The organism is Microcoleus sp. PH2017_05_CCC_O_A, assembly GCF_020738785.1.
Taxonomy (GTDB): domain Bacteria; phylum Cyanobacteriota; class Cyanobacteriia; order Cyanobacteriales; family Microcoleaceae; genus Microcoleus.
In genome coordinates this window covers 1-57671 of the sequence record NZ_JAEQCB010000065.1, presented here as the reverse complement: position 1 = coordinate 57671, position 57671 = coordinate 1, and the positions used below count along the sequence as shown (strand labels likewise).

Annotated in this window: 54 protein-coding genes and 2 pseudogenes (1 of these 56 running past the window's edge); 29 read left to right on the top strand and 27 right to left on the bottom strand. The window is 44.1% G+C overall.

Features of this window, described 5'->3' with window-relative positions:
- Positions 1-305: the end of a GNAT family N-acetyltransferase gene (locus tag JGK20_RS16350; RefSeq protein WP_293231383.1), read on the top strand. Its footprint begins 553 nt before the window's first position; 305 of the gene's 858 nt are visible here — the last part of the coding sequence; the start codon falls outside the window, past its left edge; it ends in the stop codon at positions 303-305.
- A gap of 324 nt (positions 306-629) precedes the next feature.
- On the opposite strand, the pseudogene JGK20_RS16345 reads toward JGK20_RS16350, so the two are convergent.
- Positions 630-2575, bottom strand: a pseudogene (locus tag JGK20_RS16345) (DNA polymerase III subunit gamma/tau).
- Positions 2576-3104: 529 nt separating this feature from the next.
- On the opposite strand from JGK20_RS16345, the gene JGK20_RS16340 reads away from it, so the two are divergent.
- On the top strand, positions 3105-4016 hold the full coding sequence (locus tag JGK20_RS16340) for a hypothetical protein (RefSeq protein ID WP_293181003.1): 912 nt from the start codon (positions 3105-3107) through the stop codon (positions 4014-4016).
- A gap of 186 nt (positions 4017-4202) precedes the next feature.
- Here the strand turns inward: JGK20_RS16340 and JGK20_RS16335 are convergent.
- Together JGK20_RS16335 and JGK20_RS16330 are read right to left on the bottom strand one after the other, a co-directional pair.
- A pseudogene (locus JGK20_RS16335) lies at positions 4203-4307 on the bottom strand (ABC transporter ATP-binding protein); the annotation flags it as partial.
- A gap of 210 nt (positions 4308-4517) precedes the next feature.
- Positions 4518-5255, bottom strand: coding sequence for a phycocyanobilin:ferredoxin oxidoreductase (locus JGK20_RS16330; protein WP_293155731.1), 738 nt, complete (start codon positions 5253-5255; stop codon positions 4518-4520).
- Between the two features lie 302 nt (positions 5256-5557).
- Between JGK20_RS16330 and tatA the strand changes: the two genes are divergently transcribed.
- Entirely contained in the window at positions 5558-5761 is a 204-nt protein-coding gene (gene tatA, locus JGK20_RS16325; protein ID WP_293155728.1) for a twin-arginine translocase TatA/TatE family subunit, read from the top strand.
- Between the two features lie 632 nt (positions 5762-6393).
- On the opposite strand, the gene JGK20_RS16320 is transcribed toward tatA, so the two are convergent.
- Positions 6394-6612 (bottom strand): hypothetical protein, encoded by a 219-nt coding sequence (locus JGK20_RS16320; protein ID WP_293212086.1) that lies wholly within the window; start codon positions 6610-6612, stop codon positions 6394-6396.
- Between the two features lie 242 nt (positions 6613-6854).
- Here JGK20_RS16320 and JGK20_RS16315 point away from each other — a divergent pair, with 242 nt between their 5' ends.
- A complete protein-coding gene (locus JGK20_RS16315; protein WP_265236321.1) occupies positions 6855-7166 on the top strand; it encodes a DUF6679 family protein in 312 nt (103 codons plus the stop codon).
- 133 nt (positions 7167-7299) lie between these two features.
- Here JGK20_RS16315 and JGK20_RS16310 read toward each other — a convergent pair whose 3' ends face one another.
- Both JGK20_RS16310 and JGK20_RS16305 read right to left on the bottom strand, forming a co-directional pair.
- Positions 7300-7455, bottom strand: a complete 156-nt coding sequence (locus JGK20_RS16310; protein ID WP_293180989.1) for a hypothetical protein — start codon at positions 7453-7455, stop codon at positions 7300-7302.
- Positions 7445-9079: an MBL fold metallo-hydrolase gene (locus JGK20_RS16305; protein WP_293191049.1), complete on the bottom strand. Its 1635-nt coding sequence runs from the start codon at positions 9077-9079 to the stop codon at positions 7445-7447. The genes JGK20_RS16310 and JGK20_RS16305 overlap by 11 nt, the downstream gene beginning before the upstream one ends.
- A gap of 58 nt (positions 9080-9137) precedes the next feature.
- Between JGK20_RS16305 and JGK20_RS16300 the strand changes: the two genes are divergently transcribed.
- On the top strand, positions 9138-9287 hold the full coding sequence (locus tag JGK20_RS16300; RefSeq protein WP_293231381.1) for a hypothetical protein: 150 nt from the start codon (positions 9138-9140) through the stop codon (positions 9285-9287).
- Between the two features lie 402 nt (positions 9288-9689).
- On the opposite strand, the gene JGK20_RS16295 is transcribed toward JGK20_RS16300, so the two are convergent.
- Genes JGK20_RS16295 through JGK20_RS16285 form a run of 3 tightly spaced genes read right to left on the bottom strand, consistent with a single transcriptional unit; the run spans position 9690 to position 10291 of the window.
- The gene (locus JGK20_RS16295) at positions 9690-9845 is read right to left on the bottom strand and encodes a hypothetical protein (protein ID WP_293180983.1); all 156 of its coding nucleotides are present in this window, start codon (positions 9843-9845) and stop codon (positions 9690-9692) included.
- A 10-nt stretch (positions 9846-9855) separates the two neighbouring features.
- Positions 9856-10068: a helix-turn-helix transcriptional regulator gene (locus JGK20_RS16290; protein WP_293180980.1), complete on the bottom strand. Its 213-nt coding sequence runs from the start codon at positions 10066-10068 to the stop codon at positions 9856-9858.
- A gap of 13 nt (positions 10069-10081) precedes the next feature.
- Complete coding sequence (locus JGK20_RS16285) at positions 10082-10291, bottom strand: helix-turn-helix transcriptional regulator (protein ID WP_293180977.1); 210 nt, start codon at positions 10289-10291, stop codon at positions 10082-10084.
- Positions 10292-10332: 41 nt separating this feature from the next.
- On the opposite strand from JGK20_RS16285, the gene JGK20_RS16280 reads away from it, so the two are divergent.
- From JGK20_RS16280 to JGK20_RS16250, 7 genes are all read left to right on the top strand, one after another.
- On the top strand, positions 10333-10641 hold the full coding sequence (locus JGK20_RS16280; RefSeq protein ID WP_363319155.1) for a hypothetical protein: 309 nt from the start codon (positions 10333-10335) through the stop codon (positions 10639-10641).
- A gap of 220 nt (positions 10642-10861) precedes the next feature.
- Positions 10862-11278, top strand: a complete 417-nt coding sequence (locus tag JGK20_RS16275; protein WP_293206445.1) for an SET domain-containing protein-lysine N-methyltransferase — start codon at positions 10862-10864, stop codon at positions 11276-11278.
- Positions 11275-11541, top strand: a complete 267-nt coding sequence (locus JGK20_RS16270) for a DUF4926 domain-containing protein (RefSeq protein ID WP_293206447.1) — start codon at positions 11275-11277, stop codon at positions 11539-11541. The genes JGK20_RS16275 and JGK20_RS16270 overlap by 4 nt, the downstream gene beginning before the upstream one ends.
- Positions 11542-11780: 239 nt before the next feature.
- Positions 11781-13688: a 1-deoxy-D-xylulose-5-phosphate synthase gene (gene dxs, locus JGK20_RS16265; protein WP_293206449.1), complete on the top strand. Its 1908-nt coding sequence runs from the start codon at positions 11781-11783 to the stop codon at positions 13686-13688.
- A gap of 69 nt (positions 13689-13757) precedes the next feature.
- Entirely contained in the window at positions 13758-14075 is a 318-nt protein-coding gene (locus JGK20_RS16260) for a hypothetical protein (RefSeq protein WP_293191057.1), read from the top strand.
- Positions 14072-14440, top strand: a complete 369-nt coding sequence (locus JGK20_RS16255) for an aspartyl protease (RefSeq protein ID WP_293191059.1) — start codon at positions 14072-14074, stop codon at positions 14438-14440. The genes JGK20_RS16260 and JGK20_RS16255 overlap by 4 nt, the downstream gene beginning before the upstream one ends.
- Positions 14441-14447: 7 nt before the next feature.
- Entirely contained in the window at positions 14448-15668 is a 1221-nt protein-coding gene (locus tag JGK20_RS16250; RefSeq protein ID WP_293231379.1) for an NAD(P)/FAD-dependent oxidoreductase, read from the top strand.
- Positions 15669-15955: 287 nt separating this feature from the next.
- Here the strand turns inward: JGK20_RS16250 and JGK20_RS16245 are convergent, their stop codons facing one another.
- From JGK20_RS16245 to JGK20_RS16225, 5 genes are all read right to left on the bottom strand, one after another.
- Entirely contained in the window at positions 15956-18442 is a 2487-nt protein-coding gene (locus JGK20_RS16245; RefSeq protein WP_293231377.1) for a sulfotransferase, read from the bottom strand.
- A gap of 173 nt (positions 18443-18615) precedes the next feature.
- Positions 18616-20688: a Wzt carbohydrate-binding domain-containing protein gene (locus JGK20_RS16240; RefSeq protein WP_293180950.1), complete on the bottom strand. Its 2073-nt coding sequence runs from the start codon at positions 20686-20688 to the stop codon at positions 18616-18618.
- Positions 20689-21480 carry an ABC transporter permease gene (locus JGK20_RS16235; RefSeq protein WP_293180947.1) on the bottom strand — a complete coding sequence of 264 codons (792 nt, stop codon included), beginning with the start codon at positions 21478-21480 and terminating at the stop codon, positions 20689-20691. It abuts the gene before it with no gap.
- Complete coding sequence (locus JGK20_RS16230; RefSeq protein WP_293180944.1) at positions 21477-22721, bottom strand: glycosyltransferase; 1245 nt, start codon at positions 22719-22721, stop codon at positions 21477-21479. The genes JGK20_RS16235 and JGK20_RS16230 overlap by 4 nt, the downstream gene beginning before the upstream one ends.
- A 237-nt stretch (positions 22722-22958) precedes the next feature.
- A complete protein-coding gene (locus JGK20_RS16225) occupies positions 22959-24275 on the bottom strand; it encodes a glycosyltransferase (RefSeq protein WP_293180941.1) in 1317 nt (438 codons plus the stop codon).
- A 76-nt stretch (positions 24276-24351) separates the two neighbouring features.
- On the opposite strand from JGK20_RS16225, the gene JGK20_RS16220 reads away from it, so the two are divergent.
- Complete coding sequence (locus JGK20_RS16220) at positions 24352-24498, top strand: hypothetical protein (protein WP_293231374.1); 147 nt, start codon at positions 24352-24354, stop codon at positions 24496-24498.
- A 62-nt stretch (positions 24499-24560) separates the two neighbouring features.
- Here JGK20_RS16220 and JGK20_RS16215 read toward each other — a convergent pair whose 3' ends face one another.
- The gene (locus JGK20_RS16215; protein ID WP_293180935.1) at positions 24561-25760 is read right to left on the bottom strand and encodes a glycosyltransferase; all 1200 of its coding nucleotides are present in this window, start codon (positions 25758-25760) and stop codon (positions 24561-24563) included.
- 591 nt (positions 25761-26351) lie between these two features.
- On the bottom strand, positions 26352-28439 hold the full coding sequence (locus tag JGK20_RS16210) for a thioredoxin domain-containing protein (RefSeq protein WP_293231372.1): 2088 nt from the start codon (positions 28437-28439) through the stop codon (positions 26352-26354).
- 126 nt (positions 28440-28565) lie between these two features.
- Here JGK20_RS16210 and JGK20_RS16205 point away from each other — a divergent pair, with 126 nt between their 5' ends.
- From JGK20_RS16205 to JGK20_RS16190, 4 genes are all read left to right on the top strand, one after another.
- A complete protein-coding gene (locus tag JGK20_RS16205) occupies positions 28566-30164 on the top strand; it encodes a PQQ-binding-like beta-propeller repeat protein (protein WP_293206461.1) in 1599 nt (532 codons plus the stop codon).
- Positions 30165-30201: 37 nt separating this feature from the next.
- A complete protein-coding gene (locus tag JGK20_RS16200; RefSeq protein ID WP_293231369.1) occupies positions 30202-30429 on the top strand; it encodes a hypothetical protein in 228 nt (75 codons plus the stop codon).
- 84 nt (positions 30430-30513) lie between these two features.
- On the top strand, positions 30514-31011 hold the full coding sequence (locus JGK20_RS16195; protein WP_293180923.1) for a 2TM domain-containing protein: 498 nt from the start codon (positions 30514-30516) through the stop codon (positions 31009-31011).
- Between the two features lie 289 nt (positions 31012-31300).
- On the top strand, positions 31301-31675 hold the full coding sequence (locus tag JGK20_RS16190; RefSeq protein WP_293180920.1) for a hypothetical protein: 375 nt from the start codon (positions 31301-31303) through the stop codon (positions 31673-31675).
- A 94-nt stretch (positions 31676-31769) separates the two neighbouring features.
- Here JGK20_RS16190 and JGK20_RS16185 read toward each other — a convergent pair whose 3' ends face one another.
- The gene (locus JGK20_RS16185) at positions 31770-32036 is read right to left on the bottom strand and encodes a hypothetical protein (protein WP_293180917.1); all 267 of its coding nucleotides are present in this window, start codon (positions 32034-32036) and stop codon (positions 31770-31772) included.
- Between the two features lie 254 nt (positions 32037-32290).
- Here JGK20_RS16185 and JGK20_RS16180 point away from each other — a divergent pair, with 254 nt between their 5' ends.
- From JGK20_RS16180 to JGK20_RS16170, 3 genes are all read left to right on the top strand, one after another.
- On the top strand, positions 32291-33514 hold the full coding sequence (locus JGK20_RS16180) for a hypothetical protein (RefSeq protein WP_293191094.1): 1224 nt from the start codon (positions 32291-32293) through the stop codon (positions 33512-33514).
- A gap of 10 nt (positions 33515-33524) precedes the next feature.
- On the top strand, positions 33525-33758 hold the full coding sequence (locus JGK20_RS16175; protein ID WP_293180911.1) for a hypothetical protein: 234 nt from the start codon (positions 33525-33527) through the stop codon (positions 33756-33758).
- A 147-nt stretch (positions 33759-33905) separates the two neighbouring features.
- On the top strand, positions 33906-34541 hold the full coding sequence (locus JGK20_RS16170; RefSeq protein WP_293180908.1) for a restriction endonuclease subunit R: 636 nt from the start codon (positions 33906-33908) through the stop codon (positions 34539-34541).
- Between the two features lie 150 nt (positions 34542-34691).
- On the opposite strand, the gene JGK20_RS16165 is transcribed toward JGK20_RS16170, so the two are convergent.
- From JGK20_RS16165 to JGK20_RS16155, 3 genes are all read right to left on the bottom strand, one after another.
- Complete coding sequence (locus tag JGK20_RS16165; protein WP_293154020.1) at positions 34692-35027, bottom strand: ribulose bisphosphate carboxylase small subunit; 336 nt, start codon at positions 35025-35027, stop codon at positions 34692-34694.
- Between the two features lie 46 nt (positions 35028-35073).
- Positions 35074-35487, bottom strand: a complete 414-nt coding sequence (locus tag JGK20_RS16160) for a chaperonin family protein RbcX (RefSeq protein ID WP_293154023.1) — start codon at positions 35485-35487, stop codon at positions 35074-35076.
- A gap of 135 nt (positions 35488-35622) precedes the next feature.
- Positions 35623-37053 carry a form I ribulose bisphosphate carboxylase large subunit gene (locus JGK20_RS16155; protein WP_293154026.1) on the bottom strand — a complete coding sequence of 477 codons (1431 nt, stop codon included), beginning with the start codon at positions 37051-37053 and terminating at the stop codon, positions 35623-35625.
- 540 nt (positions 37054-37593) lie between these two features.
- On the opposite strand from JGK20_RS16155, the gene JGK20_RS16150 reads away from it, so the two are divergent.
- From JGK20_RS16150 to JGK20_RS16125, 6 genes are all read left to right on the top strand, one after another.
- Positions 37594-39354 (top strand): serine/threonine-protein kinase, encoded by a 1761-nt coding sequence (locus JGK20_RS16150; RefSeq protein WP_293231366.1) that lies wholly within the window; start codon positions 37594-37596, stop codon positions 39352-39354.
- Positions 39355-39718: 364 nt separating this feature from the next.
- Entirely contained in the window at positions 39719-40819 is a 1101-nt protein-coding gene (locus tag JGK20_RS16145; protein WP_293196817.1) for a serine/threonine-protein kinase, read from the top strand.
- 461 nt (positions 40820-41280) lie between these two features.
- Positions 41281-41826: a COP23 domain-containing protein gene (locus tag JGK20_RS16140; protein ID WP_293196816.1), complete on the top strand. Its 546-nt coding sequence runs from the start codon at positions 41281-41283 to the stop codon at positions 41824-41826.
- Between the two features lie 20 nt (positions 41827-41846).
- Complete coding sequence (locus JGK20_RS16135; RefSeq protein WP_293196815.1) at positions 41847-43541, top strand: serine protease; 1695 nt, start codon at positions 41847-41849, stop codon at positions 43539-43541.
- A gap of 32 nt (positions 43542-43573) precedes the next feature.
- A complete protein-coding gene (locus tag JGK20_RS16130; protein ID WP_293196814.1) occupies positions 43574-44566 on the top strand; it encodes a serine protease in 993 nt (330 codons plus the stop codon).
- A 373-nt stretch (positions 44567-44939) separates the two neighbouring features.
- Entirely contained in the window at positions 44940-46490 is a 1551-nt protein-coding gene (locus tag JGK20_RS16125; RefSeq protein WP_366034880.1) for a transposase, read from the top strand.
- 225 nt (positions 46491-46715) lie between these two features.
- Here JGK20_RS16125 and JGK20_RS16120 read toward each other — a convergent pair whose 3' ends face one another.
- Positions 46716-47456: a hypothetical protein gene (locus JGK20_RS16120; protein ID WP_293180902.1), complete on the bottom strand. Its 741-nt coding sequence runs from the start codon at positions 47454-47456 to the stop codon at positions 46716-46718.
- 242 nt (positions 47457-47698) lie between these two features.
- Between JGK20_RS16120 and JGK20_RS16115 the strand changes: the two genes are divergently transcribed.
- Genes JGK20_RS16115 through JGK20_RS16105 form a run of 3 tightly spaced genes read left to right on the top strand, consistent with a single transcriptional unit; the run spans position 47699 to position 49328 of the window.
- Positions 47699-48196: a GNAT family N-acetyltransferase gene (locus tag JGK20_RS16115; protein WP_293180899.1), complete on the top strand. Its 498-nt coding sequence runs from the start codon at positions 47699-47701 to the stop codon at positions 48194-48196.
- Positions 48197-48216: 20 nt separating this feature from the next.
- A complete protein-coding gene (gene cbiE, locus JGK20_RS16110) occupies positions 48217-49110 on the top strand; it encodes a precorrin-6y C5,15-methyltransferase (decarboxylating) subunit CbiE (RefSeq protein WP_293231363.1) in 894 nt (297 codons plus the stop codon).
- The gene (locus JGK20_RS16105) at positions 49053-49328 is read left to right on the top strand and encodes a hypothetical protein (RefSeq protein WP_293231361.1); all 276 of its coding nucleotides are present in this window, start codon (positions 49053-49055) and stop codon (positions 49326-49328) included. Before cbiE ends, JGK20_RS16105 begins: the two co-directional genes overlap by 58 nt.
- A 57-nt stretch (positions 49329-49385) precedes the next feature.
- Here the strand turns inward: JGK20_RS16105 and JGK20_RS16100 are convergent, their stop codons facing one another.
- The 6 genes from JGK20_RS16100 to JGK20_RS16075 all read right to left on the bottom strand — a co-directional run bounded on the left by JGK20_RS16100 (position 49386) and on the right by JGK20_RS16075 (position 56815).
- Positions 49386-50741 (bottom strand): cytochrome c peroxidase, encoded by a 1356-nt coding sequence (locus tag JGK20_RS16100; protein ID WP_293231359.1) that lies wholly within the window; start codon positions 50739-50741, stop codon positions 49386-49388.
- On the bottom strand, positions 50738-51208 hold the full coding sequence (locus JGK20_RS16095; RefSeq protein WP_293231358.1) for a hypothetical protein: 471 nt from the start codon (positions 51206-51208) through the stop codon (positions 50738-50740). The genes JGK20_RS16100 and JGK20_RS16095 overlap by 4 nt, the downstream gene beginning before the upstream one ends.
- A gap of 53 nt (positions 51209-51261) precedes the next feature.
- Positions 51262-51774 (bottom strand): hypothetical protein, encoded by a 513-nt coding sequence (locus JGK20_RS16090; protein WP_293231357.1) that lies wholly within the window; start codon positions 51772-51774, stop codon positions 51262-51264.
- 335 nt (positions 51775-52109) lie between these two features.
- The gene (locus JGK20_RS16085; RefSeq protein ID WP_293231355.1) at positions 52110-52799 is read right to left on the bottom strand and encodes a hypothetical protein; all 690 of its coding nucleotides are present in this window, start codon (positions 52797-52799) and stop codon (positions 52110-52112) included.
- 372 nt (positions 52800-53171) lie between these two features.
- Positions 53172-53945, bottom strand: coding sequence for a hypothetical protein (locus JGK20_RS16080; RefSeq protein WP_293231353.1), 774 nt, complete (start codon positions 53943-53945; stop codon positions 53172-53174).
- Between the two features lie 8 nt (positions 53946-53953).
- Positions 53954-56815, bottom strand: coding sequence for a tubulin-like doman-containing protein (locus tag JGK20_RS16075; protein ID WP_293231351.1), 2862 nt, complete (start codon positions 56813-56815; stop codon positions 53954-53956).
- Positions 56816-57671: the final 856 nt, after the last annotated feature.

Below are 57671 nucleotides of genomic sequence, written 5' to 3'. Positions count from 1 at the left end.
CGGTACTCGCCCGCGTCGCAGCAACGGGCGAACCTGCGGGCGCTGGAATCTGCACGCCACCGCAAAACCAGACGACGGAAATCGCGGGAATTGGTGTGCCGGCTGCTTTTCGGCGGCGGGGTATTGCAGGGGCTTTGACGGCGCGGTTGTTGCGAGAGGCTTTTGACGCGGGTGTTACGGTGGCTTTTTTGATGACGCTACACGAGCAGGAATTTCGAGTTTACACTAGGGCGGGATTTTCGGCGATCGGCTCCGAGGGCTGCGCCAACGACGAAATTCTCCACATTTCCCTCCCGCCCCAGTAAAACACCTGTCAAATAGGTTTGTAGTGAGGACTTTAGTCCGCATCTAAATTAGGGCTTGCTGAATAAAAGTAGAAAGTTTTCCAGATAACGGCTTCAATCTTTTGAAACTCTCACAAGTGCAAGTTATAGGATTATAGATTCTCAAAACCCTTGCACTGTCCTTGTTCGTTGATGGCTAAATTTGGGAAATTTAGCCATCAACCTACTATTTGTTAATCTGTGTAGCCTCGTTTTTCCAGTACGTACACTTTTTCAGCAAGCCCTAAATTAGCCGACTAAAGTCCTCACTACAAACATCTTGATTGAACTCCCAAAATCAATCGATTACCAATCGATTAAATCATCCTCATCAACATCAGAAGATAACTCAGGAAAATCCGGTTCAGATTCCAATCTAAAAGTTTCCGACTCCCAAATCTCTAAATCATCCGACAAATCGACTACTTGCCCGTCAAACATATCAGCCCATTGCTTGCTCGTATTCGCGACAGCTTGAGCATCAGCCCGTACCGCTACAGCCTGAGCATTTAACTCATTCTGAGAGTCTGTAGAAGTGTTGATCTGCCGCAACGGTTCAGAAACATTTGGCACATTAGCAGCAGTATTTTCGTTCGCCCAAGAGTGTTTTTGCTCTTCTCCTCCGTCCCCCAAAAAATTACCTGCCATCTCAGAATTACCCGAGTGCTCTACCTGTTGATTCTCATCGATCGCAGCAGGAGAATTCCGAGGAGTTTCGGCAACACGTTCGTTAGAATTGGGCAAATCTTGGGTGCGGGAACTATTAGTTGCAGCGGGATTTGTTAAAACTACTTTTACTGCTACTCGACTGTTAAACACTTGCAAAAAAGCTTCTTCAATATTAGGTACTTTGTCTTTAACCATATTCAGCAACGGCTGCGAACTAATCTTAACATAAGCCGTATCATTGCTAAACATTACTAGCTGTCCGTGTTGCCGGAGTAGCGATTGAGTCCCGTGGGGCCGCACGCGATCGAGTACCTGTTGCCACACTTTATCTAAATCAATTTCGCTACCTAAATTAGTTGGTGAATAATTGGTTTGACTCGTTTCAGCAGTTGGTATCGCTTCGGGAATCGGGGCAGGAGGTGTGCTTTGTGTGCGATCGACAATAGGTTGCGAAGTCGGTGGCGGATTTTGAGGTTTGGCTGCGGGAGGCTGTTCGATATTAGCTGTGGAACTCCCCCCCAAAGCTTGGGGGGGTTCGGGGGGGTGAATTTGGGATTGAGCAATATTTCTACCTGGTTGGGCTGTTGGTTGTGGCTGAGTTCTAATGGCTGAAGGCAACAATCCCAACAGCGTTACTTCCAGCCACAATCGCGGCTGAGTGGTGTTTTTAATTTGTACTTCGTGGGTTTGCAAGTGTTTCTGACTTGCCAGAATTAACTCGGCGTCCCAATTGCGGGCAAAATCGCAGAGTTTTTCCCAAGTTGCGGCGGTTAAAGCTACTAAATTTGACCGTTGTGGTGCTGCTTTTGCTATTAGCAAATCTCGGTAAAAGCTGGCGAGGCTTTGCAGCACGATTAGTGGTTCCCGTCCGCGATCCATGAGGTGCCGGGTCATGTCTATTAATGCTGTAGCGTTATCGTTTGCGATCGCCTGTAGTAGTTCCATCAAGTCATTTTCTGGAACTGCGCCGACTAAATCCCAAACTTTTTCGATGGTTATTTGACCGGGAAATAAGCTGAGTTGGTCGAGCAAACTTTCTGCATCTCGCAGTCCTCCTTGGGCGAGTTGAGCAACCATTTGTACGGCATCGCTGGCAATATTGATATTTTCTAATTGGGCAATCTTGTGTAAATGAGAGGTCATTGAGTCGAGGGGAATCCGGCGGAAGTCGAATTTTTGGCACCGAGAAATGATGGTTGGTAATACTCTTTGGGGGTCGGTGGTGGCGAGGACGAATACGACGCGATCTGGCGGTTCTTCTAAGGTATGTTGTCTACTCCGGTGTTACTGGCGGCGTCGATTTCGATGACATCTAGTGTGGAACCTCGGGCAATTTCTTGACAAACGTTGCATTTGCCGCAGGGTGTCGGGGTAGGGGCGCCGGTAGAAATACAGTTGAGGGATTTGGCAAAAATTCTGGCACTAGAGGTTTTACCGGTGCCTCTGGGGCCGGTGAATAGATATGCTGGTGCTATGCGCTGTTGCAGGATGGCGCTGGTGAGAGTTTGGGCGATCGCCTCTTGACCGACTAATTCGGCAAATGTCTGAGGGCGATACTTGTGATGCAGGGGTTCGTAGGTCACGATCGAATATTTGTGGTATTAGCTGTAATCTTAGCTAAGGACACGTTGTTCGATCGCGCGATAGCTCTATTCTCACAGCCAGCCTCCCGGTGGGCTAGCAGGGCGGGAGCGATCGAACAGTAGTAATTAGCACCCGATAGGAGAGTCCGCTTCTCGATCGGTTGTTCTCCAGAAGTGTTTTTGGCGATCGCTGGAGAGAGTTAGTATTGATTTATGTGTACTTATTTTTCTTTTTCTAGAAACGGAGGCTGCGGAACAATTTTTTTTTTGACCTATATTGGTATAATCTATCACAGACAATTCACCATTTCTTTTTGCCGGTGCCAGCGCGGGATTTTCCGATATTTCGGAAACCTGCTTGCAGTTAAAGATAAAGTATTAATTAGAGGGTGCCTGTTCGAGTTGTAGAAATCCAGTTATAGCAAGATGGTGGTGGAATGATGTCAATGTTGGTCGATCGAGTTACACTGCCAGCTCTACTCTGGAATCCTGTATAAATATAGCGTCAAAATTTACCCTTTAAAAGCCCATGTCAACCCAAATCATCCTTGTAGAACCAAGGTTGGCAGTAGCCTCTCCCAAACCTAAACAGGCTAAACCCGGATCTCCGTCCCCCGACCAAATCTTGATGGGAGCGTCGGGATTACTGTTATTATTGCTGCTCGGTTTAGCGGTATTTACCAAGCTAAGACTAGATGATTTGAGTAAGAAGCTCAAATTTGAAGAGTTTAGAAATAGAGAACTCCAGAAAAAATACAAAATGGCTCTGGAAACCATATCAAAGATGGAAAAAAACCCCGACCTCATTCACTCGCGAGACTTTAATTTAGACTACCTGAGAATGCGGATGGCGGAAGAAGTCTTTCACTTTGCCATTGTCAACCAGATTAAAGTAAAAGTCAAAGACAAAATTAGTATTGCCCTGCGCCCGACTCAGAGTGCAGTAGGAGATAAAAACGGGACTGCTGGCAGCGGCAGGCAAGTAGATTCGATGTTTGATATCGAATACGAAACTGGCGATCCAGCCGTAAAAATAGAAAGGCGAGTGCTGTTTCGGATTCAAATTAAGCTGATGAAACTGCCGACTCAGGCAACATCGGCGACAATTAATCAAATTATTGATTGTTTGGAAACTTATCTGAGTCCTTCAGATGACCATGATAGTTGGCAGCCGACTATTCAAGGTCGCATCGTTCACATTGAATGGGATCAAAAAGCGAAGCCGACGCCGATGTTGGTGTTGGAACAGTCGAATGAAGGGGTGAATGTTACCTTTAGGACTACGAGAACGCCTGCCGGCAGACCGGCTAATGAAAATGAGAGCCAGTTGGCAGGAGCCAAGGGTCAAAAAAATGCTAAAAGTAGTTCTAAAAGTGCAGCTAAAGGTGGAACAAAAAGCCCTGCGAAGGTAGGAGCAAAACGTCCCGGATCTCGGAAATAAGTTGAGCAAAATCACAATAATTGTGCTGAAAGAAGGTCAGTTGCAGCGGGTGTTTGTGTGTCTTGTGCGAGGTGACCGTCTTCTATAGCATTTCTCAGGTACATGAGGTATAGCTTGAGATTTTAGATTGGGCGATTGAGGGGATTGTTAATGAATTGTTGAATATCTCACTTACAATCTTTCGCGCTATATTGGAATAATGCGATCGGCTATGTCTAAAATACGGTTGTCGTGGGTGACGAGTAAAATAGTGCAGGGCTGTTCTTTTGCCAAACCTCCCTAAATATCGATCGCCAAACTCGAATTAAGGTTAACAAAGTTGTTTTACCAGACGCAGAATGCTAATTCATCAACACAACTTCGCCGTAATAAATTGCGGCGTTGCTGAATTAATGAATGACTGAGTGAGGAAGCGGAACATCCTGAAATTTTAGAGCATCTCCGTCTTTGAGAGAGCGGGGAGTTGCCAACCAGGTAGGAACAATTGTAAACAGATTTTAGCTATTTAGGGTAATCAAACAGCACCTCGGTCATGTAATGTTCTGCCCAATCTTGACCGAAAGCTTTTTCGAGTACGCGCCTGGTTTTGTCGTTTTGCTGCTGCTGGGTGCAGTAGTAAATTTGAGCGTCGAGAATTTTTGCTTCTTCGGCTACAGAAACTGGTTCCGAAGCGACTGCGAGTTTGCAGTGAATTTCGACGTAGGATTCAACTATGTCTAGAAATCGGCTTTCTTCTTCCTGTGAATCGGGGCGCACAAACAGGCAAAACTCTGAGAAAATATCGCCCCATTCGGGAATTTGGCGGGGACAAGAAAACTGGTTGACGGGCAAAGTTTGCAGTCGAGTGCGGTAGGTTTCCGACAAAGTTCGATCGGGATTGAGGGGAGAAAGGTCTGCGATCGCGGCGCTAATTTGACCTTTGCCTGCTACGATGTCTGTGCCGAACATCGGCAAAGCATAATTCGGTCTGGGAAACATCACGCAGTGGAGGATATCCAGCAGCGGCCCGACTTTAGCCAGTTCCAAGTGTATTTTGCGGAATTGGGGAGTTTGATAGCAGCGATTTTCTATGATCAGTTTTTCTCCTTCCAGCCGCCCTTCCACGTATCCCAACTCAGCGGGGAGGTGGTAGGGTTCGAGGTCGAGGTACCGACGCCATACTGATTCTATCCGATCGGCTAATTCGCGGATAAGGTAGTGCTGTTGGTCGCGCAGGGAAGGCTTGGATGTTTCTAACATTCTTATTTATCGGGCGATCGCTTAATAAAACTTCATTCTACGGTTGCAGGATGCAGTAAACAAGGTAGATACTTTTAAGGATATCAGCAGTTCGACGTGCGATCGAGTAAGTTTTACAAAAAAATCTGCCCTCTTATAGCAAGCCCTGTGACATTAGTCTAGGTATTCGCAGTGGCACAGGGCAATAAATTGCCATAAAAACCCGAGTAATGAGTAAGATTTCCGGAAACTCTCCGCTAAAATAAATGCACTAGCGGTAATTCGCAGGGAAAAAGCAAAGTAGGTAAGCGCGGAGATTTTGTATGTTTGGTCTGGGATTGCCCGAATTGGGCATTGTTGCGGTAGTCGCTATTCTAATTTTTGGCCCCAAGAAAATTCCTGAGTTGGGAAATGCTTTGGGGAAAACGCTGCGGAGTTTTAAGGAAGGGGTCGGTCAAGCTGATGATGAATCTACCCAGAAGGACAAGGATAAGGACAAGGAGGAAGAGCAAACGCTAGGAAAGTAATTTGCTGAACTTCCTGCAAATAGAATTAGCAACGCTCTGTCATCGTATATGTAGAGAATGTTTCATTGGGCAGTGTCCATATTTCCCAATAATAAGGCGCTGGCAATGAGCTCGATAGCCTTCAAAAATACCCAGATTTGGACTGTATTTATAAGCTAATTTTTGTTGTAGTTTTTTGCCTATAGTTCGTCAGTTTTGAGCAACTTTCTCTTGTTTTTGGGCGAGTCTTCGATAATATTTGGGGGTATTTTTTGAGGCTTGTATTCCTGATAGTCGGTTGCCTAACTGTTTGTTGCGAGGGATATACTGCAATTTCTCCAGCTTGACTTTAGACTTTTTTAGGGAAACTGGCAGTTGTATTTTTTACCGTTATTAAAGCTGGGAAACGTCGATATTCCTAAGGATCGCGAATTAAATAATTTACACTCTTGAAAGTGGGATGGGCCAGAAGAACCCGTCTTTTCTGGACGGGCGGGACGCCCATCCCACAAGAACAATAAAAAATGTAAGTTATTTAATTCTCATTCCTAAGTCTATACCTGTAGGTTTTCTAACGCCACGGTACAAGGGAGGGAGTTTGACTTCTAGTCTGATGGCGTATACGAGTGCGTCGGTTCGATGTCAAGGTATGATTACATTTGAGATTTTACCGTTGTTAGCACAGGAATGGTGGTGATCGCCCTTAGCGATCGTCCCCGATGAGAGCCTCCGCAATGTCCGTGCGATCGCCAAATGTGAATTAAACCGCTATCTAGTAATGTCTCTGGGAAACATAAGGAGCAATTGAGAGCGACTCGCAGCACAGTCCGCTTGGAGGGTGGCTGGCCCGAATCAAGTCCTGATTCTGGCATCTATTCTGGTAAATGCCTCTTGCGAGGGATGCCGCCGGCCCGAAAATCTGCACTTAGATAAATAGCGTACAAGATAGATTTAGTGGTAAAATGAAATATGGTAACCCCCATAGGTGCCAAAGTTTCGGAAAACGTCAAACTGGCCAGTCCATAGGGCTGTGCCTTCCGATGTAAAACTCAAAGTACGTTACTGTAAACAGGCCATATTTTAAGCAAGTTACACTGCGCAGGAGAACTGACAAATGCTACAGCGCAAAATCTATCAACTCTGTTGTGATGGTCGTGAGGTTTCTATTTTTCTTCGAGATCAGCAACGTTGGATAGAGCGCGCTCGTATCCTAGATATTGAAGGGGATCTAGTCACGCTGCGCTACGAAACCGACGAAGAAGACGAAATTAGCTCCTGGGAAGAAATGGTGCGTCTAGAAAGTATTGGAGCTGTGTCCCAGAAGTTGGCTTCGGTGTCGAGAACTAACTGCGAACCCCTAGTTACTGACGATTGTCCCGAAGCCGAGCAAATTCGCAATCACTACCCGGACTCGAATTTAGAATAGTTTTGATCCTTAGCTTGAGTCACAAAAAATAGTTGGGGGAAAAGAAAACGACTTTTCTCCCTTTTTTGTCGAGGAATGGGGCAAAACTCGGGTTTTGCCGAAAAATCTGCTGGATTGTCACCAAATAAGCTATTTAGGATGGAAATTTGAGTTCGATCGCCAGTTTTCGCCTCTGAGCCACCAGAGCAGTCACAGACGCAGAACCGACGAACAACAAATACTGCGATCGCCTCATCAGAAAGCGCGCTAAGCTGTCGATCGCAATGACAACAATAGGTTTATTCCGCATCTAATTCCTCATCTATGAAAAATTCAGACTCCGGTATCGCTTCAAACACCGGACAGAAACCGTCGGGAGTGACTTTAAAGCCAAACAAAGCACTGGACTGGTTCCAACAGCGCTGGCCGCGGTAGTGCTGGCAATTGCCACAGCATTCGAGGTTTGCCTGAACGGCGTTGCCTTGAAATAGCAGTTCCCGCTGGGAGATGCCGCGCAGTACCAGTTCTTCGCCTTGCCAGCGCGCTTCTACTAAACCTGTATCGGCAAAATTTGCCCACCGAGGATCGGCTGTAATCGGACTCGGCAAGCTAATTGCTACCTCTGTCCCCAATTCGCTGAGTTCTCCCTCATAGTTAGTTTCGGGGATAGCGGGCTGCAAAAACATTTCCCCGATCGGCAATTCGACAACAGTCCCTACCGCCGGAGTGTGCAACTGGTAGCGGTTTCGCAGCTCGTCCAAGTTAGCCAAGTCAGCCAAATATGCAGGGGAACCGTGCACTAAAATTACGTGCTGCGGACGCAAATTGTGGATGAGCTGGGTAGTTCCCGGCCCGTCGCAGTGTTCGGCTAGCAGATAAGTTTCAATGAGCCGAACTCCTGATTCCTGCCAGTTGGCAAACCATTCCCTGACGGGATATCCGGGTTTTTGAGGTGCGAGTAAAATCCAAGGATTTGTGCGATCGGCAACGTACAAACCCAAATCGGAAATTTGGTCAGTAATTACAATACACGGGGTTTTCCCCAATTCGGAGCGCTGTTCGGCAGACAACCGGCGCACGCGAGGTTTCACCCTTTCGTCCCAAAACAAAGGTTGGTGGAGAGCAAAGTTTTGAACGGCGGTGGGAAAATGGGGCAGCAGTTCCAGATAAGCGTCGCACCCGTCGGCGACAGTGCCGTCTACCCAAATATCCAAGTCGCGCCCGGTGAAGTAGTGGTGGCTGCGGAGCAGCATCAGCAGTTCTTGACCCAAACCGAGGGCGGGTGCGGGTAGCAGTACCGAGCATCCGTCGGCGATCGCGCGGTGGATGCGATCGGCTAACTGATTTTCCAGTTGTCGGCGGTGAGGGTGGCGCGCTGTGCCGTAACTACCTTCCAAAATTAACACGTCGGGCTTCATGCCCCGGAGTTGTCCCAGCGGCAAACCTTCCACCAAACGACAATTCGATAGAAAAAAGTCGCCGGTGTAAACCAGGGTGTAGGTGCGGTGGGGGGCTTCATAGGTCAAGAGTACAGTCGCCGCTCCGGGCAAATGGCCCGACGGGAACAACTGCACGCTCAGTCCTCGGCGCAGTTCGATCGGCGACTGCCAGGGTAGAGCCTCACAGAAATGCGACTCTGGCTGCTGAGACTGGGCCGGCCAGTTAAGCGGTAGCAGTCGCGCTGTGACTTCGCTGGCGTAAATTGGCAACAGGGGGAAAGCCTGGTGGAGTGCGAGCAAACCTCTGGCATGATCGGAGTGGGCGTGGGTGCACACTACGAAATCGACTGGGGGCGATCGATCTAGTGTCGCTGACAGGGGTGCGACATCCTCTATACCGCAGTCGAGTAAAATGCGGTACGGCCCCATTCGCACTAGCAGACAGACCCCTTCCTGGGCGTGGCCTGCGCCGTAAGGTAAACAATCGAGATCCATCACTGCCGTTAGCTCCCTGTACAAGCGCGCAACTTGCTGTATCGCAACATCTAACTAAATGTTGGCTGCGACTGCATTCATTCGATCGAATCGAGTTGAGTCTTGGACGCAAAAACCAGGTTTGATGGAGGAAAAGACTGTGTTTCTGTCCTCGTTGCCGGTCAAAAAACCGTCGCTCAAAGTTCTGGTGCGTCAGCTTTGGACTTAAATTTTTCCTCTATACCTGCGGTTCCCGTCGTGCAAACAAAGTAATTGCACTTGAAATTTGATGCGATCGACGAGGAAAGCGATTTTCAGAAGGCACGGCCAGAAATTGGCCTGTGACCTTCAACAAGGTTAATGCTAGTGGTTCTTGCATCAAAAGTTACATTAGTTACATTGTTATTGCACCTTGTCAGAGCAGCGAATTCCATCTCATAAGCTGAGTTTTAAATTTTTTTTCATAATTTTGCCTGCTAGAAGCTCGTCTTTTTTATGAGAAGATTTTAATTCAGCAACCCTAAGATGTTGACAAAACATTACAAATCTTCATCTTTCGGGTGTTGGGGGCGGTGTAGAGTCGAATAATCCAAAGTTAGAGAACCGGACTCATGCTGAGGAAGTGCTTTTGTCACGAAGATAGCGGCTTTATGAGTGCGATCGGTTTATTTGTAAAAGTTTGATACATTTTTCTAAGCAAACCTTGTGCCGATCGAGGAGACACATCTTGCAGTGTCGGGCGCTTTTCTTGAGCCAACTTTTGAATCTTCAGCCTGACTCGCCCCATTTCTGAGCCCTCAATCTTCCAAAATCTCAACTAAATCTTCCATTGTCACGTCGAAAGCGCGGGCGATTTTGTAGACAGCAGAAATATCGGCCGTGTTCAAAGCATCGCGCTGAACGTAGCTTCTAACAGTGTTGTAATTCACTCCCGATCGATCGGCAACTTGCTTTAGCGTCCAACCCTTTTGCTCAGCTAGTTCTCGAATCCGCAGCCTCACGTATCCCATTAGCGCGCCCTTACTATTCCAAAATCTCGACTAAATCTTCCATCGTCACGTCTAAGGCGCGAGCAATTTTGTAGACAGCAGACAAATCGACTGTGTTCAAAGCATCGCGCCTCCCGTAGCTTTTTACCGTGTTGTAATTGACTCCGGATCGATCGGCAACTTCTTTGAACGTCCAACCTCTTTGCTCAGCTAGTTCTCGAATCCGCAGTCTCACGTAGCCCATTTTTTTGCTTGATTTCGGTGCATATATACCGGATAATATCTATGTACACTGAAAACGATCGCCCACCTAGCGTCGAAAACTTGAGGGCGATCGCTTTTCTACCCAACCCCGCAAACGCGGGGCACGATTTTCCTATGATACCAACATCAAAGCCCAAATTAAACTCTCATCCCTGCTGTATTGTGCGGCAATTGCCAAATATGCAGCGATTGGTTGTGGCGCGCTTCCACCGCCGCGGCGATGCTGACGGCTATATTCAGATATTACGGCGGTTGTTACCTGCGACTAAACACGCGATCGTCTTTGATACGACTGGGGCTGAGAAATTGCCGGAAGTGCGATCGATCTGAGATGTTGCACCATTGTGAAGAACGGGCAAGATGCCCGTTCCACAAAAGATAAATTTTCTTGTGGAACAGGCATCTTGCCTGTTTCTAAACAAGTAATTAAGAATGGTGTAAGAGATCAGATGGCTCCTCAATCAAATTTACTTAGCAACCGATAGGCTACAATATTTCAAGAGGATCTGAGATATTCGATTCCTATGAATACTCAATTAAGTGCGTAGTTATGCTACTGGTTCAAACAAAACTTGGCATCAGTTCTATTCACGGTATTGGTCTTTTCGCAGCGCAGTTTATTCCAAAAGGTACCGTTACCTGGGAATACTCTCCATACTTCGATACGTCTTATGAAGAGGCGGATATTGAGCGGATGTCTCCTTCAGCGAAAGAGCAATTTTTAAAATATGCCTATTTTGACAAACTCCTCTGTAGATACGTTCTTTGCTTTGACGATCAACGTTTCATCAATCATTTTTCAGAGTCTCCTAATATTCTTTCGAGCTTGCGACGAGACGTTGCAGCACGTGACATCTACGAGGGAGAAGAACTTGTTTGCGACTATAAATGTATATATGATGATACTTATTTTATACGTATGGGCTTTCAGCCAATCACTGTGACCAGTAGTAAATTAATAGAATGAATTTTATGATCGAATTGCTTGCGATCGTGGCATTACTAGAAGACTTGCCACAACAGGGCTTATATCGCGGTCAAGTGGGAACAGTAGTTGATGAATGCGATGCAGAAATTGTTGAAGTTGAGTTTAGCGATTTGCAAGATTGTACCTACGCCCTAGAATCCCTTAAAAAATCGCAGTTAATGATTTTGCATCACAGTCCGCTTGCAGAAACCCAATGGTTAAAAAGTCAGCCATCATTACAAAAACAAGTTTTAAATTGCTAATAATCCCCGTGCAGCTAATAATTAGCCGTTACCAACTAACAAGATAAGGATTTTTTATATTGACTGTTTGCGACTTACTTATTATAATTACCAGGTCAAAAATAATAAAAATCTTACGCCTAACAGTTTTTCTCAAATAACAGGTAAAATATTCTAAGTTTGCGCGTACCGAACGCCGCAGGCTCAAACTATTATCTGTTAAGGATTCGTCCTAATTCTTAGGAGCGGGATTTTAAAATATGCATCTCAGCGAACTGACTCATCCAAACCAATTACACGGCCTGTCGATTCATCAACTCGAACAAATTGCCCGACAAATTCGAGAAAAGCATTTAGAAACAGTAGCCGCTAGCGGCGGACACCTTGGCCCAGGATTGGGTGTAGTGGAACTCACCTTAGCACTCTACCAAACACTCGACCTCGATCGCGACAAAGTTACCTGGGATGTCGGCCACCAAGCTTATCCACACAAGTTGATCACCGGTCGCTACAACAATTTTCACACCCTGCGCCAAAAAGACGGCGTTGCAGGCTATCTCAAGCGCTGCGAGAGCAAATTTGACCACTTCGGCGCCGGTCACGCTTCCACGAGCATCTCCGCAGCCTTAGGGATGGCGATGGCGCGCGACCTCAAGGGCGAAAACTTTAAAACTGTAGCAGTCATTGGCGACGGTGCGCTGACAGGGGGTATGGCACTCGAAGCGATCAACCACGCAGGCCATATGCCGAAAACTAATGTGATGGTAGTGCTCAACGACAACGAGATGTCAATCTCGCCCAATGTCGGCGCAATTACCCGCTATTTGAACAAAATGCGACTCTCGCAGCCGGTGCAATTTCTCAAAGATAACTTAGAGGAACAATTCAAGCAAATTCCGTTTGTTGGCGAAACATTTACACCAGAAATGGAACGCCTTAAAGAAGGCATGAAACGGTTAGCCGTGTCCAAAGTTGGAGCCGTAATTGAAGAATTAGGCTTTACCTACATGGGCCCGGTAGATGGACACAATTTGGAAGAGTTAATTGCTACTTTCAAACAAGGTCATACCATCCAAGGGCCGGTGTTAGTTCACGTTGTGACGGTGAAGGGCAAAGGATATGCGATCGCCGAAAAAGACCAAGTAGGATATCACGCCCAAAACCCATTTAATTTAGCGACTGGCAAGGGCATTCCTTCGACTAAGCCCAAGCCTCCAGCTTACTCGAAAGTCTTTGCTCACGCCCTGGTTAAGCTAGCAGAAAATAATCCAAAAATTGTTGGGATTACTGCGGCAATGGCAACGGGAACTTGTCTAGACAAACTTCAGGAAAAACTCCCGAAACAGTACATTGATGTCGGTATTGCCGAACAGCACGCTGTCACATTGTCGGCTGGTTTAGCCTGCGAAGGAATGCGCCCGGTTGTAGTAATTTACTCGACCTTTTTGCAGCGGGGATATGACCAAATAGTTCACGATGTCTGCATCCAAAACTTGCCAGTGTTCTTCTGTTTGGATCGCGCTGGGATTGTCGGCGCCGACGGCCCCACGCACCAGGGAATGTACGATATTTCCTTCTTGCGCTGTCTGCCAAATATGACAATTATGGCGCCAAAAGACGAGGCAGAATTGCAGCGGATGGTAGTCACTGGCATCAACCACACGACAGGCCCGATCGCGATGCGTTACCCGCGTGGTAACGGTTACGGCGTGCCTCTGATGGAAGAAGGTTGGGAAGAATTGCCGATCGGCAAAGCGGAAATCCTTCGCAACGGCGATGACGTGCTAATCTTAGGTTACGGTTCAATGGTGTATCCGGCAATGCAAACCGCCGAGATGTTGAGCGAACATGGCATTGAAGCAACTGTGATTAATGCGCGTTTTGTCAAGCCTTTAGACACCGAATTAATCTTACCTTTGGCACAGCGAATCGGCAAAGTTGTCACGATGGAAGAAGGCTGTTTAATGGGTGGCTTTGGTTCAGCAGTAGCCGAAGCTTTGATGGATAACAATATCCTGGTTCCATTAATGCGCTTGGGTGTACCTGATACATTGGTGGATCATGCTACGCCTGAGCAATCCTTTGCAACTTTGGGATTGAATCCGTCGCAAATGTGCGATCGCATTTTAGCAACATTTAGCCGCCAAAAGTCACCAGTTAGCGTCTAATTAGCTAGAATTGTAGGGTGGGCACTGCCCACCTTACTTCAGCTTTACTGCACAAAAGGAGAATCAACAATGACTAACGTGAAGCCTAATCGTACAGTACGGCGCGGAAGGTTATTCCCCGAAATTCAGTGGTCAGAAGAAAAGAAAGCGCAGTGGCGCGCTGAAAGAGAAGCATTTTATCAGCGCTGCAAACCAACATTCGATCGCCTAAAACCAGAATTGATTAAAACCCACTACAACTGGTATATGGCAGTTGAACCCGACAGCGGGGACTATTTTATCGACAAGGATGATATGGTGGCCACCAAAATGTGCCGCCAGAAACACCCAAATGCTATCCCGTTCATGTTCCGCATCAACCCTACAGGGGTTTGTGGCACGATATGATTCAAGGCACATTTGGTAATGAGGATGAGCTATTTTTTGAAATTGAATTGATTGCTGATAACGGCTTAGAATTACCTGTTGATGCTCTGCTAGATACAGGTTTCTCGGGCTGGCTAGCAATGGATATTCAGGATTTAGAGGGACTTGATTGGATTTATATTAGACGACAAAAAATGCGAACAGCTAAGGGAGAATTTAATTTCGACCTTTATGCAGGAAAAATCAGAATTGACAATCAAGAATTCGATATTCCTGTTCACGTAGGTGACGGAGTACCGGAAATTTTAATCGGCCGGCAATGGCTGAAAAATCGGCGCTTGGTAGTTGATATTTCGGCGGGTGTTTTGACATTAGAAGCGAATTAATAGCAAGATGACTTTAAAAAATTTTGATATAGTAATAGTAGGAGCCGGCCCAGCAGGAGGCCACTGTGCAAGAATTCTAGCCAAATCCGGCCGCAATGTCTTGCTTGCAGAACAAAACGACAATTTTAATAAAAATGACTTTTCCAGCGCCGCCACACCTTTAGAAACCCTCTCTCAATTCGATTTACCCGAATCAGTTATCGGCAGTTTTTGGCACAAACTGACTATTGAAACTAGCAAAGTTAGTCAAACTTGGGAATCTCCCGAAAGTTTGGGAGTTGTACTCAACTTTGCAAAATTTAGAGCATTTTTAGCCGACGAAGTTGAGCGATTTGGCGGTGAAGTTTGGCTGGGTTGTCGCTACACCGGACATTCGCAAGCCAACGGCGAAACTACAGTAGAATTTAAACAGTTATCTGACGGGCAACTTATCAAAGTTAGCACGAAAGTCTTGGTTGATGCTACTGGCTTTTCGCGGGCAATTATGTACGACAAAGAAAACGATAAGCCTAATTTTTTGTCGGGAACCGGAATCGAATATTTAATTGAAGTTGAACCGGAAGTTTACAATAAATATGCCAATGATTTAATCTTCTTTTTGGGTGATAAATGGATGCCGAAGGGTTATTCTTGGATATTTCCTATGGAACAAAATAGACTGAAAGTTGGTGCGGGACGCATTTTTTTAGATGCCAAAACGGTTAAGCATTTGTCACCGATTAAACAGTATATTGATTTGCTGATTGATGAATATCTGAAGTCTAAAAGTTATAAAATTATTGACAAACACGGTTCGACGCTGAAATACAGTCGCGGTTTGCAGGATATTTATTGGAAGGATAACATAATTGCGATCGGCGATACTGTCTCGACAGTAAATTTTCTGGGAGGCGAAGGGATTAGACACGGGATGGATGGTGCCGAAATCGCTGGGAAATACATTGAACAATATTTGGAGGGGGAAATCTCGGATTTTGCGGATTATGAGACCCAAATGCATCGCAAGTTTGATAGGAAATGGAATATTTCGGAAAGGTTGGCGGTGAGAAAGTATATTGATGATGTTAATGATGAATTGACAGATAAAATGATTTCTTATTTGAAGTACATGAAAACTAAAGATGTGATGGATATTTTATTTGATTATAAGTTTGAGAAGATTTCCAGAGGATTTGGCGGTTATTTGCGACGTAAATTTCAGGGATTGATGCAGCAATTTCACTTGTAGGGTGCGTCAGTTGAAAGATTTTTGATTGAGTTGAAAATATCTGGCTGACGCACCTTGTTGCAGCAATTTCCCTTGTAGGGTGCGTCAGTTGAAAGATTTTTGATTGAGTTGAAAATATCTGGCTGACACACCTTGTTGCAGCAATTTCACTTGTAGGGTACGTCAGTTGAAAGATTTTTGTTGAGTTGAAAATATCTGGCTGACGCACCTTGTTGCAGCAATTTCACTTGTAGGGTGCGTCAGTTGAAATGTTTTTGATTGTCTTAAAAATCTCTGGCTGACGCACCCTACAAATATACACATCTACGAACCAATTCCCAGAAATTTTCTGCTGTTACTTGAAGGCGGGGTAGCGACATTAAAGAATCGTGAAAATTGCTCGTACTCCATCTATATGATACACCGAAACTATACCCACTTGCTCCGATTAAATGCGCTACAATTTCATCGACATTCCCGTAGGGATAGGCAAAAACTCTCACAGATTTCCCTAATCCCCGTTCCAAAGTTGCGCGGGATTTCGCCGCTTCGCGCACAATTTCGGTGGGGGACAATGAAGTCAGAGGCTGATAGGTGGCAGACATGGAACCAAATTCAATCCCTGCATCCCGCAATTGTCTAATTTCCGGCCATTCCATTAACTGTACTTGTTCAAATTCGGCTTTTTCCCAACTATTTGTCTTTCCTATTGACTCGGCTACTAGAAAAACAGTGGCTGTAAAGTCAAAGCGTTTTAGTAAAGGGAAAGCGTAGGTTAAAAAGTCGAGATAGCCACCGTCAAAAGTTATTAATACAGCTTTACCTGGTAAAGGAGTTTTAGTTAGTTTTGCATTTTGCCAATCTTCCCAAGTTGCACTGTAATAACCATTTTCTTTCAGATACTGCAACTGTTGTTCAAAAACCTGCGGAGTAATTGCATTTAAACCATCGGGAGAAATGCGACGGTAGGCGAGAATCGAGAGTTGTTCTGTAATGCTATCATTGTCAAATATTTGAGTTTTCACTGAGTGAGAAACTTCTCGGTAAGGCGATTTTTGCCAAATGATTTCTGGTGCGTAAAATACTTGCTTTGGTAACTCGTTTTCTCTGGGAATTTGGATTATCACTTCCCCTGCGATTGCTGCTGATTTCGTTAATTCCCGCAGCGCCTGGGCTGGGAGTGCGGCGCGGCGGCTGATACTGGTTCCTGTTGCACCACATCGCCTACCGAACATCACCGCATCTTGGGGGTAAATGCCCCTAGAACCCTTTGCATTCAACCAGTCGGGCAGATTCGACCTTTGTTGTGCAGTAGAGGTTAAGCGCGATCGCAACGATTGCTTATTATCTAACGGTTTTCCCAACAAAGCTTCTCGCACGGTGGCGACGCACAACTCAAAACCGATATTTCGAGTAATTGTCGATCGCACTTTTTGAGCAGAAACAAAGTTATTTTCCACGGTAACGGTTACAATAGCGATCGCCACACCGCCTACTGTCACCAGCACGTCAATTTCAGCAAGCTCAACTTTTATATTAGTCAATTCTTCGCTAACTTCCACAGCAATCAAGTCTCCATCGAGAGTGATTGTGACTGCTTCATCGACGGTTTCGGGATTGTAAAAATTAGCCTCAACCCAATTAGGACGATTCCAGATTTCTTGTAAAAATAGCGTCCATTCCAGTTGGGGAGTTTCTGGATTGTCTTGAAAGAAGCGTGAAAGTATTGGCCAAGCAAACTGGGCTGCGATCGCATCTGCCAACACCGTACCCGTCACAATCCCGTCACAGACTGGCAATTCAATAAGGGACTTGCGTAGAAATAAGAGCCCAGCCATGCTATTGTATTGTCGAAGGAGCAGCCAAAGGATTGGTATAGTATTAAGCTCCAAATCCCTAACTTCGAGTTCAACACCTGCTAACTTGATTGTACAGCAAACGCGATTGAATATTTGTGGAACCTTAATATCCGAAATTAATTCGCTCACCTCCACCGTAACCTTGTAGGCAATTCTCGAATTTACCCACTCGATATGAGTTAGAATATTTTTAATTTCACTATCTTTAAAAACTCGATGATATTTGTGAACCTTAGTGCTTTGAATATCCCTGGCAATTCCTTGATGCCAAGGTAAATTCAAACTCAGCTTAGCTGCTTTTTCCTTATAATTAATCAGCATTCCAGCATCATACTCAATTCCAATAAAATTACAAATATCCTCTAGGACTAACTTTTTGTTTTCTACAAGATCTTCATATCTAACCAAGATATGATTAGATTTATCAAGATAGTTATGGCTAGTTAATACTGCATATTTCCATCCCTCGATACAGCGATCTAAATCCCAACCACCGCCCCACAATTCGTTAAAATCCCGAGTAGCCTCATACATAGAAGCTATGCAATCCATGCTGTTTCGCATAATATGTATGAATTTAGAATCCGGCAAAAAGCGCTCTATATCCTCAATAAAATATATGTGTTCCGGCGTTTTTTCCAACCAAATGCTTTTGTTCTGTTCCGCAGCCAAACCATCCAAAACTCCGACAAACCAACTAACTTTAGCTTCCACACTTTGACTGTCATCAAAACCTTGCAAAAGTTCAGGGCGATTAATCTCATCATTAAAAAAAGCTTCCATCCTGCTTGGCAACTTTGCCGCAAACTTCTCGTACAATAAATAGTGAAAAAACTTAGATTCAGGAAAAGAAATAACTTCAGGATGAGCCGCTAATAAACTCTGAAGAATTGTAGTACCGCTTCTTGGAGCTCCTACTAAAAATATTCGTTGCATTGTTGATTTTATATTAATAAACTGGCGATCTAATTTCTTTCGTGGAGTGGGGGCGGGTTTATCTAGATTGTTTGTAAAAATTAAATATGGTTGGCGAACCCGCCCCTACAGGAATTATGTTTTACCGTATTAATCCGCGTTAATCTGCGTTCATCTGCGGTTTCACAAACATCCTAACTCCAACTAAAATCTTCCTTCAACAAATCAGAAAGCTCCTGATTGTAAGGCTTAAAATAATTGGTTAATTCTTGTTCTATTTCCGGAGGCATATTACTGTAATCTTCGGCACTATTACCCTGATATTCTTTGACAGCACTCGCCTTAACATCCAAGAATTCTAACACCTCTGAAAACACATCTCCCGGATTTTTTTGAAAATCTTCGCTTTTGATAATTAGCAACTGTTCCCTGGGAAAATAATCGAGCCAATTCTTGATTTGTTCGACATAAATTCCTCTCGACAAGTAGGAATAATGCTGGTGGTTGAAACTGTAATAGCCTTCATCGGCTTTGAATTTTTCGATCTCACCTTTGAGTCTGTCTGGTTCAGATGCGATCGCCTTTTCAAAATCTAGCTTTTCACAGCCGATCGCCACTTCTAAATGATAGTGCATCCACGCTCTTTGTACCGGGTTGCGGAGCATCACAATCAGCTTAACATCCGGGAAACACTTGTAAACCCGCTCGGCCACCAACGGATGGTAAATATAGTAAGGAGTCATCTCCCACAGCAGCACTTTGTCACCCGCAACACTCCGCGTCAACTGCTTGCTGTACCACTCAACACCGCGCTCGAAATTCAATTCAAAAAAGTGTACTTGCTTAGCACCTTCTTTGATATTTTGCAAGTGATTTTCTAGATAGCCGTATAAAGCCTCGGTGCTGCACTTTTGAGCGCCCAGAATTAAAAAGTCAGGTGACTGCTTATTTTTCAACTGAGTGGAAATCTTGGCGTAGCTGGGATTATTTTTGTTCAAAGCGTGAACTTTGTCAGTTGTTTCTGGCAAATCCAGCACCTCCATTTTGCCGTCAAACTCCCAGCGGTAGGGCGGACAAAGGATCGTTTTTTGGTGTACAGTCGATCGCACGTACAGCGGATAAACGTGCCAGTGATAATCGTAAGCGTAGGCCCAACTCTTCTCGTAAACCCCAGGATTCACGTAATACTGCCCGTTTCCTAAATCCAGCCTGTCTACGTGCAGCCGGATTTTGCCTTTACCTTTCGCCAGCGGTATCAACCGGCCCATTTGATTAGTATTAGTCTCAAAACAACTTTGACCGTCTTCCCGACTGATTGTCACCCCAAAAATTGCAGCATCAATCGATTTGGGAACCGTGTAATGAATTTCAATAGTAATCGTATCGCCGCTGTCTATTTCCTCATCCGGCAACACTTTGACATCCGTAATTTCTACTTCCAAAGAACCGAAACGGTTTTCATTAACACGCAATTCCGAGCCTGTACTTGTGACTTCAGGAGGACGCATGGGAGTGCGCTTTTCTGTTTCCGATCGCATTTCCGATAAATACTGACCGGCTACAACTTCCGGCTCTCCGTAAGCCTGGATTTTACCATCCCGCAGCCACAAAGCTCGATCGCACAATTTCTGAATTTGTCCAGCATTGTGAGAAATTAAAACAATCGCACAACCTTTAGTTTTAAACTCGGCTATCTTGTTCAAACATTTAGTTTGAAAAGCCACATCACCAACCGACAAATGTTCATCAATTAAAAGCACTTCCGGATCGGTGTGTACCGCTACCGAAAAAGCCAGCCGCATTTGCATCCCCGTACTGTAAGTTCGTAGGGGGCTGTCAATAAACTGTTCTAATTCTGCAAATTCAACAATATCAGAGAAGCGGCGCGTCGCTTCCCGGTGAGTTAAACCAGCTACTACCGCACCCACAAACACATTTTCTCGCCCTGTTAAATCCGAGTGAAAGCCTGCACCCAAATCCAACAAACCGCCAATTTTGCCATTGACTTTAATACTTCCTTCCTCAGCACGGCCGATACCTCCAATCAGTTGCAGTAGTGTCGATTTTCCTGCTCCATTTTTGCCAAGAATTCCCAGCATTTCCCCAGGAGAAACACTAAAACTCACATCTCGCAAGGCCCAAAAATGTGCTTGTGGCTTCATCCGCCACCACCCCCACAAAGCAGCCTCCATAATCGTAAAAGGTCGATCGGCACTGTAGCTGTTGAAACGCTTGCCTAAACCTTTAATCACAATTGCTTGACGCATTTACAATTCCTCCACAAATCGATCGCTTTGCCGTCTAAAAATTCCCAGTCCGATCGGCAAAAGAGCAGCTACTACTACACTCACAATTAATAATGCCATCCAATCAGGCTGCGTGCCTCTGAGGAGTACAGCTCGGTAAGCTTCAATCAACGGCACCATCGGATTCAACTGATAAAATATCAGATATTCTTTCGGGACGCTGTTGAGGTCGTAGAAAATTGGAGTCAGATAAAAAAGCATCTGCAACAGTACGCCTAGAGTGTGCTGAGTGTCCCGGAAAGTAACGTTCAAAGCAGCGAGGGGATAAGCCAAACCGACTGTCAAAAAAAACTGAATTACCAGCAGCACTGGCAAAAAAAACAGCACTGAATTCGGCTGCAAACCGTCAATTATCAGAAATATCATTAAGACTGGGAGCGCCAGTAAAAAGTGAATTAGCCCTGTTGCTGTTGTGACTACAGGCAAAATGGCGATCGGAAAATTTGGCTGTCTAATTAAAGCGCGGTTGCTGGTGATTAGTCCTGTTGCTTGAAATAAGGCACTTTGAGTCCAAGTCCAAATTAATAAACCACTGAAAGCAAACGAAGAATATTTTGGAATGTTGATTGGAATTACCGATCGAAACACAAAAGAAAAAACCGCCAACTGCAACAGTGGATTGATCAAAGTCCAAGCAATCCCCAGGGCCGATCGCTTGTAGAGTAGTTTCATGTCGCGATCGACCAACTCGCGCAGCAAATCAAAGAAATGAGCGACTTGGCGCCTGTAAACCAGTTGTCCTGCATTTCTCACTGGACACCCCCAGCTATTACCTGCGGTTCAACTTCCTGCGATTCCTCTTCAGCAAGGGCCACCAACTGCCGCGCTTGCAACTGAGCTTCTCGGTAAGCAAAAGGACTTTGCAAAGCCCCCAGCAATTCGCTGACTACGAATTTGCGGGGAAGTTTGCCAGGATTCCGCAAGCGGCGCAGCAGCCACCAACCCAACCACTCAAACACGACAAAGTGCACAAGTTGGGCGCGCCCTACGGTACGGTTGCGATCGCAAGTCAGCAAATAAGCCCCAAAACTGCGCCCGTTATCCTGTAACTGTCGGCTCAAAGCTTTGTCGCTGCGCCGGTGCAAGTGCCACACCAAAGTGCTCGGATCGTAAAAAGTCGTATATCCCTTCGCCAAAATCCGGTGAAACATCTCGACATCGCCAGCGCCGCGTGTCGCCGTCCCCACATCAAGAGCCACGTCAAAGTTGCCCACAGCCTCAAAAATTTGGCGGCGGAAAGCCATATTTGCTCCAACGCCGTAATTGCAAGCCCACAGCAAATCTTTCACCGAAAGTTTGTTACCTTCAACTTTGAATTTGTGTAAATATTGCAGCATTCCGCCGTAAACCAGCTCAAATTGCTGTTGGGGCATGGTTTCCAGTTCCGCAGCCGAGACTAAACCGCTGACGGCCATGACTTCGGGATCGGCAAAGCCAGCAGCAATTGACCGCAGCCAACCTCGATCGGGTCGCGCGTCGTCGTCGGTAAAAGCAATAATTTCGTGGCGGGCTTCCGCGATGCCGCGATTTCGTGCCCAGTCCAATCCTGGCCGTTCCTCTTTGACGTAGCGTACAGGTAATCCCGCGACGTATTCGGCAGTTCTGTTGTTGGAGGGAGCGTTGTCTACAACGATAATTTCGCGATTGGGGTAGTCGAGGGCCAGCAGCGATTCCAGAGCGCCTTTGAGTAAGTCAGTGCGATCGCGCGTACAGATGACAACGCTAATTGGTGGCAATTCTCGATCGAACTCTGCGATCGGGGCTAACTGCTCTGCCAAACTCAATTGAATCAACGTCTTGCCCATCTGCTCGACAATTGTTTGTCGCACTCGATCTGCCGAGATTGTCTGTTCCCAGGGATTGTTATTAACATAGCCCCAGCCGATCGGGCGTCCTCGGTAGCGAACCAAGATGCGGACGCCTTCATATTTTTCTAGTCCCCTAATCGGATTTATCTGTTCAGTAAACTCGATCTCAAGCATTTTTATTGCCATAATTTCCTCCTAACTAAATATCCGACTTGGAATCTGGCACTTTTAGATTTTAGATTTTAGATTTTAGATTGATGGCAATTGTAATCTCAAATCGGCAATCCAAAATCGGATGGAGCATTAGGTATTTAGTATTTGTGATTGGCGATTAGGAAAATTACTAGCCATTAACATGAAGCACTAGCTATTAATTTCACTATTCCCATTACCTATTACCCCTTACAACTTACCAATTAGCAATTATTTAATTGCCAAAACACGATCTTCAAAAGCAAGTAAAGGTTGTGTTGCGATCGACTCAGAACTGTGTGGCATACCGTTAACCGCCATCGCTCTCGCCAGCGGTTCGGCTAAGTGCAGCGCCAGAATCGTTCGCAGGTGAACTCCCCGTAAAGGTTCGGCGCCAACTTCGGGAGGGATATGACCGATTGTCAGTTGGCCGTAGTAAAGGTAAATACCGGCAGGTCTTTCGGCATCAATCCTTTGTTCTGCTGCTTCCAAACCTTGCTGCAAATCGATTTCTATTTCGTTTTCTGCCAAATCCGCGCGGGCCGGGCCTTCTTGCAGAAAACTAGAAATGCCCGATCGAGTTTTCAATTCGTCTACCACACCACGGAAGTACCAGTAACCGCGCAATTTAGTGTTCAGCCACCGCCAAGTACCGCGCATCCGGACAGCTTCTAGTAAATCTAGCGATCGTCTCAGTCCCAACACCAGCAAATCTAGGGCTGCCGGCCAGTAAAAAACCAGGGCGACCAAAATCCGATCGACCAGAGAGTAAGGAGTTTCGTAATCCCCTACGTGCAGAGTAGGTCTGAGTTCTGGGTGCCTCTGACCCAGCAAGACATCGGAGCGGCCTTCCGCACGCGCGCGCCGAAAAGAGCGATCGAGGTTGTTAGTTTCGTGTTCGTAGTGATACCCGACTGCATCCGCTGCCACAGCAAAAGGTATATTTGCTTTGAGCAAGCGTAAGCCGAACTCGTAATCTTCATGGGCAGTGCCTTGGCCGAAGCCTGAATCGAAGCCTCCGGTGCTAGCAAACAGTTCTGCATCCAGAGAAAGGTTGCCGGTGAGCAAGTCTTGATAAGTGTGACGGTGAGCAGGCTGGCTCATCTCATAAAATTTTTCTTCCCACCAAGCCCGCACTGTTACGTCAAAGAATCTAGTCCCTCCCTGCAATTTAGGAGGATAAGGGCCGATTACCGCGCAGCCCGGACGCTGTTGGTGAATGCGTACATGACTTTCGACTAAAGGCGGAGTTGGTTCGATATCGTCGTCTATAAATATCAGCAGTTTTCCGGTAGCGGAGGCTGCTCCGGTATTCCGGGCGATCGAAGCAGCCCGACACTTTGCTTCAATAACCTGTATTTTAAACGGAGCTTGGTAGTCTTTGAGCATTGCCAAAGTATCGTCAATGCAGCTATCTGCAACTACCGTCACTTCGATGAGGTCGATCGGATAAGTCTGCGAGTGCAGGGCATCGAGAGCGCGCCGCAGCGAATAACTGCGGTTGTGACTGGGAATAATTACGCTAACAGTGAGATTTTCCCTGTTCATAATTGGTAATTGGTAATAGGAATTGGAAGATGGAAGATGGAAGATGGAATGGAAGATGGAAGATGGAAGATGGAAGATGGAAGATGGAAGATGGAAGATGGAAGATGGAAGATGGAAGATGGAAGATGGAAGATGGAAGATGGAAGAATCTCAGCTAATAACGTTCGCGAGCGGGGACGCTCGCGCTAATAACGTTCGCGAGCGGGGACAGCACTATGACTAATGACTAATGACTAATGACTAATGACTAATGACCAATGACTAATGACTAATGACTACTGACTACTAACTACTAACTACTGACTTCCCTTTAATTTCTTGCAACCGTTTGCGAGAAGCAAAATAAGCCATCGGGCCGCCGATGCAGCCGCGAAGTTGAGCTAAGAGCAAGTCTTTTGGGATAGAGTCCGGTTTGTTTCGCAAAGAAGCAATCAACTCAGGCAGTTGTTTGTAGCGCAGCCATCCCCAGGCTAACAGCGGTATGCTAAACTCCCGATTTTTCACCAAAGTGCGCGTCCAGAAAGCGTAGACTCCAATTCCGTAGCAGTACATCGTTTTGCGCAAATCTTCCCAATCGCGCCGGTGACGATGCCAGCTTAGAGCCCTCGGTTCGTAGATAATGCGATAGCCCGCAGTCAGGATGCGGACATAAAGTTCGTGATCTTCCCCGCATTTTGCAGGCGTCCCCACACCCAAAGCTTCGTCAAATAGACCTACGCAGTCGATCGCGCTCTTCCGCAAAGCCATACTCGCCGAAACGCCTATAGGAGCTACAATCAGCGGGTTGCAGTACGCCCCGTCGAAGATGACTCGCTGAAATCCACGTCCGTGGGGGCTGTAACGCTCGAACCATTCTTGAGCTTCAGTTTCGAGTTCCAAAGGCATTACCAACCCGGTGACACACATAACTCGCGGATCGCCGAAATTGTGCAAGAGCGATCGCAACCAGTTCGGATCTGGTACTGCATCGTCATCTGTCAGGGCGATAACTTCCCCCTTAGCTTCCAGCACAGCGCGGTTGCGGGCAGTGCTAGACCCCGCCACGTCTTCCCGCACGTAGCGGACTTTTGGGTAATTTTCGACCAGTTCCCTCGTAGCCTCCGTGGCGGGACAATTGTCAATTACTAAGTATTCCTGACCGTCGTCGGGCAGCCGCATCAACGCGTCGAGACAGCGCTGCAAATCTTCCGGGCGATCGCGCGTGCAAACCGCTACAGTGGCTGTGGGCATTGCCTGTACTGGCCCGCGTTCGTCCCATTCCAGGGTCTCGTAGAGCCAATTTTTCCACAGGTTATCGCCCACAGCATTCATCAGTGTTTCCCGCAATTGGGAGCCGTCTATGCGACCTCCGACTGCGGGTAAAGTCGCTTGACCGATCGGTTTTCCGTGCAGTCTAATTAAAACCAAGGCTTTGCTGTAACGCTCCTCAACCGCTATTTCTGGCGGTAGTTGGGAGATTTCCAGGTCGAGAATAGCTGTTGCCATTTTAGATTTTAGATTTTAGATTTTAGATTGCAGAATTGTGAATTTTAGATTGCTGAACAAGGTTCAAAAAAAACATCTATTCTCCGTATTTTACCGGATGTCTTTTAGCCAAAATTGTTGTACGAGATAGCAATTTATCAATGTCATACTTGTCGCTCACCGATCGCGAATCAAACATAAAGCCTCATTTTGGTGATTGCTGTTATTTATTTTTACTTTCTATCGTCGGCTGATGTCAAGTTTTTTTTCTACACAATTTTTACCGCCGAAGGCGATCGCACGTCCGGGCTGATGTCAATTGCAGGTGTTAATCGCCCATGCTGTCGAGGTGACGATAGAATATTTAGTCAAAATTTGGGCGAATTGAGACCTAACATTGAAAGGACTAAAGTCCTTATTACGAACCAGTTTGTAGTAAGGACTTTAGTCCTTCTTTTTCTCTAAAGGTTTGTAGTAAGGACTTCAGTCCTTCTTTTTCTTAAAAGGTTTGTACTAAGGACTGAAGTCCTTCTCCTCTAAAGGTTTGTAGTAAGGACTTCAGTCCTTCTTTTTCCCTAAAAGTTTGTAGTAAGGACTGAAGTCCTTCTCCTTCTATACTCGCGTTTGACTGTGCAGAATTTCTGCTAACAGCATCTCTTGGCTTTTCGCAGGTTCTTTGCAAGTCAAACACTCACAAACTAACCCGATAACACCTTCAGGTAAATCAGCCTCAATCTGACAGACAGCAGTCGGATAATACCGCGAAATCAATCCAGAAATCTGGTCTGGCGACGTGCGAATTAGGGTAGAATGCTGGTACCAATCTAAAGCCGAAAGTAGACTCGGACAAGCTTGGGGACTATCTCGGACAATACTGCTGAAAGCTTGCAAAGCTTGTTGGGCGCGATCGAGATATTCTAAATTTTGACCCAGCAGCGCCAAGCGAACCAAAGAGGCGATCGCAACTCCATTAGCCGCCGGAGTAGCATTGTCAGTATAACTGCGTTCCCGCACCAACAAATCCCCGCTAGCATCCTTAGCAGTATTGTAATACCCGCCCAATTCCAAGCTCCACAAAAACTCATCAAACTCATCTTGCACCCGCACAGCTTTCTCCAACCAAAACTGAGAATTCGGCAATTGCTGTACAGATTCCCCGTTTCCTAACATCAAACTCGCTTGATGCAAATCCAACAAAGCTTTCACAAACAAAGCATAATCTTCCGACTGCGCCGCCACCGCCGATTGTCCGTCATAATTCAGTCGCTGAAACCGCCCGTCAATCCACTGATTGTCTAAAATAAAATTAGCAGCTTTCACAGCCAATTCCAAATACTCAAAATTCCCAAAAACAGCCGCCGCCCGCGCCAAACCCGAAATCATTAAGCTATTCCAAGCCGCAATCATTTTCGTGTCAGTAACTGCGGGAATTCTCCCCGGCCAACTGTCGTTTTTCGCTTCTTGATTGTTGCGGGCTGGCGGAAAGGTTTGCACAGTATCTGGATGGCCGCCGTAGCGCAGAGCAAAAAGTTTAGCTAAAGCCGTTTCTGCCGTTGCATTGAATTTTCCCGGATGTCGGCGCTGCAATACATTTTTGCCTTCAAAATTGCCACTGCGACTAATATCAAACTGTTCTTGAACTTCAGCAAATTCCTCGACAGTTAACAGCGTTTGTAGTTCGGTGTAAGTCCAAACATAAAACGCTCCTTCTTCCGGCTCAACTTCCTCTGAAGTGTTAAAACTGTCAGCATCCTGTGCTGCGTAGAAATAGCCAGTCGGCGCAGTCATTTCTCGCTTCAACCATTCTACTGTCCGCGCGATCGCACTTTCAAAAGCTGGCTCTTCAATTCCCGCACTCCACAAATTCGCTAAATACTCAACAATTTGACCGTTATCGTAGAGCATTTTTTCAAAGTGCGGCACAGTCCAAGTTGCGTCAACCGTGTAGCGGTGAAATCCCCCCGCTACGTGGTCGTAAATGCCGCCCAAGGCTAAGTCTAAGCCGCGCTGAGTGCAGACTTGTTTGCTGTCATATTTTGCATCAAAATTAAAGCGCGTTCCCCGCAGTGCTAAATCAGCATAGGGCATCATTGGAAAACTCGGCCCGGGGTTACTCCGGGCAATAATTCCGGTGTTGAGTTCTAAGCCTTTTTGGAATATTTCGTGATTTAATTCTGCGGTTGTTACTGACAGCAGCGCCGACTGGTGGAGGTTGTCTAAAATTTCTCCTTTGAAGGCTTGCAATTTGCGCTTTTCTGTGTCGTAAAAGCGGCGAATAGATTGCAACACTTCTAAAAATCCGGGGCGTCCGTAGCGCGGAGTTACGGGGAAATAAGTGCCACCGTAGAAGGGAACTCGCTCGTCGGGAGTGAGAAAAACGTTGAGAGGCCAACCGCCTTGGCCCGTCATCATTTGCAAGGCTTGCATATATATGCTGTCGATGTCCGGGCGTTCTTCGCGATCGACTTTTATCGGTACAAACTGCGAATTCATGTATTCGGCGATCGCGCGATCGGAAAATGCTTCTCCTTCCATCACTGTACACCAGTGGCAACTAGAGTAGCCAATTGACAAAAAAATCGGTTTATTTTGGCCCAGGGCCGTTTCTAAGGCTTCGTCGCACCAGGGCCACCAGTCGATCGGGTTTTCGGCGTGTTTCCGCAGGTAAAGGCTTTGGGATTGAGCAAGACGGTTGACCATAATCAAAGATAATTTAACTTGTGCTGAGTAAGTTTGTCAGTTATTTAGCAGTTTAGCGTGAGATGTTTTAGTTAAGTTTTGGCGACAATCATGTTTTAATATTATTACTGATTATCTCGATATAAAATGAGTTTATCATCTCGTCGAAATTTCAATCAACGGCTCGGACATTTTTTGTTGAGTGTTGTAGTTCCTCCTGTCATTCTCAAACAGTGCCAATCCGAACCATCTGAAAAAGCAGAACCATCTAACAAGCCTCTATTAAAAAGCAATAGTGACTCCAAAAAACAGGCAAAAAAATTAGTTCAAGAAGTAGAATTATTCGTACCGACTTTTTTGGGAAATGACCAGCGCAGGTTTTACGGTAGAGGTGTCCCCAAAGGCTTGAAGTTAATCAAGAAATTTGAGCTAGGAAGCGGCCGGACTTTTTTGGGAAGGCAATCTCAAGTTTGGAGTGGTGCCGGTTGGACTGGACAGCCAACAATTACCAGAGATCGGGATAAAACTTATTTAATTATAGGTGCTTTTGACCACTATTTGCACAAAATAGACATGGCGACAAATAAAGAAGTTTGGCGCTATGAATTTGATGATATAATTAAAGGAAGTTCAACAATTTATATCGACAAAACAGCCAACGCCGAAAACAGAATTGTGATTTTGCAAGGCAGCCGCAGTGGCGGTGGTGGCAAAAATCTTGTCCCGAGTTTTAGGGCAATATCTTTTAGAACCGGTAAGGAACTGTGGAAGTTGGACATCCGGAGAACGCCCAGCTACAGTCAGGATAACGATAGCAGTGCTTTGTATCTGGGCGATGGCCTGTTGTTCAATGCGGGGGAAAATGCGATCGGCTATTTTATCAATAGTTCTGCCAGCAAAGCTAAAGTTAAACAAGGAATTAAGCAACCGCAGATCTTGTCGGAAGTACAGCTTTATGCGCCAGGAGATATCAGCAAGCACGGCGGTAACTTGGTAGCAGAATCATCACCTTCTCGGCTCAAAGATAGACTGTTTATAGCTGCGGGTTCTGGACATATTTATGGGATAAGTATTAAAACAAAAAAGATAGTATGGGATTTCTATACTGGTTCAGATATTGATGGAAGTGCTGTAATATCTAAATCGGGGAAACTGTTTTGTGCGATCGAAAAACAATACATTGCAGGTAACGGCGGAGTCCTCAAACTAAATCCGAACAAAGAACCGAATGCCAGCGTCGAATGGTTTTTGCCAACCGGAAATCGCCGACTTTCAGGCTGGGAAGGCGGAATAATCGGTTCGGTGGCGTTGAATGATGAGTACAATCCTGGGGGATTTCCAGCGCTATTTGCCACAAATGCGATCGATGGCAATTTGTACATCGGTTCCCAAGATACGATTACAGGTAAAAAGAATGCTGTACCTTGGCGAAATCAGTCTTACGATACTCCGGTAATCGTGTTTAAAAAGGAGATTGGTTCTTCGATTTCTACTCCGATATTTACTGATGGCAATAAACTAATTAGTGCGGGATATAATGGTGTTTATTTGTTTGAGTTGAAGTGGGAACGAGCGAAGTCGGGGGATAAGAATGCTTTGAAAAATGCTAAGGGCGAGTTTTACCGTTTGAAGGTAAAAGAATCGGGTAGATTTAAGCCGGGTTTATCGTTTGAGGCGACACCTGTTGTTTGGGATGGGCTTGTGAGGATTTGCGCCCGGGATGGCTGGATGTATACTTTGGGTTAGAATTGATATTTTCCACAATACAGCAGCAACAGGCAAGATGCCTGTTCCACAATACAGCAGCAACAGGCAAGATGCCTGTTCCACAATACAGCAGCAAAGCAGCAACAGGCAAGATGCCTGTTCCACAATACAGCAGCAACAGGCAAGATGCCTGTTCCACAATACAGCAGCAACAGGCAAGATGCCTGTTCCACAACTAATCAATTATCTTGTGGAATGGGCATCTTGCCCGTTCGATCGACTTTCGGCAGTTTCCGGGTGTTGAAATCCGCCAATGGCACCACCTACCGTTTAACAGCGCTTGTCTCTATCATAGAAAGGATATCAGGAATTATAGGAAACTTATTATATGGCGACCAATGACAGTCAAATAAATCAAATTTACGGTGCTGAGGATGCCCAAGGTATTTTACAGCTTGCGATCGCACGGCGACAAGATGACGGCGAACTTTCCCGAGTGCAGCTTTTCGAGATTGGGGCGGAATTAGGCATTTCCGAACAGGATATCGTGGCGGCGGAACAGCAATGGTTAGCCACTAGAGGTGAATTTCAGGAAAAGCTGGTTTTTAACTCTTACCGTCGCGGCAAATTGCGAAAAAACTTGACAAAATACGGCATTGTCAATACTTTTTTAGTTTTGTTTAATCTAGCAGGATCCCACGAGCTTTCTTGGTCACTCTTCATTTTACTAACCTGGGGATTGGGATTGTCGCTGAATGCTTGGAATGTTTATCAAACTGAAGGGGAAGATTACGAACAAGCTTTTGGGCGGTGGCGTTTGAAGAAACAGGTGGGAGAGTCTATCGGCACTGCGACGGATAAGTTTATGAAGTGGTTGCAGTCTTGATATTCAGTCACTCTTTTGTCAATGACATATTTATCAGCTAAAGTCTGCGATTAATTCACAAACTTCGCAATTACAGAGGAAACTAATCAATTTTAACATCAGGCTTCATCGCCCTGACTTCTGCTTTTAGATGAGGATTTAACCTCCAGGCGGGCTATTGCGAAGTGGCAACAATTAATTGCAAATGTAATTAAGTTCGATCGCGCAATCCCAACCTCAACCAAAAAATGCTATAATACCAACTTTAACTGCTAAACATATCCGCGAGCCGAAAACACAAGAAAATCTTATGGTGATTATTACCTCACAAGAAATTGCCCAATTTCGATCGCAATTAGCGGAATATCCCGCAGCCCTCAAAGCCCTAGACGAAATCGAAGATTGTGAAGGCAACATCGAAGATGCAGCTATTTCTCTAGCAATTCAAGCTGGACAAGAACCGAATATCTCTGAAAACTGGTTGGATGGATTGGCAAAAAGATGCCGCGTTGCTATTTGCAAATCTGAGGTAAAAGAAGAGTTGATAAACGGACAATTGAATGCTGCTTTTAGAGATTTAGTTGCTGCCAAAACTTGCCCGCAGATTTTGGTAACATCGGTGATTATTTATGTATTTAAAACTGGGGTAAATGATTTTTGCGAGCCTCTTGAATATCAGTTGTAAAGGTATCGATGGAGTTAAGATTCCCCGATTTCCCAAAACATGATACAACGAAGGGATTGCGTAGAGATAGCTACGCTGCGCGTACTTTTATCTATCACTGTGCGCGGCTGTAGCTAGCGGGTACGACATCCGGTGACAAACCCAAAGATTTCCCCAGCAAGCGAGCAAGTTGCACTAAAAAATTAGCAGTATCTTCGTCACCTTCCCGGGCCATTGAAGCTGATATCTGGATTAGCATCTGCACAAATCCCGCATCTATTAAATCGGAACAGGAACTTAAAACCTCTGGTTCTTGACCGTTGGGACAGGTAAGCACTCGCTCGATCAAGTTCAAATAAGCCTCTTGACGTTCTGGATTCATTTTGGGGGGAAATGTACAGTAAATAATTTATTATTACGTTTAACTCGGTTCTGTCAATCAGGCGATCGCACAAGCGATCCCCGTCTTTCCTCTAGAAACTCCATTCAGTCAGGAATAGACAGAAGCTTAAAGAAAATCTTAAGTTTTTTGATGCTACTTTAGTGGAGATCTCGGCGCTGATGCCGCACCCTACAATTTAAGGGTAAGGTGCTGATGGCGCACCCTACAATTTAAGGGAATTAGGAATATCAAACATGAAAATAGGAATATTTTTAGGAAATCTCGGAAATCCCGCCATCTACTATCCGACACTAGGCAAAATTACTGGCGGAGTCACTGCTAGCATTTTTCTGTGCCAATTGTTGCAATGGCAAACACAACAGTCTAACTCGGGCGAATGGGTGAAAACTAACAGCAGCGAAATTGAAAAAGCTACTGGTTTAAATCGCGAAGAACAGGAATTAGCGATACGGCTGCTGAAAGTGCGATCGCTCCTGAAAGCAAAATCCACAAATCCCAACACCGACACTCTCGAACTCTGGGCGGATATTGACGCCTTCGAGGAAAAATTTAATAACTTGTTGACACCTACTTCCGGCGATAGCATAACACAAACAAGCCGCGAAAACAACAATCTTCCTCTAGAAATATTTGCCGAAACTTACACCCCAGAGCGTGCGGTTAAAACTGACAAGTTTTTCGGGCAACCGCGGCAGCAAATAGCGGTTGCAGTCAATCCAAATTATCGATTTAGCGGGCCTTGGAATTCCCAAGAAGAACTGCATAACTTTCAGCGAGCTTTAGAAGAATATGCCAGACAGCATAACTTATGGTTTGGCAATCCTTCGGGATGGGCTTTTAAAATTATTGATAGCATGACAAAGGGCTTAACTTCGACTTTTTGGGACGAGTTTATCGCGGGAATTCCTTTAGGAGAAAGTCAGAAAGTTAAGCGGGAGTGGGAAATTGAGCCGGAAGTGCCTTATCCGGCGTTTGAGGAGGAGCGAATTCAGTATTACGTGCACAAGGGCGAACCGCTGGAAGCAGCGGTATCTAAAGCTCGTGCTGATTTGAGAAACCCGGTTTTGGGGAAGGATTTGTGGGAGGGTTTTTTGCGAAAGTGCGATCGCCTTGCGGATGATGCGCTCAAAGCCAAAAACCAAGGGGTAGAAACCGCATATTTACCGTCTTCCTTCAACGAAAGACCGCAAATTACCAAAGAAAGTGTGATGAATAAATTAGGGGCGATCGCGCCGCAATTTGCCCTTAATCCATCCACATCTGAACCAATTCCTGAACCGCCAAAAATCGAACAACAACAGCCACCAACTACAGACGAAATCCCGAGTATTTCGTTTTTGCAAAAAGCTTACCAAACTTCTCTCGGTCGAAGTATAGTTGAAAAACAAATTGCTGCTAATCCAGAATGGGGCTATGAAATTTTTGACGGTGAAATTGTAGAATCTATCCCTTTTTAATGAGGCTAAAATGAAACGAATTAGCGATATCAATCCGCTGGGAAGTGAGCGCCCAAATCCTTCTAATCCAGAAAGAGAAAAGCTGCGTCAGGAAAGATTGCAGCGCGAGAAAAATTCAGGTTTTCAGCAGTTAATAGAGCTTTGTATTTTGGGCGAATACGACATGGCTAAACAACTTGCAGCCAGAAATTCTAGCTGGGGTTATGAAATAGTTGATGGAGTTGTAGTGGAGCAGATAGATTAGGTTCGTAGTGAGGACTTTAGTCCTTTCAAGTTCGTAGTGAGGACTTTAGTCCTTTCAGCCTCGGTTTTAAGGACTGAAGTCCTTACTACAAACCTAGTTTTGTGCATATGTTATAATTACAATAGAGACTTAATTTGTTTGAAGATTATGACAGTTATTAATGCCAAAAACTTAACATTAGGAGAAGTCCACCGTCTTTTCGGCTTACAAAAGCACTACAACAGCTCATTTACCTCGCTGTTATCCCTTGAAGATATAACAGAACACGAACAGCAGGAACTTATACAAATCCGGGATGACTTCGATGACTACATCTCTACCGATCGCGTTTCTGAAGGATTGGTACAAGCTCTGACTACTTTTCCCTTAATGCGATTAGCTGGCTTCTACCGCCCACCTATTAAAATTAGTCTAGAACAAGACATTGCCGAAATTAGCATTGAAGATGAAGACATAATCATTAAAGGGCGGTTTGATATTTTGGCAGTCAATAAATTAAAATCATTAAGAAGTGAAACATCTTTTTGGGTTTTAGTGATTGAAACTAAAAATTCAGGAATCAACGCATTTATGGGTTTATCCCAATTGCTTACCTATGCTTATCAAAATTTAAAATATCAAGACGCAATCTGGGGTTTGACAACCAATGGAATGGAATATCAGTTTGTCAATATCCGTCGTGGAAATCCGCCCACCTATCAGTTAATGCCTTTGCTAAATCTGATGGAACCAGAATCTTCAGTTGTGTTGCTGCAAGTGTTCAAAGCTATTTGCAAGCTCTAACAATCCAATCTTGAAACGGCGGAAGCAGCTTTTATATGTACAGAGGCGGTTTCAACCGCCGAGTCTTCTGCACAAAAAAATGAGGCGGGGAGAATTCCCACGCCTCAATTTTTAGCTAGCTTTTTCTCTACAAAATAGAGTTGTTAAAGCTTAGTAGCCTCTGGTGTTAGGCTTGTGCACGATGAAGCTCAGCACTTGGCACTGCTTCACGTTGTCAAAACCCATGACGCGGATGTAGCAGGTGGGGTTTTCAGAGCGGCAAGCTTGAACTTCAGTCATGATTTCTTGGACGCTGCGAGCACCAAACAAAGGCAACTTCCACAATGTCCAGTAGCGCATTTCAGCGGCAGAGGTTTCGTTGAATTCTACGCCGGGAATGTAGCCTTGATCCAAGATGTATTGCAGTTGCTTGGCAATTTGGGCGTCTGTCAGCGGGGGCAAATATGACAGAGTTTCGTAACGACGCTCTTTAGGTAAAGTCTTCATTTTTTGTATCTCTAAGGTGTGTGTTCGATTCGCCAAGTGCGATCGATTAACTCGACAAATTATCCAGATTCGGTTCAGAATCTATTGAGGATGTTTCAGGATTGCTGCTAGCCACAGACCAATTAAGCTGCGTAATTCGCTCCAAATGCTGGCGTCTGTGTTCCATATTCGCCTGTTGAATGCCAGTACAAACCATTTCTGGCAAAAATTCCGTCACATCGTGCGCCAGATATTCTCGCACCGTCATGATCCGAAATCCTAAATCTTGATTTTCCCTCAGCAGTTCCTCAATGTAAGCTTCTCCATCTTGGATTTTGCCCTTGGTGGAAAAGTCATTCAGCCAGATTGCCAGAGGAGGATTGGTTTCGCTCAACTGAGCTACAACAATCCGCACGGATTGATAGGTTAGGTAACTTGCCAGCACCTTAGCGGTGTCTTTCGCAACTTGTTTGAGATCCATTTGACCCCAGCTCCCTCAAATTTTAGGTTTTGAATTTTAGATTTTGGATGCAAACTTACTTGTAAATCTTCTTCAAAGATAAAGACTTAACAGCAAGTTTGCGACCTAAAACTTAAAATCTCTAACCAAAAATCATCAAACGGTATCCATTGCCTCGAACTCAAACTTGATTTCTTTCCAGAGTTCGCAAGCAACAGCCAATTCAGGGCTCCATTTGCAAGCTTCGCGAATGATGTCTCCGCCTTCGCGCATCAAGTTGCGGCCTTCGTTACGAGCTTGAACGCAAGCTTCCAATGCAACGCGGTTAGCTGCTGCACCAGGTGCGTTACCCCAAGGGTGGCCCAAGGTGCCGCCGCCGAACTGCAAGCAGGAGTCGTCGCCGAAGATTTCAACCAAGGCTGGCATGTGCCAGATGTGGATACCACCGGAAGCAACTGGCATGACACCAGGCATGGAGGCCCAATCTTGGGTGAAGTAAATACCGCGGCTGCGGTCTTCTTCGATGTGGTCTTCGCGCATCAAGTCTACGAAGCCCATCGTGATGCCTTTTTCGCCTTCGAGTTTGCCCACAACTGTACCGGAGTGCAGGTGGTCGCCGCCGGACATCCGCAAGCACTTGGCAAGCACGCGGAAGTGGATACCGTGGTTCTTTTGACGATCGATCACGGCGTGCATGGCGCGGTGAATGTGCAACAGAATACCGTTGCGACGGCACCATTTGGCCAAGCTGGTGTTTGCAGTGAAACCACCGGTGAGGTAGTCGTGCATGATGATGGGGGTTTTGATTTCTTTGGCGAACTCAGCCCGTTCCATCATTTCTTCAAAGGTAGGGGCGGTTACGTTTAAGTAGTGACCCTTGACTTCGCCGGTTTCTGCTTGAGCTTTTTCAATAGCTTCTTGAACGAACAAGAAACGATCGCGCCAACGCATGAACGGTTGCGAGTTGATGTTTTCGTCGTCTTTGGTGAAGTCCAAACCGCCGCGTAGAACTTCGTAAACGGCGCGGCCGTAGTTCTTAGCAGACAGACCCAATTTGGGCTTAATTGTACAACCCAGCAAAGGACGGCCGTACTTGTTCAATTTGTCGCGCTCAACGGTAATACCGTGAGGAGGGCCTTGGAATGTTTTCAGGTAAGCAATGGGAATCCGCAAGTCTTCTAACCGCAGAGCACGCAGAGCTTTGAAACCGAAAACGTTACCAACCAAAGAGGTCAGCAAGTTGGTGACGGAACCTTCTTCAAACAAATCCAAAGGATAAGCGATGAAGCAGATGTATTGGTTGTCTTCACCGGGAACTGGCTCGATGTCGTAGCAGCGACCTTTGTAGCGGTCGAGGTCGGTCAGGAGGTCAGTCCACACAGTTGTCCATGTACCGGTGGAAGATTCAGCAGCCACAGCAGCTCCAGCTTCTTCTGGGGGAACTCCTGGCTGAGGTGTGACGCGGAATGCTGCCAAAATATCTGTATCTTTCGGCGTGTAGTCCGGTGTGTAATACGTTAGTTTATAGTCTTGAACTCCGGCTTTATACCCAGCCTTTGATTGAGTTTGGGTTTGCGCGTAAGCCATATCTCGCTTCCTAGTATTCGCTTAATTTTTTTGCCCGATCGCAGGCTCTTAGAAATATATCAATAAAGTGGCGCGTTACAATTTTAATATTCTTTTAATCATCATAAGTATTGTTTATTTAGCTTTACATTAGGAAATTTTATGTAACATATCTTATCAAACAAAAGTGGCGAAGGATGCAGGGCTAAGGGTTGGGGATCGATGAGATTTTAGATTTTAAATTTTAGATTTTAGATTGGAGAAGGAGAAAAAATTAGTCATAAATACTTAAATCATGGTGGAGATCGATTAAATTTTAGATATTAAATTTTGGGTTGGGGGTAGGAAAAAATTAGTTATAAATACTTATAGAACTCCAAAGGTACGTTGTTGGGCTTCAGCCCTCTTCTAATATATGTAAAGAGGGCTGAAGCCCAACAACGTACCTAAAAGTCGGCAGCATAGCACATAATATGGACAGGACTTGTGCGGCAAACCGGGTTTCTGCGTTAGCTGCACGTAAGTCTACTATGGATATCTAGCCCCATCTTTACTCTGGTTGTGCCTCACCCCCCTTCACAAGCCGTCCACTGCATCAATCCAGATTGCCCAAGGCCTTACCCTCAGACTTGGGGCAACAATTTTTGTCAGAGTTGCGGGACTCCGCTGCGGCTAAAAAATCGCTACATACCTCTACAAGGGCTCGGTACCGGGGGTTTTGCAGCTATCTACACAGTTTGGGACGCAGAAACTCAAACCGAGCGCGTCCTCAAATTGTTGCTCGAAACTTCTCCGAAAGCGCTAAAACTGTTCGAGCAGGAAGCTTGGGTTTTGGCAATTTTGCGGCACCCCGGCGTTCCAAGAGTCGAGCCGGACGGTTATTTTCACGTCCAAACCCAAAATTTGGGAGGCGGGGATGGAAATGCCACAGGGAGGCGCTTACCTTGTTTGGTAATGGAAAAGATTCACGGCAAAACTTTAGAAGAAATTCTTGAAGATCACCCTCAGGGATGTCCGCAGGAATGGGTGTTTAGCTGGCTGAGTCAAGCTGTGCAAATTTTAGAGGAGTTGCATCGGTGTCAGATTATTCACCGCGACATTAAACCCTCCAATTTGATGCTGCGAGACCCGGAGTCGCCCCAAGTGTTGCTGAGCAAGGGTTTGGGCGGTTTGCAATTGGTGACGATCGACTTTGGGGGAGTTAAACAAATGGGCGGTGTCGAACCAATGGGGAAAGATTCTGCTTCTTCGACGCGGTTGATTTCGCCTGGGTACAGCCCGCCGGAACAAATTGTTGGGGGCCAAGTTGTCCCGGCGACGGATTTTTATGCCCTCGGGCGGACTTGCATTCATTTGCTGACGGGGAAGTATCCGGCGGAAATTGAAGATCCGATGACGGGGGAGTTGCGCTGGCGCCACATTGTGTCTGTGAGTCCGGCTTTTGCGAATTTGTTGGATGATATGGTGCGATCGAATATACAGCAGCGTCCGGCTTCGGCTGCGGATGTTCGATCGCGTTTGCAGGATATTTATGCTAAGAGTAAGGGCAAAATTGCGTTAGCCCCAGTCAGTCAAGCTATTGTGGAATTTTGCCGGCAAGTAGTGGTGGCGACGGCGCAAAAAACGGCAAGTTTGACGGTTTTGGTGTTCGGCGCGATCGCCCAAATTGTAGTAGCTTCTCTAGATACGGGCTGGGAAATGGTGCTCGGTGGGGTTGGTGGATCCGCAGGGGCGATCGGCGGTTTGGTTTTGGCCTATGCTTCGCCTATTGGCCCGGAATTTGCGAGTTTTTTGAATGAAGGTTTGCACCAATTAATTCCTTATATGAGTTTTAATGTCGGCCCGGAAGTGCTCTTGTTTGCTTTTGCGGGCTGGGGTACTGCGATAGGTTTGACGGATGCGGGGAGTTTTCGCCAGCAAAAACAGTATTGGCTGTCGGGATTGATGGGTGCTCAGGGCTATTTGTTGGCGAGTTTGTGCTGGATGGAAGCGACTGCTTTTAGCGGCGTGCAGGGGATTATTTTGGGGGCATTTGCGATCGCCACTTTAACGATCGGCATGGGTTTGCGGAGTCACCAATTAGCGCACGCTTTGGTGGTGGCTGCTTGTTCGACGGGAATGTTTCTATTTTTGAATGCTTTGAGCATTTTTCCAGGGAGTTTTTTAGGAATTTTGGATCTTTCGTCTGGTTATCCCTTCGGCTGGTTGCAGATTGGGAGTTCAATTGCATTTTTTGGTTTGTTGGGAAGTGCGATCGGGTTTTGTTTGGGAGTTAGTCATTATTTAGTTGTGCCTTTGTTGCGGTGGTTGGGATGGCGGTAGGCAATTTAGAGCGTGTCCGCTGGAATTTTTTTATGATTTTTAACCACATATAAACGCAAATATCAGCTTTTTATACTAAATCCGGCTTAAATACAGCCTTTATTTATTAGTCCGCCTTCGCAGACTAAATTTTGTTTGCTTCGACCTCAAACTCTTATGACTGGCGCATTGCTACATTAGACTTGGAGGTCAAAAGTGATTTCAATCACCGAGCGATCGAGGGAGTAACGAACGCGGATTTCGTATTATACTGTCGGCTGACCGAAAATTATTTTAGGATTAGGGAGTTGTCATATCTCTATTCAGGGATTAATATAAGCTTTATAGGAGAGCAGGCTGAGCGGGATCTCTGGAGGAGGGTAGAATGATAGGACAAGGGCAAACTCTACCGATGGGTCAATCAGTAGGGGGTGGACGTTTCAAAATCATCCATATTTTGGGCAATGGGAATTTTGGCGAAACTTACTTAGCCGAAGATTGGCACGATTCGGGTAGGCAATGCGCTCTGAAGCGGTTCATCTTTGTCAGTAATAACCCTACAACTTTTGCCAAGGCAAAGGAGTTGTTCGAGCGCGAAGCCAAATTTTTAAAGAATTTAACGGAAAACCCTAAAAATTATTTGATTCCCAAGTACATAGGATACTTGTCAGAGGGTCAAGAGTTGTACTTAGCGCAGGAATACATTGACGGATGTACCCTTCGTGATGAACTAAATCGCAATACGAGGCTCAATGAGGATCGAGTTGCCAGTTTGTTAGAGGATGTACTCAATTCCCTGATATTTATTCATCAACAACAAAATATTCACCGGGATATCAAACCAGAAAATCTCATTAAGAGAAATGGGGATGGCAAGATAGTTCTCATAGATTTCGGTGCAGTTAAGCAGAAAGTCACTAAACTCACCTCTCCTGGAACTCAGATTCATACTGAAGGTTATGCACCGCTAGAGCAGATTCAAGGCTACCCAGAATATTGCAGCGATATTTATGCTTTAGGGATGACTGCTTTGGAAGCTTTGACAGGAGTGGAGCCTGAAAAACTCAAAGATGTTACTACAGGGAAGGTTGTGTGGCCTCATTCATTCAATGCTAGTAATAAGCTGAAGAAAATTTTGGAAAAGATGGTGGAGCATAATTGTAAAAGTCGCTATCAATCAGCAGAGAAGGTGCTAAACGATTTAAATTCAGGAGGTTTTACGGCTACTGCGGTAGTAGCCCCTATTTTACGTTCCACCATTCCATCGGTTCAAAATGGAGGAGGGGGAATATCCAAGCTGCCTATGTGGTTGTGGTTTGCGATCGCAACGCCCTTGGTTATGATCTTAGCTTTTGTGCTTGGGCTGCTTTCCACACCGCAGTCTCCGAAACCGGAGAGAGAAAAACAACAGGATATTCAATCACCTGAACCTACTCCCCAACCTAGTGATGACGATATATTCAAGCGTCCGCCAGGGACACCCTAGCCTTCGCTAGTGGATATAGGGACTTTTTGTGTTTGCGCCACAGGCTTGGCACGGAAAATTTCGCTAAGATACTTACAATTAAGAACACGCCTTCCTAGAGATGAATAGTACGAACAGCTTTTTGGAAAAAGCAGCACACATAGCAACAGTAATCGCAGCACTAGCTGTTTTAGTCGATGTTGGAATCAATCTCTCTCTATACTTCAGGGAGCAGAGTTCACAGATTACTAATGTAACCCCAGTTTCGCCAACCCTAGGTTCGATAACCCCAGATTCGGCAACGTGTGACCAAAACTCGTTGTTTTGTCGTCCTCCAGGGCAATAGCTTACAGATAGTTAGTCATCTTGATTCAAATTGGGTTAAGAACTATCACCGATCGGTAGACAAGTTGTGGTGAAAACTGCAATAATACAGTATAAGTTTTCTAAAAAATTAATTGTTCACGTTATGAGGTTGATCGATGAAAATTAAAACTACAGCTTCAGCCATTTTAACAATGGCTACGGTGCTATCAACATTTGGTTTGGCATTTACTAAATCGGCTGAAGCAGCACCCCGCACTTTCTCCTGTAAAATGAACTATGCCGTATGGACAACAGTCGTTAACGAAAGCGGCAAGCCCGAAAAAGCATTGATCCGGTGGGATTCTGATTTTGGTGGGCAAGTGGGTTATACGCGAGAGCGCCGATGCAACGAAGTCACTAACAGAATGAATAGCTACTTGAGCAACAGGGGTCAGTTCCTGACTCACGGTATTCAGAACGGTCAAAAAGTAATTTGTACAACAGACCGCCTGGGTAAAGACTGCCTCAACTTCCTTTACACGGTGAAACCAGAGCACGACCCCAAGGCAAGGCTAGAAGAATTGTTTGCACTGACAAACAAAAATAATACTCCATTGCCACTCCGAGAACGGCGTTGTGCTGCAACAAAAACATATATCTCTGTCGATGCCCTGCTTGGAGGGCAAACGGTTTTTGCGCGAGAAGTTTGTTCCGTTCGGTAAGTATCAGGTATCCTGATTAAATGAAGTTAACTTTAGTTAGATTTATCGCTTTAGCCTGTATAGGTGGTTGTCAATTGCTATCACCTACACAGGTTTCTCAGTCTTTTGACAAGGCTACCACTGCGGTAACAAGTGTTACGTCAGAGGCAGAAAACGGGCTCTCAAAGGATTTGATTCCTGAGAGGGCAAAATTAATTTCCTTGAGAGTTTATTCAATTAACCCACAAGAGTGGAAAAACAATGGTTTAATTTTGAATGAGAGTGGCTCTGGAGTTTTGATGGCTATGGAGCCGACACCAGCCAACCCGTCAGTCTATCAATATCTTGTCTTGACGGCTAATCATGTAGCCAAGGAATCGACAGGAAGAGCAAAAAAACCTGAGTTTTATATCCGTACCCCTGACGGTTTAATTCATAAGGCGCGTCGTCACCCCCAAAAATTCAATAAAACGGATTTAGCATTATTATATTTCTATAGCCCTTATCGCTACGAAGTGGCTGTAATTGCTAAGAAACAATCCTTAAAGCATGAAGATTTGATATATGTTAGTGGGTTTCCTTGTAACCTGGTTTTGACTACCATATCCTGTCCTGCGGAGTTTGTCGTGAAAAAGGGTCAAGTGAAGGCTGTACTGACTAAACCTTTAGTTGATAATTATAGTATTGGATACACCAATGAAGTTGTGGAAGGGACGAGTGGCGGCCCAATCTTGAATGAGCAAGGCGAAGTAGTAGGTATCAATGGCAGAGGTGAAGATGGGCCATCATCTCAATATAAGCGTGCAGATGGTTCAGACTCAAATGAAGATGAGATTAATTCGATGAAACCCTTGCGTTGGGGAATTCCGATTGACTTTTATCTCCAGCTAGATACCAAGAAACTGTTTAAGGAAATACCGCCTTTAAATCAGGAATTTGTACGCATCGGGTATATTGCCCAATCAGATTCTCAAACTAATCAATCAAAAAAGACACTACCTCCTGACCCTCAGAAATCTGCTGAAGAGAAGGATCAAGTTACATTTACGGCCGAAAAGCATAAAAATTCTCCGTCAGTAAATGAGTTTTTATCTAGATTAAAAGATAATGATTTATTGGTCAAAATTTTATTTTATTTCCTTCCTGCTGTAGTGGTAATCTTTTTACTTCTATTCTTTTTGGGTCGGTTTGGGAAAATAAATACAACAGGAGCTACGGGGGCGAGTCAAAATAATAAATCTCCAGACAAAAATAGTCAGGATACAGTGCCAAGAGAGACAGAAAAACCTGGTTTGCGCGTCAAAGTGGGTAATTTATTTAACGGTCTTATTCAGAAATTAAAAGATACAGAACAAAACAAGGACAAGCAGCAGCCTATAGCTAATATTTTGTTTACTTTAGTTCAAGATATTGGTTGGGAAGCAGAAATTTCATCTCATGATGGTCAAAAAAATCAAAGTTATAAGTTATATTATGATAAGTATTTAAAAGAAAAATTTGATAAATGTGATGATTATTGGTTAAAATACGAAATCAAGGAATTTGTCATTTTCATAAAACAAGAAATTCCCACAGGGCTAGAGGGGAAACCTCTTCCTAAACTAACCCCCAGTAATGATTGCGAGGTCGAAAAACATACAGGGAATGATTCTCAAATATCTTGGTCATTATACAAATCTAAAAAAATATCTCAAAATGCACCTTCTCGCATTATTATAATTGAGTTTATTTTTTAATCAAATGATCCACCTATTACGACTTCTCCAATATGAAATCTAACCAACTAAAATACTGTTTAATTATTGGCTTTTGTGTTTTGCTAAGTTTTATTTTAGGAAAATTTGTCAGCAATATTAATCACAATATCAGCACTCCGCTCAAGCCGACACCTGTAATTTTCAAAAATCAATTAGAAGAAATAGCCACAAAATCCACTGTTTTGATTGCAGTACCTGGCGGTGGTTATGGTTCAGGGGTAATCATTAGGAGTCAAGACAAATATTACGTACTAACAACTAAGCACGTTGTTGCAATTCCACCAGAACCTCAGAATCAGTACGAAATTAAAAGTTACGATGGAAACGTGTATCTAACAATTACTGATAAAAATTACGATCAATTAGTGGAGCAATTAGTTGCAGATACATTGGGAGACATTGATCTAGCACTCATCGAGTTGCCCACTCAATCGCAAAATTACACAGCAGCTAAATTATCGACAGGATTATCTGAATCTATATCTGTATTGGTATCAGGATGGCAACAATGTCAGCCTCAACCTCAATATGAATTAACTAAGGGAACAATATTAAAAAAAATATCATCGGAAAGTGAGATAAATCAATTATCCGAAAAGGATGATTCGTTGTACCTTCAGGATAAAGATAATAATTATAAGAATGGTTATAGAGTTAAATATACTAATTCAACTTTGAGCGGGATGAGTGGTGGGCCAGTATTTAATGAGAATGGTAGCATAGTCGCTATTCATGGGATGCCTGGGGCAGAGGGCAAGGAGAGAACTGACCGAAAGTGCCAGTCGATCAACAATCCAAATTTAGGTAATAACTGGGGGATTCCTATCAGTTTATTTTTAGAGTCTAACTTAGCTAAGGGTAAGAATTTTGACGAAGATAAAAAGCCAGTTAAATCAGCTAAGACTACACCAAAACCATCCCCAATAAACACAACATCTTCTTCAGATAACGGTGATATGTTAAAGTGTCCTGAAACGGGTAAGCAAGAAGGTTGGTGTAAGTGAATGGGAGACAGATCGCCTTTTTTGGTTTGTTGGGAAGTGCGATCGGGCTTTGTTTGGGAGTCAGTCATTATTTGGTTGTGCCTTTGTTGCGGTGGTTGGGTTGGAAGTAGGAATTAACTAATTAAATATTCAACATTTCACCTCAAATTCAGATACCCCTAAATCCCCCTTAGAAAGGGAAACTTTGAGAAGGCTCTTGTCCCCCCGACCTAAGCGGGGTTAGGGGGTTTCTCCGGGTTTTAAAACTCTTGTGGGGTAGGCTTCTAGCCCGCCCCAAAATCTACAATTTAGCTAAACAGACGGGAATCCCCACACTAATCGAAGCGATATAGTGTGGGATGAGAGGCGCGTGAATCGAGGATTCCACATTTTCATGTCCTCGCCCGCTATGCTGGCGAGCAATGAAGGTGTGGATGACGAGATGAACAAATCTTTATTTGCAAGCATCGTTACTCGACATAACTTATTAAATCACTACTTGACTTTGTATAGTATTTCCTGGTATTTTTATTACAAGCAAATGCGTAAAGGTCGCAACGCAATGAAAGTAACATATCAGTATCAGTTCTATCCCGACACCAGTCAAAAGTCAACCCTCAATCATTGGTTGAGGATTTGTCGCTATTGGTACAATAGACAGCTAGGCGATCGATTTGATTGGTGGGAGATGAACCGCACTGCTATAAATGCTTGTCCGTTGATTGCTAGTATCTCTACGCCTCGCGAAAAGCCCAACTACTACACCCAAAAACAACAACTACCCATCCTTAAAAAAGACTTAATAAAAGTCTTTCATAGTGGTGAATTGCTGGACTTCAAGCAAGTAGATTCAACTATTCTTCAAGATGTCTCTAAGCGAGTGGACAAAGCTTTTGAACGGTTGATCGTAGGAGACAGTAAAGGTGGGCGATCGGGAAAACCCCGGTTTAAGACTGAAGCGGATTACCGGACGATGACTTTTTCTACGGCTAATAACGACTGGATTAAGTTGGTTCGCAAGAATTGGCTTTATATCCGATTGCCGAAGTTGGGTGTCATAAAAGTTCGGATGCACCGCCCAATCCCCGATGGATTCACTGTTAAGCAAATTAGTGTAACTAGAAAGACTGACGGTTGGTTTACCCAGATAATGCTTGAAGACACTTCAGTACCCCACTTTATTCCTGATAAAGTTACCCCAAACTGGGATAACTCAATTGGGTTGGATGCGGTGCTGCATGAAGATGTCTATTTAGCAACGTCGTCAGGCACAAAGTTACCTTCGTTGAAACCGCTTCGCAAAAACCAAGCTAAGTTATACCAGATCTCAAGGAAGCGGAACAAACGGAAGCGCGGTTCTAAAAGCCGACGCTTCTTAGCCAAAAAAGAAGCGAGACAGCACCAAAAAATAGCGCGTTCTCGCCAAGACTTTCACTACAAAACAGCTCACAGACTTGTGAAATCTGGAGCTAAATTCTTTTTTCATGAGGATTTGAATTTAAAAGGCTTAACAAAGCGGAATAAAGTTAAGCAAGACGATGAAGGTAATTACCTCCCGAACGGTCAATCAGCTAAATCAGGACTTAATAAGTCTTGGTTGGATGCTGCATTTGGTCAGTTTTTTAAGACGCTGGAATACATAGCCGAAAAAGCTGGGTCAGCCGTCGTTCCGCAAAAACCTGCTTATACGTCAATGGTTTTGTGCTATCGGAATGAAATTGTTTTCACCGATTGCGGTATGCGAAACTATTGGGATGAGCAACATTCTTTAATGGTCGATCGCGATGTTAACGCCGCGATTAATTTAAAGAAACTTGGGTTGGGCATTTTCCCAAGGATAAAACGCCGTAGCGGGAATCTTTCTGTAGTAGGAAATATAGATGATAGTACCGCGAAGGAAATTTTGTATACCCTTCATCGGGCTGCAAAGATGCCCACGTCATAGCACCACGAGGCTTGACGTGGAAGTATGTCACAGGCTAGACAGCTTATAATCTAATACCGTTTACTTAAGACCGCCCTGAGGGTAAAACCCTATGATAAATAGATACGGAGATTGCTTCGTTCCTCTCTTCGGACTATTCTAAGTAAACCGTATTGGTGTATAAGCAGCAACTGTCAAAATTATGCGGTCGCCTACATTCATAAAAAAGCAACAAAACTTGTTGTTTTATTTGATAGTTAATTGGGCTGATTTTATCCGATCGCCCATTTTACCCGTAATCGCAATCTTTCCGGGGCGCAGCGCCCGAAACGTGCCCGGTTGCGCGCCCATATGATGAAAGGTGCGATCGAGTAACGGCCGCGAATTCGGAGGCTTGGTTGGCGCACCAGGCCCCGGTTCCTGATAATCTGGAGTCCGCAGCCCGAAAGTTAATGGGGGTAGCAAATTGCCTTTTGAATCAGAGGCGATCATTTCAAAGGTAATGCGATCGCCCACGCGCACTGTCGCCACTTCTGGCTGAATCCGAACATCCCAATCTGGCGGATAAACAACACCCGACATCAAGAGTGTTTTTTGTCCTGTTTTTGCCAACACGGTAAACTTTCCCGGCGCAATTCCCGTCACAGTTCCATCTTGGGAAAGTTGGATAACTTTGGTATCTTGTGATGACCAAACTGCTGGTTTTACCAACAATGCGAAGTCTGATACTCCGCAATCTGAACCGCTGCCTTCCCCGATTTTTAGTTTAACGTTTTTACCTGCAATTAAAGGGTTAACGTCTTCAAATTTGTAAGCCAGACAAGGAGTTGTTTTAAAGATACCGAGAGTGGTTTTAAAGATGCCTGCCGTCACCACGATCGCATCCCACGCGGTACAACCAATTGCTACCAGTACCAGCGCAACTGAGGTTCCGTAGCCGACGGTGATTATTTTTTGTTTTCGATAAAACTGATGCCAGTCTCTCATTGTTCTTTCGATCGCACTTTCCTCAAAAGTTACTTGCCTCTAAGGGCGATCGATCTATTTCTGTATGCCAAAAACAAAATTGGCATAGGGTTCGATAAAATATATTAAAATTTCGATATTGTCTAGTGCGAGCTTCTAGATCGCACTGTATGGTTAATCGATCGGATATAATATCATGGTAGACTAGATATTTGGTGAATCAGGTTTTATAAGTTTGCGAACTGTTGACAAATAGAAGTCCAATGATACTTGAAACTGATAGATTGATTTTGACACCGATTGTAGAGAACGATCTCAACAAGCTGCACGCAATTTTTACCGATTCCTATGTCAGGAGATATTTGTGCGACGGTCAAATTTGGTCGCTAGATCCAGTGGAAGAAATGATCGAACAGAACGAACAACTGTTTGGAGAAAAGAAATTCGGCTTGTGGTTTATCGAGAGAAAGAACGATCGCGAAGTTATTGGATTTGTGGGGTTGTGGTATTTTTTTGAGGAACCGCAGCCGCAGTTGGTCTATGCGCTGTTGCCGAAAGCTATTAAAAAAGGCTACGCTACTGAAGCATCCACCAAAATATTAGAGTATGGTTTTGATGGACTTGGATTAGATTATCTGGTTGCAAGTTGCGATCGCCCAAACATTGAATCATGCAAATTAGCAGCCAGACTCGGGATGAGACAAGTAGAAGAAAGGATTGTCAATGAAAATCCCATATTATTCTTTAGAATCGATAAGTAGTAATTAGCAGTCAGGGCGCAATGCACAAATGGCTTTCGGTGGTGGGAATTGGCGAAGACGGACTTTCGGGATTGAGTTCGATCGCCCTTTCGTTACTCGATCGATCTAAAATCATTGTCGGCGGCGCGCGCCACCTCGCAATGCTACCAACCGACGACACGCGCGAAAAATTAGTTTGGGCTTCACCGCTACAAACCACAGTTGACAGCATCATCAGCCGTCGCGGAGAGTCTGTTTGCGTGCTCGCAAGCGGCGATCCGATGTGTCACGGGATTGGTGTCACCCTGTCGCGCCGGATTCCGATTTCGGAAATGATGGTGATTCCCGCAGCATCCGCTTTTAGTCTTGCTTGCGCGCGTTTGGGCTGGGCGCTGGCGGATGTTGAGACTTTTAGCTTAACAAATCGCCCGATCGCCTCGATCGCCCTTAGTTTCTCTCCCGGTGCACGCTTGCTGGTGTTGAGTGCCGATCGACATACGCCAGGAAAAGTTGCCCAATTGTTGACACAGCGCGGGTTTGGCAGCAGTTTGATGACTGTGTTCGAGCGGATGGGGTCGGACTCGGAACGGCGGATCGAAGCAGTTGCAGCAGCTTGGAATGCGGCGGATTTAGCTGATTTGAATGCGATCGCCATTGCAGTTACAGCCGATCGCGAAACTCTGCTGATTCCCCGCACCTCCGGCTTGCCGGATGCTGCCTATCGCCACGATGGACAGTTGACCAAACGGGAGGTTCGAGCCGTTACGCTGTCGGCGTTAGCGCCGATTCCGGGGGAGTTGCTGTGGGATGTGGGGGCGGGCTGCGGTTCGATCGCGATTGAGTGGATGCGGAGTCATCGGAGTTGTCGGGCGCAAATTTGCCGCAACCAAATGCTATTTTCATCGGTGGCGGTGTCACCGCAGAGGCTTTGCTAGAAACTTGTTGGAATGCTTTAGGTGAAGGTGGCCGATTAGTTGTGAATGCGGTGACAATTGAGAGTGAACTTAAGGTTTTGCAATGGCATTCTTTGCATGGTGGGGAACTGATTAGAATTGGGATTCAGCGGGTTGGTGCGATCGGCTCTTTTCAGGGTTGGAAACCCCTTGCACCTGTGACTCAGTGGGCGGTTGTTAAATCTAATTGCATCAGCTAAACGTTCTGGCCTTTAGAAACTTCAAACCCGTGATATTCTGTTCCACAAATCCCAAGTTCAGTCACAATTTACCTGCTTTCGAGACTCTGGGTCATTATTAGGAAAGCACAATCCACTGGGCAAGCGGTCTGGAACATAACGAATCAAATTAGGGTCACGCAGACCAGTTTCTAGGAAAGCCGTAAGATCGTCAACTTGCTCTTTCGTTAGATTTAGGGGTCGAAACAATAGACTGAGATTGCCTGAATACTTTGCTTCTAACTTCTGTGGCTCTCCAAGATTAAAATATTCGACCACCTCCCGCAAGGTGTTGAACGAAGCTCCATGTCCATAAGGGGAGCTATCAGCTAAGTTATAAAGCTGTGGTACTTTAAACTTAAAGTCGTCATTAGCTCGTCCGGTTACTGCGCCTCTACCCAGGTTCAGTCCGCTAAGATCCTTCGGGTGATCGGCAAATCCTACAGCATGAAATTTTGTATTGGCTAAGTTCGGCCCTGAATGGCACTGAACACATGAGGAGCTAAAAAAAGTAATTGCTCCTCTCAGTTCCCTAGCAGATATGGCATTCTCATCCCCTTTCAACCATCTTTGAAAAGGAGCTTGATTAGCTAAAAGAGTGCGTTCATAAGCTGCGATAGCCAATCCTGCTCTGACTATATCTTCTACATCTGCACCTACATAGGGGCGATCTGCAAACGCCTTCGCAAAAAGCTCTTGATACTCTGGTATGATTGCTATGGCTGCTGTCCCCATTCGGTGCACTTTCATACCGTCAATTGCTTGTGTTTCTAAACCCTGCAACTTAAATCGATTGATAGCCAATTTTTGCAGTACAGGTTCTTTAGTATTTTGACCGCCTGACCCAGCTCGACCATCCCAAAGCATTATATCTTGATAAGCACTATTAAGTACAGAAGGAGTGAGGACAGTTTGTTTATCTATCTCTATAGTATAGATCTCAGGGTTTTTCTGTCTGGAGCGATTCCATCCTAAACCGCCGACTCCCAGTGCCTGTGGTAAGTTAGACCGAAAGCCCGCTTGAGCAAAGTGACAAGATGCACAACTGCCCTCTTTCCAGTTCTGAGGATTGACAGGATTAATACTTAAGGCTGTTTCGTGAAATAAAAGCTGACCCAGATGAACTTTTTCGGGGGTCAAAGGGTTTTTAGGGTCGGCAGGAATCCGATCTAGATCCAACGAATTTGGCAGAATAAAATACTCCAGCCCTTGATTACCAGAAGCGTTATAGTTTAATAATGTTTTTAACTTTAAATTCAGGTATGAAACTGATTCAGATGAACCAGCAGTCCCAGATAAATCCATAGCATAGGACAATCTTACGCTACTCAAAGTTAACGAAAAAAACACTATAGTTAGAACAATTAACTTGATAAAATGAGCCAATATTTTCATCGTTTTTTTGTGACGTAGTATCCTTGATTAACTGAATTAACTAAAGCAGGAGTAATTTCCTCAACAGTAGATTTTATAGGAAAATGTTGCTGCGATTTAGTATTTTTTATAATCAGTATTAAAGAATCAGAAGAATTGTTATTTTGATATTCACTCAGTATATCTATTATATATTGAATTGAAAGAAAATATTCTGCGTCTTGATTCTTGAAACCAACCAGAGCATAAGAACTATTAGAAATTTCAATAGAGATTAAATCTTCATTAGATAAAGTTCTTAATTTAGAAATTACTTCAAACACTTGTTGACGAGTGGGTGGAGGAATTTGTGTATCAGTAAAACATAAACCTACATTATTAAAAAGTGAACGTAAATTTTCGCTGACTTTTATCAGTAACAAGTTATCTGATGTAGATAAGGCTATGTAAATAGAGCAGGAAAATAGGTTGCCAACAACTAAAGTCACAACCCAACCGATAAAAACTGCCGCAATGGACTGAATTAAAAATTCTTTTTGTATTATATTATCTTAATAAAAAATAAACTTTGATTGGGTAGAATAGCTTTAAAAAGTTCATAACAATAACGACTTAGGGGAATATTAGTTATTAGGTGAGATGAACTATTTTTTTCATCTTTTAATAGTAAATCAATGATTAGTTCTTCTTCTAAAGTTTTTTGTTTTTGTAATTCCTGCGTTACAAGATTTAAATTTATACCTGATGTCAAGTCATTCCAGTCTTTGCCTGATTCTCTAAAATTAGTAATTCGGTATTGAATATATCGAGTCTGTTGGTTGGTAATAGTAATTTTGACTGGCCAATTTGAGCCAAGATATCTAGCAATATCTCGCAGACGAATACTGAGTTGGAAAAGCTGATTTTCTGTCAGCTTATATTCGGGTATTATCTGCCAATACTCAAGACCTACCTCTTTCAAATTAAGAGGATTTGTTTTTGGTTTTAACAAAAATATTTCTGGAAAATTATGGCTTGAGTTATCCAAAGATAACTTAGCTGTATCTGCTTGCAATGGAGCCGAATTAATCATTATTAATATATAAATAATGATTTGATAAAATAATAGCTTAAATAGACTGGATATATTTAAAGAATTAAAAAAGATTCTCAATTTAATAATCCTAAATAATTTATATGACGTTATGTTTGAATTTTACAATACCAAAATGCAGAGAATTTAGTACCCCTACAAAGCAGAAAATATACATACTGAAGTTTATAGTAAAGATTTGAGTGTTTACTAAAAGCTACCTGCAGCAACATCATTGGTTTGAAAGGTATTACAGGTAGCATAAAATCGAACAAATCTATATTACCGTCTTCAGAAATAGGCAAAAAACTAGCAATCTAATATTCTGTCCACGAGTTAGTCAAGACAGCATTGAGGGCATCCCTGCAAACAGCATCAGCAGCAATATCGGGCCATAATTCTATTTGCTTTGTCTCAGTATCTTCGACATACATATCGAATGTACTAATACTTTGCGCTTGCAAAAAGTAACCTCTCGCATCAGCCACTAGAGTTTTGCTCTCCTGTATAGCTCTACTTAGATTTTGACCATTTAGAGTGCCATCATTCCGGGCTTCCTGCGCAAACATTCCACGGAGTGATGGAGGAGTAATATTTTCTGCTCGTGCCGATGAGGGATTGCGGGAACCAACATAGTTATAACGTTCTGGAGGAACTCGTGGTCCTCCATTATCACCCTGTAATACTCCCGAACGAATTGGACCTCTACCAGCTACAGGAATTCTCATGGCGGGTCTTTCAGGAAGCTGTGCAACTGTTCTTTCCGCCGTTTTGATGTTATCAATTAGGCTAGCAGTAAGCTGAGGTTGTATCCGTTGCAAATAACCAAATCCCATTTCTTCAAGTTCTTGAGGAGTTCTAACTACACTGATTAAACTTGTATCGATCATCATCCGGTTCACGGTACTGGTTGCATCTGATGGGTGAGCTAGAAAAGCGAACAAGGAAATAGATATAAATGTTAAGGCGGCAAGTAATAGACTGCGCCATGATTTGAATTGTTTCATTGTTACAGAACCTCATACATTAACTTAGTTAACATTGTAGAACAACTATGGGGACAACCCGGATGAAACCCTTAGGGAATAAATATTTAGCCTATTTATCCTAAAAAAAAAATAGGGTTCCGAATTGTTATACGATAGACTATCCCAAAAGAATGTTACTAACATTATATCATATCGATTTTAAAAAAATTGACGTAACCTCAGTTTATTCTCCTCACAATCTTGCTCTCCTTGATACAATCAGAGAAGCAGATGGGTAAGGAGAAGCTAGCAGGGGTTAATTACCAACGAAAGCCGCCGTCACAAACTACCAAGATTTATTGGCTGACCTCAATTAATGATCGCACTAATTCCGATATTCTGAATATCGATTCATTTCATTACACTAATAGATCTAACAAAGCGAGCTAATAATTCGTTTTTGTCAATCGGGACATCAGGTTTTTCTTCTCCAGTTGACTGATTCCTCACAACTAAACTGAGTTGCTTATTTTTTTCTGAAAACTTCCCCCCTTGTTGCACACTTTCCTGAAGAAAGTCTTGTACGGTTTGTACAGTCAAACGCCACTCAATTCCTGTAGAGTCTTTCATAGCAATAACTCTGTAACTATCAGGTGCTTCCTCTACCGGAAACTCTAATAACTCATTAGGGTTCATATTCTTTAATTTCAAAATAGCAGTCTCGATATCTTGTTTACTAGGAGGAGGAGGAGGCAATCTCACTGGTGAGACAGGTGTGGGTGTTGGCGTGGAGGTAGTAATAGGAGGTATGGATGTGGATGTTGGTGTTGGCTTAGCAGAGACAGAGGAATCTCTTGCAGGTGTTTCAGGTGATTTTGGATTTGCTTTAACACTAGGGGTAGGGGTGAGGACGGGGACTTTAGGAGTAAGAGGTTCAGTTACTTTTGTTATTTGCTTTTGCCATAGTAAGTAACCAATCACTCCCAATACTGCTACAACACTAACTAACACAGCGGATATCCCTAGAACGTTAGGTTTAGTATCTTCTGTAACTGAACTACCACAATTATCCACGGGGCAATGACGTTTATGTGCTTCCAGTGGTGTCTTATTTTTATAGTTTGGGCATTCATTATTTTTATCCCCTGAACACCTGATACTTACAGTTTTTCTAAAAAGACTCATATCCACCCCTAATATAAAGAATTCAGAATACGGTTGATCAACTTTTGCGCTCTTTCGTAGCGTGGATCATCTATGCCAGCTTGGTATTCACTCGAACAAGTTTGAAGGTACTCCTCTAACCTTTTCCGAATGTCATCTGCCACAATTGGAGCAGTTTTTGCTTCCTTGCGTACTTGTCGTACTTTTACCGTCAGAAGCTCTCTAGCCTTTCTCACTTGCTCATACTTAGGATTAGACAAGATGGCATCTTTTACAAAAGCTTCAAAAGCTGTTTCCCAATCAAACCCTAGTACAAGTTTTTGAACCCCCATCTTCCCCCGTTCTTCAAATTCGTAGCGAATTTCATCCTTCCGAGTGTACTGATTAGTCGTGGCAGCAATCCAGCTATAAGCTCGTGAAAGAATAAAAACTTCTTCAGTTTCTAAAAGAGCTTTTTTCTCATCTTTAGAAAGCATATAAAGCTCGTAGAGATAAGGCTCAATTGTTTTGTCAATGTGTAGCGCCGCTCTTTCTGGGAATTGATCGTAGTTTTCCTTAAGCCTTGATAGACTCTCAATGAAGCGCAGTGGAAATACTTGTTTCTCTTGCAAAAAGATGATACGCTCCTGATCTTCTGCTACCTTAATGCTGTCCGCTGGAACCCCTATACCTTCTAAATCTGCCTGTACGACTGTCTGAGCAGGGCGTCCATCACTGCTGATTCGCCCAGTTCCATCTGGAATTGTTGTTACAGCCGCCTCTGTGGATAGTATCTGCTTTTTACCAACTTCACTAGGAGCAAACTTTAGAAAAGGGGCAGACAACATTTTGGCACTTGATAGAATATCCTGTCTTTTCACAGAATTAGAGTATTCACTAACGAATTTGTCGTACAAAGTCAGACGTTTAATATCAACGGGGCAATTTTCGCTTAAAACCCATTGATAGGCTGATTCATAAAGTATGTCTTCTGGCTCTTTTTTCGTCACTTTGATTAAAGATATTAAATCGAGGTTTTCTTGTCCTAGTGTTGATCTTATTAACTCTTCAATAGCTGCCTGAATGACTGAGGAATTAGTTTCTTCAACTAATCTTTGTAAACCAAGTTCGCTAAAAATAGTTTTTCCGTTTTCTTTAGTTCCTTTTTGTATATCTTCTAAAATTATCTTAAGCCTTCCAGCTAAAATTTCTTGTAATTCTATGACTCTGCTCTCCCAGACATCCAGTTCAGCACGCAAATTTCTGATTTGTGGAATAACTCTATCTAAAAATACCAGCCCGTACTTCCCAACTTGAAAACTAGCTAAACCCTTTAAATACTGCTTTAGCTCATCACTAATATTGGCATAGTCTTTTTGAAAAGCACTATTAGTATACATTAATTTCTGTTCGTTAGCCCTAACGACACTGACTGTATCTGCAAGATTGTCTTGGAATGTACGAATTATATTTGCATTCTTTTCGCTAGCCATTCCACTAACATCTGCCTTAAAATCTGTTAAGATATTAATCAGTTCATCTAAAAACTTTTTGGCATAAATAATTCCCATCTTAGGACTACGCAAGAAAGCGGTTATTTTCAAGCGGGTCTGTTTTAAAGACTCTGTGACCGCCCCTGATACATCATTCACTCGTTGTGTGTAAAAGTCTGTTATACCAATATTATCTCGAAAGCTAATTTCTATGCGACGACGGACTTTTTCAACTTTTTCCCCTAGCTGCTTCTTAGTTATACCTTGCAAATTTTCATTGACAAGATTATTAATTTGAATCGCATAATCAGGAAAATCATTATTACCAAATGGATCTGCATCTCCATATATATGAGAGAGAGAAAGGCGGATACTTTTTAGTTCATCTCTGACTTGCTGGTTAATATTTTGTTGATAAACTCCTTCTTCTACCCAAGTAGATATAACCTGTAATGCTAAACGATAAGCGAGACACTGAGCCACAACTTCTCTTGGATAACTTACAGTTGAAAGCCCAAAAGTTGAAAAGCGCAGTGAATGCCGTCTTCCTGTTTCTTCATCATTCTCCACATCTCCCAGTTGTGGATTATCCATAATGGCGTCTATGTAGCTTGCTGCCGGCCCGCCTTGTATATTGAGAAAAATCCGTTGGGCAATTAACAGGGGTAAATTTTCCAGCCCAATTTCAAGTCCTCTTGCATTTCGTGGTTCCAATAAGTAACAATTATCATAAGGTAATTGCTCCGGTTGGAAGGCAAAATAGTTGAGTTCGCTCAAAACAGCATAGGCATTGGAATGATAGCGGTTATGCCTAACAATTTGTAACGGAGGTAAAACTAAGAAAGAATAAAATTTCTTTAATGCCGTTCCCTTTTGATATAAGTCCCATCGTTGTAAGTCAAATGAAAGTGGCACAAACATTCCACTACCAGTTCCGCCACTCAAACCACAAACTAAGTAAAATCTCCAATCCTGGAGCTGCGAAAACGACTGATTAAGAGAGTTATAGCAGTCAAAAACCTTGTTTTGTACTTCTTTTTTATTCTCATTGTATTCGTAAATTAAACGTCCGTAGGGACGAATTCCTTTGGCTCCAGGCCCTGGATCACCAACATAGTTCTTAATCGGAGGAAGCCAAGGAGAAATATCCGGGTAATCATCTGGATTTTCAACCATTGACTGTAAACGGTCGCCAGTTATGATTACCTTTTCACCTCTAGTCAGACATATATCTTTTCCTAGCACTGACCAATTAAGTTTGTCTATATCACCTTCATGCGTATCAATGTATAAAAATTTGACAGAGGAAACTTCAGGCGCTCTTAATCCTAACTCATACCGCTCTGCAATCAGTCTACGAACTTCACGAATAGTAGTGAGACCTGTACCACCAATTCCAATGATGATCGTCTTTTTCATAGTTAGTTTATCCTACTAAAAATACGGAAAAAGTCAAATAAATTATTGCTTTCCATAGGGAAAATGTCTAGTTAGTAAATTCTTTCTGGGTTTGCCCTGACTATGTGTTATTGTTTCAATTTTTTGTAATGACAAACTTCAAGGGATAGAACACCTTTTTCCTAGGGATTTATCCCAGGATATGAACTCCCAACTTGCCAGCAAACTGATCTTGCGTCTGATAAATTTATTGCAAAATTTAACGAACTAGCTTGCCTATAGCTGGCTGATTTACTACTAACGTTCTTTTGCTCATCTAATTTCTCGTAGATTTAGTTCTAGAGTAGAATCAGAGCATTAAATTTAATATATCATATAATCTTTAAATTTCATAGTCAATACTTCGGACAGTTTTAGATCTAGTCGAGCCTCCGAAACCCTTGCTGGCTATATGCTGGACTATTTTTTTTCATGTTTGAGTTCAGCGCACTCGTTTCAGAAAATGCGTAAAAAATGGCAGGGCTTCCTCGCCCTCGGCTTACAGCGCCGTTAAAAAACTGTCCGAAGTATTGATAGTAAAATCTCGGAAAAAAAAACACCTATGCCAATCGCGATCGCTCCAGAAGCCAAACCACAGGCGTTTGTAGACCAGTTGTCTACAGAGCTACCATCTAGCCTGGTCAAGGTGCAGTCAACGGATTTTCGTAATTCTAGCCGTTCCTAATTACTGTAGTTTAGACTAAAAAATGAGCGAAGCTAAAAGTAGCCACCTTTGAATCCAGGGCTATTTCGTTCTAGACAGTAGACAGGGTTTAGGTTTAGAGTTTAGAAGTCGGATTCACCCTAACTTATGATTTATGAGTTCCCTAGCAATTGT

Bases quoted from the DNA above. Each gene is read 5' to 3' on its own strand.
- JGK20_RS16220 (WP_293231374.1), top strand. From the start codon at position 24,352: ATGGAAGATGGAAGATGGAAGATGGAAGATGGAAGATGGAAGATGGAA.
- cbiE (WP_293231363.1), top strand. From the start codon at position 48,217: ATGCACAAATGGCTTTCGGTGGTGGGAATTGGCGAAGACGGACTTTCG.
- JGK20_RS16320 (WP_293212086.1), bottom strand. From the start codon at position 6,612: ATGCCAGAATCAGGACTTGATTCGGGCCAGCCACCCTCCAAGCGGACT.
- JGK20_RS16155 (WP_293154026.1), bottom strand. From the start codon at position 37,053: ATGGCTTACGCGCAAACCCAAACTCAATCAAAGGCTGGGTATAAAGCC.
- JGK20_RS16100 (WP_293231359.1), bottom strand. From the start codon at position 50,741: ATGAAAATATTGGCTCATTTTATCAAGTTAATTGTTCTAACTATAGTG.
- JGK20_RS16305 (WP_293191049.1), bottom strand. From the start codon at position 9,079: ATGGATCTCGATTGTTTACCTTACGGCGCAGGCCACGCCCAGGAAGGG.
- JGK20_RS16160 (WP_293154023.1), bottom strand. From the start codon at position 35,487: ATGGATCTCAAACAAGTTGCGAAAGACACCGCTAAGGTGCTGGCAAGT.
- JGK20_RS16080 (WP_293231353.1), bottom strand. From the start codon at position 53,945: ATGAGTCTTTTTAGAAAAACTGTAAGTATCAGGTGTTCAGGGGATAAA.
- JGK20_RS16165 (WP_293154020.1), bottom strand. From the start codon at position 35,027: ATGAAGACTTTACCTAAAGAGCGTCGTTACGAAACTCTGTCATATTTG.
- JGK20_RS16200 (WP_293231369.1), top strand. From the start codon at position 30,202: ATGCCTGTTCCACAATACAGCAGCAACAGGCAAGATGCCTGTTCCACA.
- JGK20_RS16195 (WP_293180923.1), top strand. From the start codon at position 30,514: ATGGCGACCAATGACAGTCAAATAAATCAAATTTACGGTGCTGAGGAT.
- JGK20_RS16260 (WP_293191057.1), top strand. From the start codon at position 13,758: ATGACTAACGTGAAGCCTAATCGTACAGTACGGCGCGGAAGGTTATTC.
- JGK20_RS16290 (WP_293180980.1), bottom strand. From the start codon at position 10,068: ATGGGATACGTGAGGCTGCGGATTCGAGAACTAGCTGAGCAAAAGGGT.
- JGK20_RS16340 (WP_293181003.1), top strand. From the start codon at position 3,105: ATGTCAACCCAAATCATCCTTGTAGAACCAAGGTTGGCAGTAGCCTCT.
- JGK20_RS16180 (WP_293191094.1), top strand. From the start codon at position 32,291: ATGAAAATAGGAATATTTTTAGGAAATCTCGGAAATCCCGCCATCTAC.
- JGK20_RS16245 (WP_293231377.1), bottom strand. From the start codon at position 18,442: ATGCAACGAATATTTTTAGTAGGAGCTCCAAGAAGCGGTACTACAATT.
- dxs (WP_293206449.1), top strand. From the start codon at position 11,781: ATGCATCTCAGCGAACTGACTCATCCAAACCAATTACACGGCCTGTCG.
- JGK20_RS16115 (WP_293180899.1), top strand. From the start codon at position 47,699: ATGATACTTGAAACTGATAGATTGATTTTGACACCGATTGTAGAGAAC.
- JGK20_RS16215 (WP_293180935.1), bottom strand. From the start codon at position 25,760: ATGGCAACAGCTATTCTCGACCTGGAAATCTCCCAACTACCGCCAGAA.
- JGK20_RS16175 (WP_293180911.1), top strand. From the start codon at position 33,525: ATGAAACGAATTAGCGATATCAATCCGCTGGGAAGTGAGCGCCCAAAT.
- JGK20_RS16255 (WP_293191059.1), top strand. From the start codon at position 14,072: ATGATTCAAGGCACATTTGGTAATGAGGATGAGCTATTTTTTGAAATT.
- JGK20_RS16135 (WP_293196815.1), top strand. From the start codon at position 41,847: ATGAAGTTAACTTTAGTTAGATTTATCGCTTTAGCCTGTATAGGTGGT.
- JGK20_RS16170 (WP_293180908.1), top strand. From the start codon at position 33,906: ATGACAGTTATTAATGCCAAAAACTTAACATTAGGAGAAGTCCACCGT.
- JGK20_RS16120 (WP_293180902.1), bottom strand. From the start codon at position 47,456: ATGAGAGACTGGCATCAGTTTTATCGAAAACAAAAAATAATCACCGTC.
- JGK20_RS16210 (WP_293231372.1), bottom strand. From the start codon at position 28,439: ATGGTCAACCGTCTTGCTCAATCCCAAAGCCTTTACCTGCGGAAACAC.
- JGK20_RS16185 (WP_293180917.1), bottom strand. From the start codon at position 32,036: ATGAATCCAGAACGTCAAGAGGCTTATTTGAACTTGATCGAGCGAGTG.
- JGK20_RS16130 (WP_293196814.1), top strand. From the start codon at position 43,574: ATGAAATCTAACCAACTAAAATACTGTTTAATTATTGGCTTTTGTGTT.
- JGK20_RS16075 (WP_293231351.1), bottom strand. From the start codon at position 56,815: ATGAAAAAGACGATCATCATTGGAATTGGTGGTACAGGTCTCACTACT.
- JGK20_RS16145 (WP_293196817.1), top strand. From the start codon at position 39,719: ATGATAGGACAAGGGCAAACTCTACCGATGGGTCAATCAGTAGGGGGT.
- JGK20_RS16315 (WP_265236321.1), top strand. From the start codon at position 6,855: ATGCTACAGCGCAAAATCTATCAACTCTGTTGTGATGGTCGTGAGGTT.
- JGK20_RS16280 (WP_363319155.1), top strand. From the start codon at position 10,333: ATGTACACTGAAAACGATCGCCCACCTAGCGTCGAAAACTTGAGGGCG.
- tatA (WP_293155728.1), top strand. From the start codon at position 5,558: ATGTTTGGTCTGGGATTGCCCGAATTGGGCATTGTTGCGGTAGTCGCT.
- JGK20_RS16085 (WP_293231355.1), bottom strand. From the start codon at position 52,799: ATGAAACAATTCAAATCATGGCGCAGTCTATTACTTGCCGCCTTAACA.
- JGK20_RS16275 (WP_293206445.1), top strand. From the start codon at position 10,862: ATGCTACTGGTTCAAACAAAACTTGGCATCAGTTCTATTCACGGTATT.
- JGK20_RS16125 (WP_366034880.1), top strand. From the start codon at position 44,940: ATGTCCTCGCCCGCTATGCTGGCGAGCAATGAAGGTGTGGATGACGAG.
- JGK20_RS16190 (WP_293180920.1), top strand. From the start codon at position 31,301: ATGGTGATTATTACCTCACAAGAAATTGCCCAATTTCGATCGCAATTA.
- JGK20_RS16270 (WP_293206447.1), top strand. From the start codon at position 11,275: ATGAATTTTATGATCGAATTGCTTGCGATCGTGGCATTACTAGAAGAC.
- JGK20_RS16225 (WP_293180941.1), bottom strand. From the start codon at position 24,275: ATGAACAGGGAAAATCTCACTGTTAGCGTAATTATTCCCAGTCACAAC.
- JGK20_RS16250 (WP_293231379.1), top strand. From the start codon at position 14,448: ATGACTTTAAAAAATTTTGATATAGTAATAGTAGGAGCCGGCCCAGCA.
- JGK20_RS16230 (WP_293180944.1), bottom strand. From the start codon at position 22,721: ATGGCAATAAAAATGCTTGAGATCGAGTTTACTGAACAGATAAATCCG.
- JGK20_RS16205 (WP_293206461.1), top strand. From the start codon at position 28,566: ATGAGTTTATCATCTCGTCGAAATTTCAATCAACGGCTCGGACATTTT.
- JGK20_RS16240 (WP_293180950.1), bottom strand. From the start codon at position 20,688: ATGCGTCAAGCAATTGTGATTAAAGGTTTAGGCAAGCGTTTCAACAGC.
- JGK20_RS16330 (WP_293155731.1), bottom strand. From the start codon at position 5,255: ATGTTAGAAACATCCAAGCCTTCCCTGCGCGACCAACAGCACTACCTT.
- JGK20_RS16140 (WP_293196816.1), top strand. From the start codon at position 41,281: ATGAAAATTAAAACTACAGCTTCAGCCATTTTAACAATGGCTACGGTG.
- JGK20_RS16310 (WP_293180989.1), bottom strand. From the start codon at position 7,455: ATGCGGAATAAACCTATTGTTGTCATTGCGATCGACAGCTTAGCGCGC.
- JGK20_RS16300 (WP_293231381.1), top strand. From the start codon at position 9,138: ATGTTGGCTGCGACTGCATTCATTCGATCGAATCGAGTTGAGTCTTGG.
- JGK20_RS16295 (WP_293180983.1), bottom strand. From the start codon at position 9,845: ATGGGGCGAGTCAGGCTGAAGATTCAAAAGTTGGCTCAAGAAAAGCGC.
- JGK20_RS16285 (WP_293180977.1), bottom strand. From the start codon at position 10,291: ATGGGCTACGTGAGACTGCGGATTCGAGAACTAGCTGAGCAAAGAGGT.